We start from the raw sequence: 56252 nt of genomic DNA on the forward strand, positions 1-56252 counted from the left end.
ATCGATGACGGCTTCGTGCTGACGTGTCAGTGTCATCCGCTGAGCGAGCGTGTCGTCGTGAGTTTCGACGAGCGCTAAAGCCGTCACATCTTATAGCGCGCGCATCGCAACGATGCGCGCGAACCCGAAGTATCCCAACGAGTTCAAGCGAGGAGTCGCTGGCAATGCGAGCATTGCGCGGCTTCGTCGCGGTCGATCATCCACCACATCGAGACTTTCATGACTGAAGCCTTCATCTGCGACGCGATTCGAACGCCCATCGGCCGCTACGGCGGTGTTTTCAAGGACGTCCGCGCGGACGATCTCGGCGCCGTGCCCATCACTGCGCTCATGAAGCGCAATGCATCGGTGGACTGGGCGCAGATCGACGACGTGCTTTACGGCTGCGCGAATCAGGCAGGCGAAGACAACCGCAACGTCGCGCGCATGTCGGGCCTGCTGGCGGGCTTGCCGATCGACGTTCCCGGTTCGACGATCAACCGTCTGTGCGGCTCGGGCATGGACGCGGTCGGCAGCGCCGCGCGCGCGATCAAGTCCGGCGATGGTTCGTTCTACATCGCAGGCGGCGTCGAAAGCATGACGCGTGCGCCGTTCGTCATGGGCAAGGCGGCGAGCGCCTTCTCGCGCTCCGCTGATATCTTCGATACGACCATCGGCTGGCGCTTCATCAATCCGCTGATGAAGAAGCAGTATGGCGTCGATTCGATGCCCGAGACGGCGGAGAACGTCGCCGTCGATTTCGGCGTCTCGCGCGATGCGCAGGACCGTTTCGCACTGCGCAGCCAGCAACGCGCGGCACGCGCACAGGCCGACGGCACGCTTGCGCAAGAGATCATCGCAGTGAATGTGCCGCAAAAGAAGGGCGAAATGATCGCCATCGATCGCGACGAGCATCCGCGCGAAACTTCGCTCGAAACGCTCGCGAAACTGAAGGGCGTCGTGCGCCCCGATGGCAGCGTGACGGCCGGCAATGCATCGGGCGTGAACGACGGCGCATGCGCACTCATCATCGCGAACGAAGAGGCAGCGAAGCGCAATGGACTCACGCCGCGCGCACGCATCATCGGTATGGCAACGGCGGGCGTCGCGCCGCGCATCATGGGCATCGGGCCCGCGCCCGCGACGAAGAAGCTTCTGGCGCGCACGGGTCTCACGCTCGATCAGTTCGACGTGATCGAGCTGAACGAAGCCTTCGCATCGCAAGGCATCGCGGTGCTGCGTCAGTTGGGGCTCGCCGAAGACGATCCGCGCGTGAATCCGAACGGCGGCGCCATTGCGCTCGGCCATCCGCTCGGCGCATCGGGTGCGCGTCTCGTCACGACCGCGATGTACGAACTCGAGCGCCGCAATGGCCGCTATGCGTTGTGCACGATGTGCATCGGCGTGGGGCAGGGCATCGCGATCGCGATCGAGCGCGTCTGAGGGCTACGAAACATGGCCCAGGCACTTCACACATCGGACATCGTCGGCGTGATCGGCGCGGGCGCGATGGGCGCGGGTATCGCGCAAGTCGCGGCGCTCGCCGGACATACCGTGCTGCTCTACGATCTCGACGCTCATGCGCTCGACAAGGCGCGCACGAGCATCGCGGCCAACGTGCAGCGTCTGATCGACAAGAAGAAGCTCGACGCAACAGCGGGACATTCGGCGATCGAGCGCGTGCGCAGCATCACGAATCTCACGGACATGCGCACGGCTACGCTCGTCGTCGAAGCGGTCGCGGAACGGCTCGATGTCAAGCGCGCGCTGTTCGGCGAGCTCGAAAGCATCGTGACGTCCGAGTGCATTCTCGCGACCAACACATCGTCCATTTCCATCACGGCGATTGCCGCGCCATTGAAGCATCCGTCGCGCGTGGTCGGCATGCACTTCTTCAACCCCGCGCCGCTGATGGCGCTCGTCGAAGTCGTGCGCGGTCTTGCCACGTCCGATGCCGTTGCGCAGACGGTGTACACGACATCGGCGGCCTGGGGCAAGAAGCCGGTGCATGCGAAGTCGACACCGGGCTTCATCGTCAATCGCGTCGCGCGGCCGTTCTATGCCGAAGGCCTGCGCGTGCTCAACGAGCAGGGCGCGGACCCCGCTTCCATCGATACCGTGATGCGCGATTCGGGCGGCTTCAAAATGGGCCCGTTCCAGTTGATGGATCTGATCGGTCACGATGTGAACTTCGCGGTGACGCAATCGGTGTTCAACGCGTATTTCAACGATCCGCGCTTCACGCCTTCGCTGATTCAGCAGGAACTGGTCAACGCGGGCTTTCTCGGACGCAAGACGGGCCGCGGCTTCTACGACTATGCCGATGATGCCGTGAAACCCGTCGCTCGCATCGAGACGAATATGCGCGCGCCCTCGAACATCGTGCTCGGCGAAAGCTGCCCGTTATACGAGGGCCTGCAATCGCGCATCGCCGAAACGAAGGAGCGTCGCGATGATCTGCCCGGCCTCATCGCCCGAATCGACGATGCCTGTCTGTTTCTCACCGATGGCCGCACCGCGACCGCACGCGCGCACGCGCTCGGCATCGACAACGTCGTGCTGATCGATCTCGCGCTCGACTATGCGAATGCGCAGAGCATCGCGGTGACGCGCGCACGTCAATGCAACGACGATGCATACGCGGCCGCAGTCGGCGCCTTGACGAGAGCAGGCTATGCGGTGGTGCCGATGAAGGACATCGCCGGCATGGCCGTGATGCGCACGGTCGCGATGCTCGTCAACGAGGCAGCGGACGCGGTGAATCAAGGCGTCTGCACGAGCACCGATCTCGATCTCGCGATGGAGAAGGGCGTGAACTATCCGCTCGGGCCGCTCGCGTGGGGCGAACGCATCGGCATCGCGCGCATTCACGATGTGCTGCTGCATCTCGCGGCGCACTACGGCGAAGACCGTTATCGCGCATCGCCGCTCATCGCAGCCTTGCGTCAGTCGGGACAAGCTTTTCATTGATGCTTTCGCGTCATCATTTTTCAGGCATTCATGCAGGAGACAATCGTGGTCCAATCCATTGCACAGCAGACTGAACTGGAGCCGATCGAACGCGCGAGCCGCGACGAGCTTCAGGCATTGCAACTCGAGCGCCTCAAATGGTCGCTGCGTCACGCTTATGAAAACGTGCCGCACTATCGCCGCGCATTCGATGCGGCAGGCGTGCATCCCGACGATCTCCGCGAGCTCTCAGATCTCGCGCGCTTTCCGACCACGTCGAAAACGGATCTTCGGGATAACTATCCTTTCGGTCTCTTCGCGGTGCCGCGCGATCAGGTCGTGCGCGTGCATGCATCGAGCGGCACGACAGGCAAGCCGACAGTCGTCGGCTATACGGCGAAGGACATCGACACGTGGGCGAATGTGACCGCGCGCTCGATTCGCGCCGCGGGTGGCCGCAAAGGCGACACGCTGCACAACGCTTTCGGTTATGGCCTTTTCACGGGCGGCCTCGGCATTCACTACGGCGCCGAACGTCTCGGCTGCATGGTCGTGCCGATGTCGGGCGGCCAGACGGAAAAACAGGTGCAACTGATCCGTGACTTCGAGCCGAAGATCATTCTCGTCACGCCTTCGTACATGCTGAATCTGATCGACGAGATGACGCGTCAGGGCATGGACCCGGCGAACACGTCGCTGAAGATCGGCATCTTCGGCGCCGAGCCGTGGAGCCAGGGCTTGCGCAGCGAGATCGAAACGCGCGCGGGCATTCAGGCGCTCGACATCTATGGGCTGTCGGAAATCATGGGGCCGGGCGTCGCGTGTGAATGCATCGAAACGAAGGATGGCCCGACGATCTGGGAGGATCACTTCTATCCCGAGATCATCGATCCGATAACCGGCGAAGTGCTTCCCGAAGGCAGCACGGGCGAGCTCGTCTTCACGTCGCTCACGAAAGAAGCGATGCCGATGATTCGCTATCGCACGCGCGACCTGACATCGCTCCTGCCGCCGAGCGCGCGTTCGATGCGCCGTCTCGCGAAGATCACGGGCCGCTCGGACGACATGCTCATCATTCGCGGCGTGAACGTATTCCCGAGCCAGATCGAGGAACTGATTCTCGCGATTCCGCGTTTGAGCGGCCAGTATCAGTTGTGCGTATCGCGCGAGGGCCATATGGATTCGCTGTCGGTTTCCGTCGAAGCGCGCGCCGAAATCTGCGCAACGTTGAGCGATGGCGATCGCGCCGGACTCTCGCGCGAGCTTCAGCAACGCGTGAAGACGATCGTCGGCGTATCGACGCAAGTGCGCGTGCTCGATTCCGGCGACCTGCCGACGACCGCGACGGGCAAGGCAAAACGCGTGGTCGATCTTCGTCCCGCGACCGTTTAAACGACCCCGAAGTCAAGCGCTCCGCGTTCCGCGGAGCGCAACATCATTCCCACCAAATGGAGCACGCGTTCCACTTTCGGTGCGGTCTTGCATTCCTCTGCAGAAATACTTCCGCATAAACCCTCGCAACCGTTTGCGTCATTTGTTTTGTAAGCTTCAGTTGTGTCATCGTATTGGATGCATTCGCTCGGATAACCTTGAGCAGGCGAACGGTATTCGAATAACGAACATCAAACGGGGCAGGCGGAATTTAGATGTGGATCGTCAGACTCGCGCTCAAGCGCCCGTACACTTTCATCGTCCTGTCGCTGCTTTTGCTGATCATCGGTCCGCTCGTCATCCTGCGCACGCCAACCGATATCTTTCCCAACATCGATATTCCGGTGGTCAGCGTCATCTGGTCGTACACGGGTTTGCCGCCGGATCAGATGGAACGACGCATTACGCTCAACTATGAGCGCGGCCTGTCGGTGGCGGTGAATGACATCGAGCATATCGAGTCGGAATCGCTGCCGGGTATCGCGGTTATCCGCATCTACTTTCAGCCGAATGCGAACGTCGATGAAGCGATCGCCGAGATCACCGCGCTTTCGCAGACGCAATTGCGCTCGCTGCCGCCGGGCATCACGCCGCCGAACATATTGCGTTTCAATGCATCGACGGTGCCGATTCTCCGGCTCGCGCTGTCATCGGCGGAACTCACGGAGCAACAGCTCTACGACTTCGGCAACAGCTTTCTGAAGACGCAACTCGCGACGGTACAGGGCGCATCGGTGCCGCTGCCCTATGGCGGCAAGCAGCGGCAGATCATGGTCGATATCGATTCGCGCAAGCTGCAGGCGAAGAACCTCGCGCCGACCGATGTCGTCAACGCGATCAGCGCACAGAACCTCATCCTGCCCACGGGCACGACGAAGATCGGCTCGACGGAATATTCGGTGGGGCTGAATGCGAGCCCCGGTTCGATCGAAGGGCTCAACGACATACCGATCCGCACCGGCCCCGCCGGCACGATCTACGTTAAGGACGTCGCGCACGTGCGCGATGGCTTTCAGCCGCAAACCAACATCGTCCGCGTGGACGGCACGCGCGCTTCGCTACTCACGATCAACAAGAGCGGCAATGCTTCGACGCTGGATATCGTCGCGCGCGTGAAGAACTTGTTGCCGACATTGCGCGGCATGGTGCCCGAGTCGCTGAAGATCGAGCCTGTAGCGGATCAGTCGCTCTTCGTGCGTGCATCGGTGGAAGGCGTGTTGCGTGAAGCGGTCATCGCCGCGGGGCTCACCGCATTGATGGTGCTGCTCTTTCTCGGAAGCTGGCGCGCGACGCTCATCATCGCGATTTCGATACCGCTGTCGATGCTCACGTCGATCGTCGCGCTTTCGGCGATCGGGCAGACGATCAACATCATGACGCTCGGCGGCCTCGCGCTCGCGGTCGGCATTCTCGTCGATGATGCGACCGTTGCGATCGAGAACATCAGCCAGAACCTGGAGCAGGGCAAGGAACTGGAGCAGGCGATTCTCGAAGGCGCGCAGCAGATCGCGGTGCCCACGCTCGTCTCGACGCTCTCCATCTGCATCGTATTCATTCCGATGTTCCTGCTCACCGGCGTCGCGCACTATCTTTTCGTGCCAATGGCCGAAGCTGTCGTCTTCGCAATGCTCGCGTCGTACTTCTTTTCGCGCACGCTCATTCCGACGCTCGCGAAATACCTGTTGCGCCATCACGAGCACATGGGCGGCGATGTCGAATCGATGAAGGGTTCGCGCAACCTCTTCGTGCGCATTCATCTTTCGTTCGAGCGTCATTTCGAGTCGGTGCGCACGCGCTATCGCGGCTTTCTCGAAGCGCAGCTCACGCATCCGGGCCGCTTCGCATCGATCTTTCTGTTGTGCTGCCTGCTCTCGCTCGGGCTCGCGCCTTTTCTTGGGCGCGACTTCTTTCCTTCGATCGATTCCGGCGTGATCGCGCTGCATATGCGCACGAAAACCGGCACACGTATCGAGGAAACGGCCGCACTGACCGATCGTGTCGATGCGCGCATCAGGCAACTGATTCCACGCGGCGAGATACGCTCGATCATCGACAACATGGGCTTGCCGGTATCGGGCATCAATCTCTCGTATAGCAACACAGGCACCGTCAGCACCGCCGACGCCGATGTGCTCATCAGTCTCAACGAAAATCACGCGCCGACCGAACGCTATATCCGCGAGTTGAGAAGGCGCTTGCCGCAAGAGTTTCCCGGCGTGACGTTCTCGTTCTTGCCGGCGGATATCGTGAGCCAGATTCTCAACTTCGGCGTTCCCGCGCCGATCGATATCGCGATCACCGGACGTGACGTGCACGGCAATCGCGCGATCGCGAATCGCGTGCTCGAAAAGATCCGCCGCGTGCCGGGCCTCGTCGATGCACGCATCCAGCAGCCGTCCGATCTGCCGGCCATCAACGTGGAAGTGGACCGCACGAAGGCGCTGCAGGCTGGCTTCACGCAGCGCGATGTCGCGAACAACCTGCTCATCACGCTTTCGGGCAGCCAGCAGACGACGCCCACGTTCTGGCTCAATCCCGCGAATGGCGTGAGCTATCAGGTCATCACGACCGCGCCGCAATACGACATGAATTCGCTGCAATCGGTCGCGAACATTCCGGTCACGTCCGCGAGCGGCAAGACCAATATTCTCGGTGCGCTTGCATCGCTCTCTCGTGGCGCGCGCGATGCGGTGGTGTATCACTACAACGCGCAGACCACGATCAATCTCTACGCGACCACCGAACGGCGCGATCTCGGCGCGGTGTCGGACGACGTGCAGCGCATCATCGACGAAGTGCGCGGCGAGTTGCCCAAAGGCTCGACGATCGACATGCGCGGTCAGGTCGAGACGATGAACGGCTCGTTCTCGGGCCTCGCGTTCGGTCTCATTCTCGCGGTCGTGCTCGTGTATCTGCTGATCGTCGTGAACTTCCAGTCGTGGCTCGATCCGTTCATCATCATCACGGCATTGCCGGGCGCGCTCGCGGGCATCGTGTGGATGTTGTTTCTCACGCACACGACGCTCTCGATTCCCGCGTTGACGGGCGCGATCATGTGTATCGGCATCGCGACAGCAAACAGCATTCTCGTCGTGAGCTTCGCGCGCACGGCGCTCGCCGAGCACGGCGATGCGGTGCGTTCCGCGCTCGAAGCGGGCTACACGCGCTTCAGGCCCGTATTGATGACGGCGCTCGCGATGATGATCGGCATGGTGCCGATGGCGATCGGCCTTGGCGAAGGCGGTGAGCAGAACGCGCCGCTCGGGCGCGCGGTGATCGGCGGCCTGATGGTCGGCACCATCGCGACGCTGTTCTTCGTGCCGGTCGTGTTTTCGATGATCTACCGGCGCATGGAAGCGCGCGGCAAAGGCCCGCGTGCAACGGCCAGCGAAACGGCGCAATAAGGAACGGAAAGAATGGACGAGCAGTTGTCGCAACGATCGGGGACCACGAAACGCACACGTTTATGGATCGTGCTCGCGTTGATCGTGATCGTCGCGCTCATCGTGCAAGGGATCTGGTCGCGGCGCGCGGCGCATGCCGAGCTCGAACGCGATGCCAGCGAGCATGGCGTGCAGACGGTCGAGGTCATCAAGCCGGCGCGCATGAAGGCATCGCAGGATCTCACACTCGCGGGCGATATCCGCGCCTTCTCCGATGCGCAGATCTTCGCGCGCACCAATGGTTATCTGAAGCGCTGGACCGTCGATATCGGCACGAGGGTGAAGAAGGGCCAGTTGCTCGCGGAGATCGATGCGCCCGAAATCAACGATCAGCTTCGACAGGCGCGTGCCGATGCGCAGACCGCGCGCGCGAACTATCTCCTTGCGAAGACCACGGCCGAGCGCTGGGCGCTGATGCTGAAGAACAACTCGGTATCGCGTCAGGAAACCGACGAGAAGAACGGCGACATGCTCGCGAAGGAAGCAGCGTTGAACGCGGCGCAGGCAAACGTGTCGCGGCTCGAACAGATGGTGTCGTTCCAGAAGATCTATGCGCCTTTCGATGGCATCGTGACGGCGCGCAACACCGATATCGGTCAGCTGATCGATGCGGGCAGCGGCGCGGCGGGCCGTGAGCTCTTTCACATACAGGATGCATCGACGTTGCGCGTGTTCGTCGATGTGCCGCAGGCCTACGCACGGATGATCACCGTGGGGATGCCCGCCGAGTTGCTGCTCAACGAGGAGCGCGATCGCAAGTTCGAGGGCGTCACGGTGCGCACGGCGGGCGCGGTCGATCCGGTTGCCCGCACGATGCGCGTCGAAGTCGACGTGAAGAACCCGACCGGCGAGCTGCTCGCGGGTGCGTATGCGCAGGTTCGCTTTCGGCTCACGAGCGCAAATCCGTCGTTCACGCTGCCGGGCAATGCGCTGCTGTTTCGCCCCGATGGCGTGCATGCCGCAAGCGTCGATGCGAACAATCGCGTGAAGCTGTTGCCGGTCACGCTCGGCACGGATTACGGCACGCGCGTGTCCATCGTGTCGGGATTGAACGGTGACGAGCGCGTGATCGTGAATCCACCCGATTCGATCATCGACGGTGCGACGGTACGCGTCGGCCGCGCGGATGCGCATGGCGGAGCATCGAAGACGGAAGGAAGCGAGTCGTGATGATGCGTGCTTCCGCTCGATTAATCGGATTGCTAACTATTACTGCGTTGGCCGGATGCACTGTGGGACCCGATTACGTTCGCCCCGAGGTATCGGCGCCGGCTGCGTACAAATCCCAGATGCCGCTCGATGCGACATCATCGGACTGGAAACCCGCGCAACCCGCCGACGCGATGCCGCGCGCGCCGTGGTGGGGGGTGTACGGCGATCCGCAACTCGATGCGCTCGAAGCACGCGTCGCGACTGCGAACCAGACCGTGGCCGCAGCCGCCGCGCGTTTTCGCGGCGCGCGCGCGGCGGCCGCGCAGGCGCGTTCGGCGTGGTTCCCGACAGTCACCGCGAACGCGGCGTTCAATCAGTCGCGCGCGTCGTCGAACGTGCTCTACAAATCGAGCGCGGGCGTCACCGTGCCCGACTATCTGATCGATGCGCAAATCTCGTGGGAGCCGGATCTGTGGGGCCGCATATCGCGCGCGGTCGAAGGCGGGCGGGCGGAAGCGCAGGCAAGCGCAGCGGATCTGCAAAGCGCGATTCTGTCGATGCAGGCCGAGCTCGCCACGAGCTACTTCGAGCTGCGCGGCACGGTCGAGGAAGAGCAGTTGTTGCAGGCGACGCTGCAAGCCTACGAAAAGGCGCTCGCGCTCACGCGCGACCGGTTCGCGGGCGGTGTCGCAGCAGAATCGGATGTCGCGCAAGCGGAAGAGCAATTGCGCGCGACACAGGCGCAACTGATCGATCTGGAGACCACGCGCACGAGCCTCGTGAATGCGATTGCGATTCTCGTCGGCGAGACGCCGTCCAGCTTCACGCTTGATGTCGCGCCGCTCAACGAGGCGCATTCTCCGCATCCGTCGGCGGCGCTCGCCGCGTTGCCGCTCGGGGTGCCGTCCGCGCTGCTCGAAAGGCGGCCGGATATCGCGGCGGCGGAGCGGCGCGTCGCCGAGGCGAATGCGCGCGTCGGCGTCGCGACGGCGGCGTTTTTCCCGAATCTCTTGCTCGCCGCGACGGGCGGCCTCGAAGCGACGCACTTCTCTTCGTGGCTCGAAGCGCCCAGCCGTTTCTGGTCGCTCGGGCCGCAACTCGCGTTCACCGTGCTAGATTTCGGCGGCCGCGCGGCGGCCCGCGACGCTGCGCGCGCCGCGTACGACGAGAGTGTCGCGGATTACCGGCAAACGGTGCTGACAGCGTTCGGGCAGGTCGAGGACAACCTGAACGCGCTCGAGGTGCTGCGCTGCGAAAGCGAAGCGCAGCGCCAGGCGGTCGATGCCGCGCAACGCGCGCTCGGCAAGGTGAGCAATCGCTATGAGAACGGCGCGATCACGTATTTGAGCGTGGTGGTGACGCAGGCCATCGTGCTGTCGGATCAGCGCACGGCGGTGCATATCGAGCGGCGGCGCATGGCGGCGAGCGTCGCGCTCGTAAAGGCACTGGGCGGCGGATGGAGCACGGCGGCGCTGCCGAGCGCAGAGGAAGTGTCGCGGCGAGATTGAATCTTGCGCGATGCATGCAAAATGCCATCGCGCATGATGCATGCAAAATGCAGCGCGCGAAATGCCGGCTTTAAACGAAGAGAAAGATGCCACACGCGATCAGCGCCGCGCTCCAGATCCAGTCGACGTTGATCCAGCCGCTGCGCAGAAAGCCGAGGCCGCCGCGCTCCTGAACGGACATCGCGAACATCGAGATGACGGCGATCACCGCGAGCATCGCGCCCGTGTGCACCGTCAGCGCGAGCGCGCTGGCCTCGAAAGCGCCCGCCGCCACATTGCCCGTGCACAGCGGCAAGAGCGCCGGCACCAGCATGAGCCCCGCGCCGTGCGCGCTCGACATCACGAAGGACCACAGCGCGAGCCCGGCGAGCCCGGTGCGCATGCCGACGGTCGGACGCCCACGATGCCCGCGCCACGCGCGCCACAGGCCCCAGCCGATCAGCAGCACGCCGCACGCGCGCGCCATCGTGTCGTGGCCGGCGACGGCGCCGAGCGTGAGTGCGCCCGCCAGCACGAGCGCGACCGATACCGCGTGCCCGAGCGCGATCGGCACGAGCGAGACGAGCGCGACGCGGCGGCTCTGCGCATAGAGGCCGAGCGCGACCGCGAAGAGCCATCCCATCGCGGGATTGAGGCCGTGGAATGCGCCGAGGCCCGCAGCGGTGAGCATCAGCGCGGGCGAAGCAGACTCCATCAGGGATAGCAGTAAGAATCCGACGAGCAATCGCCGCCTTGCAGCCGGATCTGATGCGGCCGCTGTCCCTTCGGCCAGTCGATGAAAAACTTGTCGTCGACGGCGAGGCCGCCGTTGAGATCGGCGTCGAGCTTCACCATCCAGCCTTCGATGCCTTCGGGATAGAACTGCGCATCGACCGCGCCGTAGAGCGAGTTCGTGAAGTAGACGCGACGGCCATCGCGGCTCACTTCGACCATCTGCGGGCCGCCGTTCAGCGCGCCATTGCCTTTGCCATTCCCTGCGCCCGGATGCGTCGCCTTCGCGACCACGCCGCCGATGCGCACCTTGCCCGTCAGCTTCGGCGCGAACGGATCGGAGACGTCGTATTGCAGCATGTCGCCCGTGCCCCAGCACGACACGTAGAGGAAGCGGTCGTCCATCGACAGATCGATGTCCGAGACGAGCGGCGGCACCGCGCCGAAGCCTTGCAGAAGCGGCGGAAGCAAGGACGCATCGGCGGGCTCGGCGGGAATGTCGATGATCTTCTTCACCGCCCATTTGTCCTTGTCGCGATACCAGGTCCAGATCGACGACGACAGATCCTTCAGACTGATCACGCAGTTGACGAAGCCGTACGCCTTGGTCGGATCATGCGCGGGCCGCAGTTCGAACACGAGCTGATACTCGTCGCCGAAGTCGATTTCCTGGATGTGCTTGCGCTTCGTGAAGTCCCAGAAATGCAGCTTGCGCCCGTACTTCGCGCCGAGCAGTATTTCGGGCACGAGGCCGTCCTCGAAGGTGTCGGGCGTACCCCATTCGCTCGTGACCATCGTGTCGTAGCCGAGATGCCACCAGCCGTCGTACGCGAGCCGTTGCGGTCCGCGATCCACTTCCCAGCGGCCGAGCGGATCGAAGCTCTGCTGATCGAGCATCAGCACGCCGCCGGGCGCTTTGCCTTCGGCGTTGCCGAGCGCGGTGACATAGATGCCGCCTGGCCCGCAATGCACGGTGTGCGGGCGCGTATAGCCGGTTTTTTCCGCGAGCTCTTCCGGCTCGATCGTCTTCACGATGACGGGCTGCTTCGGATCGGGTTTCGTGTCGAGAATATGGATGCGCGACGAGCGCAACCCCGGCACGATGAGATAGCGCCGCTCCATGTGCGGATGCGGGGCGTTCGGGCACAGGCACGACGAGCACGCGTTCCAGCCGAAGTGATGGAGCTCGTCGCCGGTATCGGGCATCGCGATTTCGCCGACGATCTTCGTATAGTCCGCCGATGCGGGATCGACATCCACGACCGCGATCCTGTCCGGCGACTTGCGCTCGGGATCGAACGTCGCGACGTAGGCCAGAGTTTCGCGCGGCGCCTTGGCGGCGAGCCGCGGGGAAGGATAGAAGCTCGGATCGGGTTTCCACGTCGCCATGCTGCGTCTCCCAGTTGATTCGCCTGATTGCAAAGCACACATACGAAGCACACGTGCAATGCACTATAGGACACAAGCACGCGGCATGCTTTCGCCTGTTTGTGGATAGCTTTCGCGCGAGCCGCGCTTCTTCCGCACGGGAAACTGTGCCTAAAATAGAGGCATCGCCCCAAGACCTGCAGAGGAGGTTGCAATGGCCGAGCCGATGATCAGCCTGATGGCGGGAATCGTCCTGTTGCTATGCGTCGCGGTGGTACTCGTGATGCATCACCGACACCCGCATATCCATATCCCGAAGGCGCGCTGGCTGGATAGCCATCCGCCGCGCGACTGGCGGCACAGGCATTGAGCGTGCAGTCCGACGTGAATTAAACGCATGCGGCGCCGGCATCGACCGGCGCATTCTTTTTTTTTGCGCGGGCTGTTTTTGCGGCTTGTTATGCAGGCTCGCCCGCTATCCGCGTCGTGGCCCTTTCATCGCCTCAGCTTCCATCGCGGCGTGCCATTCCTCGCTGTTTTCGATCGGGTCCATGCCTTCGTCGATGAACGCCGACGCGCGTTCCGCCGCCGAGCGCGTTTCTTCCTCGGTGTCGTCGTCGGCGGGGGCGTCCTCGTCGGCGGGCGGCTCCAGCATGTCGTGCAGCATCGCCTCCAGTTCGGGCGTGTCCCACGGCTCGCCGCGCTGATTCTTCTTCTTGATGAAATGCCTTACTTCGGCATCCTGCTCGGGTGTCAGCGGAAGGCCGCGGAAGGTGCTGTTGGCGTCGAAATCACTCATGTTCGCTCCTTGCGCGCATAGCACCGTCAGTGTAACGCCGTTCGTCTGCGGTTAAAAACGCGTCATGTCTGGCCGAGCGGCGGCAGACGTCTTTCGATGGGCGTCGCTTTCACGATGGCTGTGCTCGTCGCGGCGCGCTCGGTGACGCGCGAAAGAATGTCGTCGAGATGCCCGATCGAGCGCAGCCAGAGGCGGCATACGAAGCAGTCGTCGCCCGTGACCTTGTCGCATTCGACGAATTCGGGAATGCGCCGGATCGCTTCCTCGACGAGATGCAGCTGACCGGGCAGCGGCTGCACGCGCACGATGGCCTGCAGCGTGTAACCGAGCGCGCGCGGATCGATATCGACGGTGAAGCCGCGGATCACGCCTTGCGTTTCGAGTCGCCGCACGCGCTCGGCGGTGCTCGGCGCCGACAGGCCGATGCGCTTCGCGAGCTCGCTGATCGCGATGCGCCCGTCGCTCGCAAGAATGCCGATGAGTTCGCGATCGGTCGCGTCGATCTCCGCGTAGTGCGGGGCGTTCAGGTGCTTTCCCATGATGGCCTTCGATTCAAAGGTCGAAAGATGCATGCGCCTCATTTTAGGCATGGTTTCGGGCGCAGCGCATCGATAGACTGGATTGCATCGAAACCTGCATGGCGGTGAAGAAATGACGACCGAAAGAATCGACGCGCGGATGACCGGTGCGTCGAACGCGAACGAACAGCGCCGCGGCGCGATCGAGATGTCGCTCGCAATGTTGATGTCGGGCACGATCGGCTGGCTCGTCGTGTCGTCGGGGCAGACGCCGTGGAACGTGGTGTTCTTTCGCTGCGTGTTCGGCGCGGCGACGCTCGTCGCCGTGTGCGCGGCGCTGGGCTTTCTGAAGAAGCGCTATTTCTCGTGGCGCATGATCGGGCTCGTCGCGCTCGGCAGCGTGGGGATCGTCGGCAACTGGCTGCTGCTTTTCGCCGCGTACTCGCGCGCGTCGATCTCGATGGCGACGACGGTCTACAACACGCAGCCGTTCATGCTCGTCGCGCTGGGCGCGATCGTGCTGCGCGAGCGCGTGTCGGCATCGACGCTCGTATGGCTCGGCATTGCGTTCATCGGGCTCGTGATGGTGGTGCGCGTCGAGCCCGCCGTGCTCGCGATGCCGGGGCAGTATCTCGAAGGCATTGCGTATGCGCTCGGCGCGGCCTTGCTGTACGCGATATCGTCGATCGTCACGAAGCGTTTGCAGGGCACGCCGCCGCATCTGATCGCGATGCTGCATGTGCTCTTCGGCATCGTGATGCTCGCGCCGTTCGCGCGCTTCGAAGCGACACCCGCGTCGTTCGCGCAATGGTCGGATCTCGTCGTGCTGGGCGTCGTGAACACGGGACTCATGTACGTGCTGCTGTACGGTGCGATCCAGAAGCTGCCGACCGCGACGACGGGCGCGCTGTCGTTCATCTATCCGGTGGTGGCGATCGTGGTCGACTGGCTCGCATTCGGGCAGCGGCTCGCGTGGCCGCAGGTGGCCGGCGCGGTGCTCATTCTGCTCGCGGCGGCAGGGGTGAATCTGAAGTGGCGGATCGTGCCGGGGCGGGCAGGCCGCTGAGCCTACGAACTCATCACGCTGCGCGGGGCAGGTCGCGCAGCGCCTCGGGATGCGCGACGGCCACCCGTAACAGTGTCTGAGCGGCGCCCGTTGGATTGCGACGGCCTTGCTCCCAGTCCTGGAACGTGCGGATCGAAACGCCAAGCAGCGCGGCGAACTCCGACTGAGAGACGCCGACCTTGGCGCGCGCCTGTGCGGCAACTGTCGGCTCGACGCGAGTCGTGCGCGCCGCGCGCCCCTTTTTCATGTCGCGCACCGATTCGAGGAGATCGGACTGAAACTTCTCGAGTTCCTTATCCATGTTGAATTGCCTCACGAAGCTGGTTGAGGAAAGCCGTCGGCAGGTTATCGAATTTGGCTTTCGAGTACGCGATCAAGAGTCATATTTCGCCGTCGTCGAGAACGTTGTAGTAGATGACTCGCGAGCCGCCACGCTTTCCTTTGCCGGGCGTGGTCCAGCGGACTTTGCGCAGCCCGCCTGTTCCGGGGATCACGGCGCCCGCGAGCGGATTGTTTGCGAGCCATACGATGAACGCCTCGCGTTCCGGCTCTTGCCATATCTCGCCAGCATAGCGTTGAAAAACCGCGGTTTCGATGATCGTGTACATCGAACGATTATACGGCATTGCCGTACAGAGCAACGCACGTTACTCAACGATGTTTTCCGGATCGACTCATCGCCAGGTCGACCTCGTATAAAATGTCGCCCCTTTCCGACTACATCGAAATCCCCGCCATGTGGTTCAAGAATCTCCAGCTTCATCGTCTTCCCGCTCACTGGTCAGTCACACCGCATCAAATGGAGCGATGGCTCGCGCCGCTCGCGTTCAGCGCAGCGTCGAGCATCGAGAACGAACGGCGCGGCTGGGTCTCGCCGCGCGGCGACGGCGAGCTCGTCTACACGGCGAACCGGCAGATGCTCATCGTCTACCGCGCGGAGAAAAAGCTGCTGCCCGCATCGGTCGTCACGCAGTTCGTGAAGGAGCGCGCCGCCGAGCTCGAAGAGCAGCAGGGCTTCAAACCCGGCCGCAAGCAGATGAAAGAGCTCAAGGAACAGATCACCGATGAACTGCTGCCGCGCGCGTTCAGCATCCGTCGCGACACGCGCGTGTGGATCGATCCGGTGAACGGCTGGCTCGCGATCGATTCAGCATCGGCGACGCTGTGCGACGACATCATCGGCCTGCTCGTGAAGTCGGTCACCGACCTGCCGCTCGCGAGCGTACGCACCGCGCGCTCGCCCGTCTCCGCGATGACCGAATGGCTGCTTTCAGGCGATGCGCCCGCGGGCTTCACGCTCGATCGCGACACCGAACTGCGCTCGACGGGCGAAGGCAATGCGACGGTCCGCTACGTCGGCCACGCGCTCGAAACGGAAGACATGCGCCGCCATATCGAAGCGGGCAAGCAGTGCATGCGTCTCGCGATGACCTGGAACGACCGCGTGTCGTACGTGCTGACGCCGTCGCTCACGCTCAAGCGCGTAAGCCCGCTCGACGTCATCAAGGACGCCGCCGATCCCACCGCCGCGAACGACGACGAGCGCTTCGAATCCGATTTCATCCTGATGACGGGCGAGCTCGCGCGCATGTTCGCGGCGCTGACCGACGCACTCGGCGGCGAAGAGGATCTGCGCGCGGCGGCGTAAAAGCGCCTTACGCCGAAGCCGGCGCGGAAGCGAACGCGTAATTGTTCTTGCCGTTGCGCTTGACGGTGTACATCGTTTCGTCGGCGGCGGCGACGAGCCGCCAGTAATCGTGGCAGCGATCCGGAAAGCTCGCGATGCCGATGCTCGCGCGCACGATCGACAGCCCCATCTGCGCATCCGTTTCGGCGACGCACGTGATGATCCGTTGCGCGATCGCAGCGAGTTCGCTATCGCTCGAAAACTCGCGCACGAGCAGCGCGAATTCGTCGCCGCCGATTCGCGCCACCATATCGCCGCCGCGCACCGTCTGGCGGAACCGCCGCGATACCGCGATCAGAAATTCGTCGCCGATGCGGTGGCCGTGCGTGTCGTTGACGCGCTTGAAGCCATCGAGATCGATATACAGCACCGCGATGCGCGTCGAGCCGCGCACATCGCCCACCCTGCCCGCGAGCGCGTTCGCCGCTTCCTCCAGCGCCGCGAAGAGCTTGCGGCGGTTGGGTAGGCCCGTCATCGGATCGTGCAGCGACGCCTGCTCGAACTCGTTCGAAATGCCGAGCAGTTGCCGGTTGCGCTTCGCATACATGCCGAGCGCGGTGATGAGCACGCCGAACACGGTCGCCGACAGCGCGATCAGCGTATGCGACACACTCAAAATGCGCTCGCGCACGTCCGCGCTGGTGCGATCGCGCTCGGTGCGCCACCAGTTGTAGGTGGAATCGAGCGCGGCGCTCGCTTCGCCCAGCGCGGCCGAGGGCGAGAGCACCGCCGAAGGCACCGACGGCGCGGACATCGGGCTCGATGCCACCAGCGCATGCAGCGCGGCCAGCCGGCCGGCGAGTTCGATGCGCGCCTCGCGATACAAGGCCTGATGCTGCGTGTCGCTCGCGGAAAGATTCTGCAGGGAGAACGCAGCCGCGCGCGCGGCATCGGCGCGTTCGACCGCTTCGAGCACGAGCCCGACGTACTCCTGCTGCAATTGCGCGGAAAAGATCGCGCGGACCTGGAACGCCAGAAAGAGCAGGCCGATCAGCAGGCACAGCAACGCGGCGCCCGCGAGCGGTGCGGGGCCGGGCACGCGCACGCGTCCGAGCGCGCGCCGCACACGGCTCGACAGCGTTCCTTCAGGGGCGTGAATACTCCTCGCGCTGACGGTTCGGAACATTGTTTCGATAGCTCACTCGATGGAAAAACGCGCCCATGCGGGCGAAGAGGCCACCTTCGGGCTTCGCGCGCGCCTGATGCCTGCGCGGCTGCGCGGACGGATTGGCGCGATACGACGCGGTCTGCTGAGCCGACGCATTGCCGCGGCGCTGCACGGCGGCGCTCTGTACGGGCGGGGCGGATGACGGGTCGTCGGCCTGCTGAAGTTGAGCCTGCGCCGTTGCCGTCGCCGTGGAGGCATCCGAGGCATCGGCAAGCGTAGGTTCGTCGGCGGCGTCTGCGGTCGGCGGGTTGTCGGCGAGCGTGGTGGTGTCGACAGGCGCGGCAGTATCGATGGCCGCGGGACCGCCGGTCGCCACGTACGGACTCGTGTAGCCGGGCGGCGTCGCGGCCAAGGGCGCTTCCACCATGCCCGACGACTCCGTGCGCGCGGCGATGACCGGCTGGTCGATGCCGAGCGTTTTGCGCGCGCTCGCCATCGCTTCGGCGTAGACGCGCTGGTCGTGGTTGAACCACATGCTGTACGCGACGGTGCCGAGCACGCCGATGCCGAGCGCCGTCGCGGACGCCATCCACAGCGCGAGGCGTCCGAAGCGCAGTGGCGAGCGCACGGGGCCGGGGTCGTCGTAATCGATTGCAGGCTCCGGCAGGTTGAGGACAGTAGGATCGTTCGCGGGACTCGCTCGGTCCGCAACGCTCTCTTCGGGCAGCTTTGCTTGGTGAGGCATGACAGCGCTCTCCAGTACGTATTCGTCACACGGCGCGTCGGACGGCGGGACAGCGCGCACGCACCGGTGCGCCGGGTCCGCCTCAGCCGATGGCGCGACTACAGCGCGTCCCATCATATGAATATTGAAACGCGATGCGGCTCGTCGGATTAACAGCCGGGTGCCGGTTCAACTCGCGCTGCCCGGCCGATTTTTGCCAAACAATGTAACTCGCACCACATGTCGCGACAATCAGGGGTGGCGAGGTGATGCCGAAACGAACGCGCGAATGCTCGCGCGGATGCGTCGCCACAAGCCTTTGCACAGCGTGCTTCCCGCATCGCGGTAGGCCATTGCGGCGCCCTTAAGCAGCATTATTCGTTCCCGCCCCGATTTGATGAACCGTACATGCATCATTCTTCAGAGGAACTTGTCGCGCGTATGTGAGATGGCGCACATACGGATCGCACACAACGCGAAAGTGCGAGCGGGAGTCGCTCGGCGCGATATCGGCCGATCTGCTCAGTGGCGTTTCGACAACACGACGAGCGCGATGCCGCCGAGTATCGCGACCGAGCTGGCGACGAGCCGCGCGCTGAGCGCCTCGCCGAGCAGCAGCACGCCGCCCGCCGCCGTGATGACGGGCACGCTCAGCTGCACCGTCGCGGCGGTGGCGGGCTTCAGCCCCTTCAGGGCCGCATACCAGACCACATATCCGAGCCCCGACGTCAGCGCGCCCGATGCGGCGGCATAGGCGAACCCGAAGCGTGCATGCGCGTGCGCGAGCGCCGCCACCGCCGCCGCAAAGGGCAGCGCGCGCAGAAAATTGCCCGCCGTCGCGGCGACCGGATCGGCCTGGCCGCGGCCGCGCAGCGAGTACACGCCCCAGCCGACGCCCGCGGCGATCATCAGCGCCGACGACAGCGGATCGGGCGCGGCGAGCCCCGGCAGCACGAGCCACACGAGCCCGGCGAGCGCGAGCAGCAGGCCGAGCCACTGCATCGCCGCAAGCCGTTCGCCGATTGCGATGCCGTAGCCGATCATCGTCGCCTGCACCGCGCCGAAGAGCAGCAGCGCGCCGGTGCCGGCCGCGAGCCGCACGTAGGCGAACGAGAACGTGACCGCGTAGCCGATCAACGCGAGGGCCGAAACCCAGCTCCCGCCGCGCCGTGCGCCGTGCGGTTCACCGCCGCCTCCGCCGCGCACGAGCAGAATGACCCACAGCACGAGCGCCGCCGCCGTGATGCGCACGAGCGTGAAGCTCGCCGCGTCGATCTGCGTGCCCTTGAGCGCGAGACGGCACAACAGCGAATTGCCGGCGAAGGCGAGCATCGCGGCGACGGTCAGCATGGCGATGCGCGCGCCGTGCGAAAGCGGCGCGGACGAGACGGCGTTGGAGTCGGGCTTGGACATCGGCGCAGCGATGGACGAGGGCGCCCCACTGTAGCGCACGCGCACCGCGAAAACACGCTGCGCCGCTTCAATCCGTCGTGAAGGGCTGCGGCGGCGCATCGCCTTCCAGGCCGAAGCGCTCGAATTCGGAGATGACCTGCGCGCCAAAGAGCAGCAGCGTCGCGAGCGCTTCGAGGCTGAACAGCACGACGATCGATGTCGTCAGCGAGCCGTACACGACGCTCACCTGCGAGAGCGTCGCGAAGTACCACACGAGCACGTGCCGCGTGATTTCCCAGAGCACGGCGGCCGTCACGCTGCCGAGCAACGCGAGCCGCAGGGACGGCCTGCCGACCGGCATCACCAGATAGATCGACGTGAGCACGAAGATCTCGCCCGCGAAGCCGAGCAGATAGAGCAGGAGCCGCGACACGCCTTTCAGGGACACCTCGACACCGAGCAGATCGAGGCTGTTGGCGCCCATCGCCTGCAGTCCGTTCGACACAAGCGTGACGATCAGCATGCCGACGCCGAGAAACAGGATGTAGCAGTAAGGCAGAAGCGCCGAGAGCAAAAAATGCCGGCGGCGGATCGTGACGCGATGCACGAAGATCACCGACATCGCGTTCTCCAGCACGGTGAAGGCGAGCGACGAGAAGAAGATCATCGTGACGAGCAGGAACCAGCCGAGCACCGCGCGATGCGCGAGAAAATTCGCCAGTTCGTCCACGATCGCGCGGGCCTGGCCGGGCACGAGCCATTCGAGCAGATGCGTGAGGGTGTCGAGCAAGGCCTGCTGTCCGATGAATTTGGACAGCACGATCACGATCAGGATGAGCAGCGGAACGATCGACAGGAGCGCGTAATACGCAACCGCGCCCGCGAGCAGCAAGCCCTGGTTGGCGCGAAAAGCTTTCATCGTGCGCATCGCGAAGCCGAACGGGTGTTTCGCGACGCTTCTCACGTGCGGGCCCAGAACCGGGCCGAGAATCTTCGACATGGCACCTCCGCGGCGCGGGCGCTGCCCATCCTTTCTGAACGAGCAAATTCTGCGCCCATCGGCGCGCGCCGCACCGGATGCCTGCAAAAAAAGCGCGTCAGCCCGGTCGACGGGCCTCGCTGCGCGCGGCCGCCTGCTGCGCGGCTTCCTCGAACGCGAGGTCGAGAATGATGTCGACTTCGCGCGCGGGCAGGTCGGCGGTATCGATATTGCGCAGCCGGCAAAAGAGCGCGAGCGCCTCGGCTGCGGCGGCGAAGGCGTCGTTCAGGTCGCGGGAGTGAAGGCGTTTTTTTCTCATGATGCTCATAACGGCAACCGCACGGCCGGACTTTAATGGGCAAAAAGCGCGGTACGTGATTGTTTCACCTTCGGTTTTTGATGCACTAATCTTGATCGATAACTCGCGCCCGCCGAAGGCACTGGAGGACAACATGGCCGCATCCCACACGACCTCCGCCGCCGACGACGCGCTCGGCGCCGACGCCGAAATCGTCAACGCCGACGAGCGCCTCTACAACCACGATCTCGCCCCCGTGCCGCGCGCGAAGCGCACCTGGAACGGCTACAGCATCTTCGCGATGTGGATGTCGGACGTGCACAGCGTCGGCGGCTATACCTTCGCCGCGAGTCTCTTTCTGCTCGGCATCTCCGGCTGGCAAGTGCTGCTCGCGCTGACCATCGGCATTCTGATCGTGTATGTGCTGATGAACTGGGTCGGCAAGCCGAGCCTCAGACACGGCATTCCGTTCCCGGTGATGGCGCGCGTCTCGATGGGCGTGATGGGCGCGAATATCGCCGCGCTGATCCGCGGCGTGGTCGGCATCGTGTGGTACGGCGTGCAGACGTATTTCGCGTCGAAGGCCGTCGCGACGCTGCTGCTCCTGTTCGTGCCATCGGTTGCGGCGTGGCGCGATACGAGCTTTCTCCGGCTCGACATGCTCGGCTGGGTCAGCTTTCTGTTCATGTGGCTCTTGCAGCTCATCATCTTTCAGCGCGGCATGGAGATCATCCGCAAGTTCATCGATTTTTGCGGGCCGGCCGTGTATGTCGTGATGTTCGTGCTGATGGGCTGGATTCTCTATCGCGCGGGCCTGGGCAGCCTGAACCTCACGCTCTCGGGCAAAGTGCTGTCAGGCGACGAGCAACTGCACGCGATGATCAACGCGACTCTGCTCGTCGTGAGCTACTTCGCCGCGCTGCTGCTGAATTTCGGCGACTTTTCGCGCTTCGCGAAGAGCGAGCGGCAGATGAAGGTCGGCAATTTTCTCGGGCTGCCGTTCAATTTCGTCGCGTTCGCGATTATCACCGTGATCGTCACGGCGGGCAGCGAGAAAGTCTTCGGCACGATGATCATGGACCCGGTCGAGATCGTGTCGCGCATCGAGAACAAGGTGTGGGTGGCGATCGGCAGCATCACCTTCGTCATCGCGACGATGGGCATCAATATCGTCGCGAACTTCGTCTCGCCGGCCTACGACATCGCCAATCTCTTTCCGAAGCATGTCGACTTCAAGAAGGGCGGCCTGATCGCGTCGATACTCGCGGTGCTCGTGTGCCCGTGGATCTTCGTCGACAGTCCGAAGGCGATCACGATCTTCGTCAGCGTGTTCGGCGCCGTGCTCGCGCCGATGTACGGCGTGATGATGTCCGACTATTACCTCGTGAAGCGCCAGCAGGTGAGGACCGCCGAGCTTTACACGATGCAGCCCGGCGGACGCTTCTATTACGACGGCGGCTGGAACAAGGTCGGACTCGCGGCGTTGATCGTCGCCGGCGTCATTTCGGTCGGCTGGGAACTCTCGACGCAGATGCTCAAGCTCCTGCCGCCGAACAATCTCGGCTGGCTGATCGGCGCGGCGGCGGGTGCGCTGCTCTACGTGCTGTTCATGCGCATGGCGAACCGCAAGTAGCCGCGCTCACTTGAGCCACTTGCGCACATCCGATTCCCATTCGGGCTGGCCGCAGTTCGGCGGATTTTCCGGGCCGAGCACGGTGATGTAGCCCTTGTCCTTCATGCACGCCTCGTAGGCGCGCACCTGCGTGCATTGGCCCGGGCCGGCTTTTTTGGCGGCGGCCTTGCACGCGGACATCGAGTTGTCCATGCCGCTGAAGTCGGCGTCGCCCGTGGCGTTCCAGGGCGGCGGGTTCGCGCTCGCCGAAAATTCGACGGGCGTGCTGCACGCGGCGACCATGAGCGCGGCGGCGGCAGGAAAGCACGAGCGGAAAAGTCGATTCATCTGCTTGAACTCCTTTTTTCTTAGGGTCTTGTTGAAGGCGCGAAATCCGCCGCCTATTATTCCTCGCTGCCGTTGCGCGTGTCGCGTTTTCGTTCGAATCGATGTGATCGCAATTCAGCCGCGCCGCGCTTGCCACAACAGCCACGCCGCCGCGATGCCCATGCCGCCGAACGTCAGCGGCCCGCCCGGCCATGCATGCGTCTTGAAGATCGCGATGCCGAAGCTCGCGATCACGAGCAACAGGAGCGGCGGCCATGAACGTCCCGTCTCGCGCAATGCGACGGCGGCCGCTGCCGCGCCCACGCTCAACGCAGTCGAGCCGAGCACGGCGAGCAGCGGCAAGGCGAGCGCCGGCGCGCTGCCGACGATGGGATGCGTCCAGATCGTCTCGATCGCCATGCGCCACGCGTTGCTATCGCCGGATGCGCGCGCCGCGCCAACGAGTATGCCGACCACGACGCCGGCCGCCGTATCGAACGCGATGTAGCTCGTCGCGAACACGAACAGGGCGATGCGGCAGACCATCGGTGCGATGCCGGGCAGCCCGCGCACCAGCGCCGCGATGGCGATGGCCGCGAGCGCGAAGAGCGGAATCTGTGCGTAATGCACGGCGAGCCATACGTTGACGTCGAGCTGCATCAACTCGTGCGGATGCGGATGGAATATTTCGACGGCGGCGAGCGCGAAGAGGGCAGCGGGGATCATCACGATATCCGCCGCGGCGGGCCACGCAAGATGAAGTGAAGCGCTCATGACGCCTCCACCGAGTGCGTCGTTCAGTACCGATCTACAGATGCGCCCGCAGCCAGTGCCACGCGAGCGGGCCGCAGATGACGATCCACGTCATCGCCGCGATCACGAGCGCGATGGTCACCGCCGCGCTGCCGCAGTCCTTCGCGCGTCCGGAGAGTTCGTGACGTTCGAGCGAAATGCGGTCGATCGCCGCCTCGATGCTCGAGTTGATCAATTCGACGAGCAGCACCAGCAGCACCGACCCCGCAAGCATCACGCGTTCCGCCGCGCTCACATGCACGCATGCGGCGATGGGCAACAGCACCGCCGCGATGCAGACTTCCTGACGAAACGCGCTTTCCTCGCGCCACGTCGCGACGAGGCCCGCCCATGAATGGCGCAGCGCGAAGACGCCTCGCAAGAGGCCGCGGCGCTTGGCGTGCGTATCGTTCGAAGACGTCCGCGAAGGACTCGATGTGGACCGGTTCATGTCGACCATGTTACCGCTCCGGCCGGCGCGCAACGCATGCTTCCACTCGAAAACGTTTGCCGGTCGGAAGAACACGTAAAGCGTGCAAATGGCCTTGTCACGCTAATCGGCGCGCCGTCATACTGGCACGCAAACGATGAGGCACGAGCGTTCGAATCGCGCGTTCGCGCACATCGACAACTACAAGAGAGAACCCGGGGAATCAACCATGAAGTCACGCTTTACCGCCGTTCACCTGCGTCCTGTCGAGCTTGCCGATCCGCATCTCGCGCATCTGTACATGGAGTGCGTCGATGCCGAATCGCGTCTGTCGGGCGCGAGCAAGCTCGCGGCGGCGGCCGTGTTCGAAGCGCGCGAAAAAGTGCTCGCTGATCTATGGACGCGTCTCGATGCGCTCGACCCAAGGCTTGGCCGTGAGCTGAAGCTGGCGGTGCGCGACTGGCACGACATCGCGGTGAAGCTGCGCGGCGGCGAGTGAAATTGCAGGAAATGAGACGCCCGAGCAGCCGAACGAGACGCTGCGGCATTCGCGCGCGAGGCTGTCGCCACTAATCTTTCTCCAACGACGCAACGAGAGCGCACCGCGCTTTCGACGGACTTCAAGGAGAAGGGCAATGAACGGCAATAATGGTACGAACAATCGCGCGCCTATGCCGGTGGCATTCATCGGCATCGGCGTCGGATTGCTTGCGCTGGCGGGCGCATGGCGCGCGGCGGCGCATGTGTGGGCGATTCCCGATGCCGCGCCGACGCTGCTTACAGCGGTGGCGCTCGTCGTGTGGCTCGCGCTGCTCGCTGCTTACGGACGCAAGTGGCTCGTCGAGCGGGATGCCGCGATCGAAGAAATGCGTCATCCGGTGCAATCGTCGTTCGCGGCGCTCGCACCCGTTTCGACGATGCTCGCCGCGCAAGCCGTGCAGGCGTATTCACGCGAACTCGCCATCGCGCTCTTCGCAATCGGCGCAGCGAGTTCGCTCGCGCTCGGCGTCTACCTTCATGGACGCTTCTGGCAAGGCGGCCGCAAGCCCGAACTGACCACGCCCGCCGTCTATCTGCCGACGGTCGCGCCGAGCTTCGTCGCGGGCACGGCGGCGGCGGGTCTCGGCTTCACGCAGATCGGCATGCTGTTCTTCGGCGCGGGCGTGTTCTCGTGGCTCGCGATCGAATCGATCGTGCTGCATCGCGCGGCCGTGCATGAGACGCTGCCCGACGCGCTGCGCCCGAGTCTCGGTATTCAACTCGCGCCGCCGGTCGTCGGAGGCGTGTCGTATCTCGCGATCACGCACGGCGTGCCGGATATCTTCGCTTACATGCTGCTCGGCTATGGCCTCTATCAGGCAATGATGCTTGCGCGTCTCGTGCCGTGGATGCGTCAGCGTGCGTTCACGCCTTCATACTGGGCGTTCAGCTTCGGCGCAGCCGCATTGCCGACGATGGCAATCCGGATGCTCGAGCGCGGGGCGACGGGGCCGATGGAGTGGATCGCACCGGTGGCGTTCGTCGTGGCGAATGGGGTGATCGGGGGTTTGATCGTGGGTACGGTGAGGGCGATGGCGGGCGGGCAGGTGATGCCGGCGGTCAAAGACGTCGATCCGAAACATGCCGCATAGCAAGAATATCAAACACCTTGAAGAGCCGCCTTGGCCTTTTCGAATGCGCGTTCAAGAACGGATGTTTCAACGGCTGGTCAAGAGAGTCCGATCCTTTATAACTGCCTTTAGGCAGTTAATTCGGCACGAGAGTTTTGTCCCCTTTCTCTTGAAATAATAATGCGCTAGGATTCCTCGCGCCGAAACGGGCAGTTTTCGGTCTTTATCCGCGCACACAGTTCTTCCAAAGGACATCGTCTGATTGCGCGATTTAGCAATCCTACCTATTCATGCGGAAGCGTCAGTGAACCGAAGAAATGATTATCTAGCCGAACGCGAGAAATATTTCCGCGGAAAGCATCAGCACTATTTTCTTGATATGCCGCAAGCGGCAAGCTCGGCGCTTGCGGACATATTCGAACTCGAAGGTGTCGAGGCGATCGGTGAACCAACGCATTACCGAATTCGCTTCACGCATCCGTCGCACGCGCTTAAGCGTGAGGAATACATTGGAAAAATGGCGTCGTTCGTAACGCGTATCCCGTCCGTCACGCAATACGGAATCGTGAAGAGCGAGCCGGAGCGCCGCGTTCAGGGCGTCGTGAGGTCGTTCTCGTGGGTGGGAAGTTCGCGGGAGGAAAGTACTTTTGAAATAGTCTTGGAATCCCGGCTCGCATTGCTCCGGAACACGCCGAAAGTCCGATTCTTTTTCGACATGACTTTCCCCGAAGTCATGACGCAAGTCCTCAAGGAAAACGGCTTCGACCAGTTGCAAGCCGACTTTAAATTCCTGCCGTTCTATTACGAATATCGCAAAAGGCCGATCATCACACAATGGCAAGAAGACGACCTGACGTTTATTCAGCGCCTATGCCGCCGCGCGGGAATCTGGTTCGTTTGCGAAGCAGGCGAGCATTGCGAAATCATCGTTTTCGGCGATGACCTCACGCACTATTTGCGCGATGACGGTTACAACATGCCGTATCGCCCTGAGAGCGGGATGAACGATGTTGGCGTCGAATCCGTTGATGCATTGACGATGCGCGCGATCAGCGTTCCAACGAGCTTTGCGGTGCGCAGCTACACGCAAGACAACGGTTACGAGCCGCTCGACGCGACAGCGACCATTCATCAAGACCCTACGACGTACGGGGAAACATACACGTACGGCACGCCGTTCCAGACGAAAAAAGACTTGGAAGACGAGGTTCGCGTTCGACAACAAGAAGCGCTCTGTGATCAGGTGCGCTACGAAGGCGAGACGAACAAAGTCCACATCGGCCCGCGCTGTGTCATGCAGTTGACGAACCGCGAGTTACCCGACGCGCCGCACGGACTCTTGATTACCCGTACGAAAGTGACCGCATCGCGCAAGGAGCGCTACAAGCTCGAATTCACAGCGATTCCGAACGAACTGGAGCGGCCTTATCGCATGCCTCGGCTGGAGCAGACGTGGCCTCATATCGACGGGACCATCACGGGGACGATCGCTTCTCCGGGGGACTATCCTCATCCGTTCATCACGAAGTCCGGGGGCTATGTCGTGCGGGTTCATGCGGATCGTGACTCGCGCAAGCCGGGGCTGGATTCGTGCGTCATGTATCTCGCCAAGCCTTATGCCGGTAAGCATCAAACCGGCATGCACTTCGGGTTGGTGGACGGAACGCTAGTCGCGATCGCATTTTTTCAGGGCAATCCGGACTTGCCCTATATTGCCCACGCGCTGAACTCTTCTGTTCATCCCGATCCGATCAACAGCGAAGATCGCTGGCTTTCCCGTGACACGATCCACGGAAGAGCCAACAACACGATCCAGTTCGAAAATTGGCCGGGAGAGCAACACGTCAAGGTTGCCACCGAGCACGGCAAGTCTCAACTCACGCTCGGTCACGTGGTCGGAAGAAATCCGGGGCGTGAACCTCGCGGGCAAGGCTATGAGCTTAGGAGCGACATGAAAGGCGTCGTCCGCGCCGGTGATGGGCTGTTATTGACCGCCGAGGCGCAAGCAAAGGGCAGCGGAAAGATAACGGATACATCGGGCGCGGAGCAGGTCTTTGGCGTCACGCAAGACGAAGCTCATGAACTCGCTCGCGCGGCGACTGCTGCCAGGGCCGAAATCGCCGACTTGCGTAGCGAAAACCGATGGCTCAAGGATGAGCTGGCGGATGTGAAGAAGCAGGTTATTGCGCTTTCTGCGCCCGCTGGCATCGGCATGGCGACGCCTGATCGCATGATGATGGCGGCCGGTAAAGACATTTCGGTTGCCACGTCGAGCCGCTTCAACGTCAGCGCGATGAAGCATATCGCAATGGCCGCGCGTGAAAAGTTGTCGTTATTCGCCTACCAGTTCGGCATCGGTATTAGGGCTGCGCAAGGGCCGGTGCAGATCGAGGCACAGAGCGATGTCATGTCGCTGGCAGCGCAGAAGGATGTGACGGTATCGAGTGTGGATGGCGCGGTGCGTGTGCGCGCCAAGAGCGACATGACCGTCGAGTGCGGCGGCGCGTTCATCGAGATCAAAGACGGGAATATGACGCTCGGGGGACCGGGGAAGCTGACGTTCAAGTTCGCCGGGATGAAGAAAAGCAAGGCGGAGGTCACGCATTTATCAGCTCCTGCATTTGCAACAACCGTAGTGCCGTTCCAGACACGCTGCGAGACGTGGCTGAACGGCAATACGGCAGCCGAGACAGTTTCGCCTTCTGAAACTATCGTTGACTGGAAGCAGTTTGCGAACGTCGAAGCATCGCCCACCGCACCGACTTACCTTGCAACTGACGAGAAGGCTTCGGAGAATTCAAACGCGGACCCCGATTCGAAGTACGAACCCAAGCTACCGACTACACCCAAAGGGCAGACGCCGACGCCGGTCAAGCTCGAAAAACCTGTCCCCTGCGACTGGAAACTTAAGAGACTAACGAAAGAGGTTGAAACTGAAACTGAAACCGGGCAATACAAAGCGCTTGACAATAATCGCCAAGTATTGGTCGACCGAAACGGTAAGCCGACCTTCGCAGGCGCTGTGATGCCCGCAAGCTTTCAAGTCGAATATGACCCGGACGCAAAGACGGTTACTGCAACAGTTCGAGTAAAGATCATGCCCGTTGAACTTGTAAAGGCTGATCCTTTCGGAAACCAAATTCTGACTGACGGAAAGCCGGAGTCAATTCCATATCATCATGATCTCCATTGGGACGTTGTACGAGAGGGCGTAGGTCATAAGACTTCGGCCGGCTATGTCATGCAACATCGTGACCGAGTAGGAAATAGCTTTGATCTGGTGGCTCAAAAAAGCAAGGTAGAAGGTGTTCTGAATTCTCATCGGTGTCTATTAATTCTAGATGGATGTTCACGAGGAACCGCCTGCGGCTGTCGGGTGAACGTCAAATTCAAAGTGGAATTCTTATTGAGCTTGCGGGGCGCACGCGTAGATGGCGCGCATAAGGAAGTGTGGCTCTTCCCACGTTCAAACCGCGCAGACGCAGCTTGCTGGGGAGAGGAAAACGGTGAACTTAAGAATGGAATCTTTATCGCATCGCCAGAAGGAAATGTTGTCGCACATGAATGCGGTCATCTGTTTTCATTCCCGGACGAATATTGGAAGAGTCAAGGTTGGGTGCACAGAAGTTACATCGATGCAAACAAGGAATTAGATTTCGCTAAAGGCGATGCCAATGTCAGTGAACAAGTTTGGCAATTGGAATCCCTGACTAATTTGATGGGTTACGGAGCCCTGAATCAAGCTTCAATGGTTAGTCCTACTTATCTGGAATATGTGCGCAAATCGTTTTCAGAATTGAGCAACAAGAAATGGAAGATCGGATATGAAGCTTAACAAAGTGCCAAAAATTTATTTGGCCTTAACTATCTTTTTAACGTTTTTATCTAGCCCGATCAAGGAAGGATTTGCTATGTCTAACACGTCAAAACTAAATGTCGGTGGGTCTGGAGAAGGCTTCGGAATTACAAGACTTGGAGGCCATCAGCATGGCTCCAACTCTCTCGGCGTTTGGCTATCTGGCGCAATCCGACTTGGGCTGTCGGACACCGTGTCATTCGAAAACTATCACGGCGTTGGCGTCGTGGATGCAAAGCTTTCGCGCGATGAACTCATCGACGCGAAAGAGATTCATAGGCAATTATGCGCCGCTTCCATAAATGGACCTGTACACGAGGTGCCGGTTAAACGACGTTGACTGCATTGTCAACGGGAAACCAATAAGTTTGCAAGGCAAGACGTACGATCTACCTTCCGCCCTGTATTCGGTGGTTGATCGTTTCTATTTGAAGACGCGAACAAAATACGCTGAGGAAGGCTACACGATCGCCAAACTTGACGCCAACGTAGAAAAGATCGAGCGACAAAACAAGCGAGTGCTGATCGCTGTTAGGTTCTCAAATAATGGCCGTTATCCGATAGTGCTTCCGCGACCAGATCGTTGGGACGCTCGAACCGGCGACAGACTTGAAATTGCCGCTCAGAATGTAAGCACTAAGGAGACGTGGAACGTCGGTCTGGCCGAACTTTCCCTCGTGGGCGCGGCGGACGATTCAACGGCGTCGATTGTCATCCTCCCTAGAGAGTCAGTCTCCGTTGCATACCTGACGACTCCGACTACGAAGCTTCCTGCAGGGATTTACAAGGTTGATCTTTTGGTAGCTATCAGCGCGAGCGCGCCAGACGTAGCACCTAGCTTGGGATGGGTTGATTTTCATTCTGACTATAAAAACCCTACCAGCGTGACGTTCGACAGTGACTACCCCTCTACGCCCGAGGAATGGAAGGACTACGAGTCACGCAAGGCAAAGGAAGTGCCGCCCGTTGCGCCGGGTGCCGCGATTGTTGAGCCGGGCGCTTATCGCGAGACGTCAGCGTGGGAAAGCGGCGCCTTTCTTGTGGCGCTAAAGCAAGGCACAGTCGCGCCCGCGGCCAATATCAAGTTCGCAAGGTGGCAATGGACAGCCGATCCGACGCTACCTGTCAAGGCGAATCCCGGCGAAGCGTGTCCGCGTGAAGGTCGCTGGCTGCTGTGCTCGGAAAGGCTCTATTACCCAGACGTGGAAGCGCGCGCCTACTCGCAGCATGAACGACGCATGCGCGTGGGCGAGCCTTTTCCTGCGATCTCCGTAACCGGCGTATCGGATGACAAGCTGTACTGGGCTTGGCAAGGCTAAAGCAGCATAAGGCCGGGGCGTCCTGCCCCGGTTCCACTCATCGAATCTGAGAGACACCACAAATGACGCAGCCCGTAATACTGGGAGACCCAACCACGCATGGCGGCGTTGTCAAGACCGCCAGCAGCACATTCGAACTGGAAGATGGCCGAAACGTTGCGCTCATCCACGACATCGTGTCGTGCCCTCTACACGGCGACAATCCGATCATCGAGTCGGGTGCGGGTTACGAAGAAGACGGGCGTAATTGGGTCGTTCACGGCTGTAAAAGCCAGTGCGGGAGCATCGTCGGGGCAACAACAGAGGCGTTTGAAATCGAATGACCCGATCATGGAAGATTCCCACCGTTCCCGAACTGAAGGCGGAAGAGCCGCCAACGATATGGGTTCCGGTTATCGCACTGTTCATCATTCTCGCCGCCGGAATCATCGTTACGATCCTGACCTGGAAACAGGGCGTATCCATTATCTCGGCAGAGTTCTTCGCGCGTGCGCTGCTAATCCCCGTGCTCATCTGGGGCGCGCTATGCGCGCTCTATTACCACCCTTTCGAAGACTGGTCAGAGAAGACCACATTCTGGAATTGGCGCTGCAAAGGGAACTACGCGCGATGGCGCTACTGGACTCAGTGGCATGTCGCGATCATTGACAGCGCGGTCGTAACACCCGAAGTCGATTTAGCCGAGCGAATGCTCGGACTGGAGGGAGATCCACCGAATAACACGGGAAAGTCTGTGCCGCTGCAACCGGGCTTGGCAGACAACGCGGAGAGAGTCTTGGAGAAGTTGATCGCGCCTCTCGCGAAACATGTAAAGCGGATCGACGGCACGGAGCGCTTACGGCTCATCTTGCAAGCGCGCGACGATGCGCTGATCGTGCCGCTGATGAGCGCATTCACAAAGCTCGGATTCGGCAAGGTGTCACCGTCAGCCATCTCGCGTATCGACCCGGGCAAAGAGGCTTCACTCGTTGCGGAATGGCTCAAGCCGGAAGAGCCGTATTACGGATACGGACAACGCGAGCGCGCTTTCGATGCCTGTTTGCTCGTCGCCGCTCAGTTCAATCAGGAAGGCGTCGAACCGGACTGCACGGAGGCTGCTGTCGCGCTGTTCATTACTTCGGCGAGCGTCGCCGCCAAGTACAAGTTCGAACCGCAAGCGAAGCTGTTTCGTCCCGCTGTCGCCGCCCCCGCCAAAGTATCCGAGCGGCTACATGCGATGCAGACTGCCGCGCCCACGCCACTGGAACACTTCAAGCATATTTGGCATAGCAGCTTGCCGAAGCTCGCACGGCATAACACGGTGGCGGCTATCGAGGCGAACGAAAAGAAACTGATCGCGCACGATCTTGACCAAGCAATAGGCAAACCCGGTCCCGCAAGCCCGTGGTTACTCCAGGCTTTGGCCGCGCGAATGGTGACGTTCGGACAAGGGCCGCAATTGATCGCCGTTCCGGATGAGCAAGGCGTCATGCTCAATTTTGTCGCGTCAAACCTCTCGCACGTCCCCGACGTTCCAGACAATCCGCCATTAGCATTCGGCTCTTTTTCGCTCGCGTGCCTCTTAGCGTGCCTAGGTGGGCTGATGATGTTGCTAATCGCATCAGAAAAGGTCGGACCAGTTTGGTTTTGGACGATTCTTGGCGTTACGTTAATGCTGATTGTCGTAGGTGTCCCGGCGGGCTCGATTCTGAAATGCCGCCGTGTCGATGATGAATTCTGGTCCAACGCCCGGAGATAAGATACAAGAATGAACAAAGATCATTGTCGCAACACGAGCGAAGCGTCGGAGATGAAGGAAGGGCGGTTTCAACAAGCTGCTAAACCTCCAAAACCTCTCCGCCCCGCAACGCCCGCAACGGAACACCCGGCAACGCGGCGCGCAATTCCTCCAGAATCTGCGCGCCGTGCGGCGGTTTCAGATGCGAAATCAGCAACTCCGCCTTCAACTCGATCCCGCGCAAATCCTCCGCGATGAGCCGAGGACAATAATGATGCGCCGCGTGCGCCGTCACGATCTGCGCATCGGGAAACGCCGTCTCGACGATCACATGCCGCAACCCCGGCAACGCACACACCAAGGCCCAGAATTCCGGATTCGTCGTGGTATCGCCGCTGAAAGCGAGGCACGCATCGCCGCTCGAAACCGCGAAGCCCATCGACGGCACCGCATGCTGCGCGGGCAATGCCGTCACGGTGCGCCCGTTCAGCGTCCAGGACTCCCCGACCTCCAGCGCTTCGAAGCGCACGCCCGGCGCCTCGGGCGATGGAATCCGCGTGAAGTCCGGCCAGATCAGATTGTTGAAAATATGCGCCTGCAGGATATCGAGCGTCGCGCGGCTCGCGTGAACGGTCAGCGGCGCGCCGCGCGCATCGCCGACGGCATCGATCATCAGCGGCAGATACGCAATGTGATCGAGATGCGAATGCGTGAGAAACACATGATCGATACGCGCGAGCGCATCATCGTCGAGCACGGCGACACCCGTGCCGGCATCGATGAGGATGTCGTCATCGACGAGCAGCGCGGTCGTGCCGCCCGGATCGCCCGCGGCATCCGCGCTGCTGCCGATTGCGCCGCTACAGCCCAGTACGCGAACGTTCATGGTGGAGCTCACTTGACATCGAATGCACTCACGCAGTCCCAGTCCTCGGGGAGCTCGACGCCGTGCAGCGCGTCGATACGCCTGCGATAAAGCGCGTACACCTGCCGCTCAGGATACTGCGCCGCGAGCGTCGCGAGTAGCGTTTCCGCCTCGGCCCACTCGCGCGCGCGATAGTGCGCAAGCGCCGCGTGCCAGCGCGTGAGGGCATCGGCATGTTCGTGCGGCGGCTGCGGCTCGAACACGGCGATCGGCGCGACGCGTCCCTTCACGCGCACGCGGTCGATCTCGCGGAACACGATATCCGGCACCTGCTCGCGCGTCGCCTCGCCGACGATGATGTCGATATCGAAATGCCGCGTCAGTCCTTCGAGCCGCGCCGCGACATTCACCGCATCGCCCATCACGGTGTACGCCTTGCGCACGGACGAGCCCATGTCGCCGACCGTCATCGGCCCGGTATTGATGCCGATGCCGATCCACAAGGTCGGCCAGCCGCGCGCGGTGAGCGTGCGGTTCAGATCGACGAGCGCCGCGCGCATGCCGAGCGCCGCCGCGACCGCATGGCGCGCGTGATCCGGATCGTCGACGGGCGCGCCCCAGAAACCCATGATCGCATCGCCAATGTACTTGTCGAGCGTGCCGCGATGCGCGCGGATCACCTCGGTCATCGTGCCGAGATACTCGTTCATCAGGCGCGCAAGCGCTTCCGGTTCGAGCGTTTCCGCGATCGCCGTGAAGCCGAGCACGTCGCAGAACAAAACCGTGAGTTCGGCGCGGCGGCCCGCCATGCTGTAGTCCTCCGGACTGCGGCTCATCTCCTCGACGAGCTCCGGCGGCACGTATTGCCCGAACAGCGCGGCAAAATGGCGTTTCGCGCGCGCCTCGACGAAATAGCCGTACGACATGTTGAGCATGTAGAGCGCGAGCACGGCGAGCAGCAGCGACGCCATCGGAATCGACCAGCCGAGCCGCGCGAACGCGTAGAGATCGCCCCCGATGATCGCGGCGAACAGGATCGCGCCGAGGAGCGTCGCACGGGCGGGCGCGTGCCACGGCCAGAAGAAGATCATAGCGAGACCCGCGGCGGCGAGCGCGAGCGCCTGCAGCGCCGCAGCGAACGGCGGCCTGAAGCGGATCGTGCCGTCGAGCATGCCGCCGATCAGATTCGCGTTCACTTCGACGCCCGGATACACCTCGCCGACCGGCGTCGTGCGCTGGTCCATCAGTCCCGGCGCGGTCGTGCCGATGAGCACGACCCTGCCCGCGAGCGCGCCCGCCGGAATGCGCCGGGCGAGCACATCGGCGACGGAGTAGTACGGAAAGCTGCCCGCCGCGCCGCGATACGGCACGAGCGCGGCGCCGTTTTCATCGACGGGAATCACGCGTGTGCCGCGCGGCGTCGTCAGCGCGAGGCCGGAAAGCGGGGCGGCGGGATCGCCCGGATCGTCGAAGCGCGGGGTAACGGCGGCGTCGCCGAAGAGGGCGCGGATGACTTCGAGCGAGAGCGCGCCGTACACGCCGTCGCGGTAAGCGGTGACGAGCGGCACGCGGCGCACGGAGCCGTCGAAATCGATCACCGGGTTGAAGTAGCCCGCGCGTTGCGCCGCTTTCTGCAGCGCGGGCAGGTTGCCGCCGTAGCTCGTCCAGTCGAAGAGCGTGAAAGGATGCGTGCCGAACGCGCGCGCGTTCATGACAGGCGCGCCGATCGCGCCGCTCGACGCGTCCTGATTCGAAAAGTAATAGCCGAGCACGACGGGATGGCCCGCGAGCGCATCGGCGAAGCGCTGGTCGTAGTCGAGGCGCGGCGCAAGTCCTTCGAGCGCGCGGCGGTAAGCGGCGTTGTCGGCGAGCGCGCCGCGCGCGAGTTCGTCGAGCACGGCGAGTCCCGAACTCGCGTCGGGTTCCGCGAACACCATGTCGAAGCCGAGCACCGCGACGTGCTCGCGCGCAAACAGCGCGTTCACCAGTTCCGCCATGCGCGCGCGATCCCACGGCCAGCGGCCCAGCTCCGCGAGGCTTTTCTCGTCGATGTCGAGTATCGCGACGCGCTTGTCCGTCGTGCGCGGCATGAAGAGGCGCACCTTGGCGTCGTAGATCATCGCGTCGAGCGAATCGGCGAAACGGATGTCGTAGCGCCCGAGCGCGTGCCCCGCGAGCGCGACGACGATCGCGAGCCCCAGCGCCCAGCGCAGCCCCGAGCGTTTCAGCGCGAACGCGAAGGGCGCGCGCGCGCTCATTGCGCGGCCCGGATCTGTTCGTTCGCGACGACGAGCCGCGCGGCCAGCACCCGCGCGACGAACTTGTGCATGCGCGCGGCGAGCGCGGGATCGTCGCTTTCGAGGCGCCTGAGCGTCGACAAGGCCAGGCGCAGCACGACGGTCGGCTCGTCGACGACGACATCGGCGCTGCGCCGCGCGCCGGTGTACACGGCCATCTCGCCGACGATCGTGCCCGCGCCGAAACTGCGCAAGCGCAACGTGCGGCCTTCACCGGCCGACAGCGCCACCGTCACGCGCCCCGTTTCCACGAAATAGATCGAATCGCCCGGATCGGCCTGGCGGAACACGTAGTCGCCGGGCGCGAGCGCGAGCTCGTCGAGATGCGGACGCAGCGCATCGAGCGTGTCGGGCAGCGTCGATGCAAAACCGCCTGCGCCCGTCGTGCGTGACGGGTCTGCGGCGCGCAAAATCTGCGTTTCGATCCATTCGAGGCCGCTGTCGAGATCGGCGAATTCGCGCGTGTCGGCGATGCCCTTGGCGAACCACGCCTTCAACGCGGGCGAGAGACCGGTCAGCACGAGTTGCGCGTTCACGCGCGCGCACGTCTGCCGCAGCCGCGCGAAGCTCGCGGCGCTCGATGCATCGACGCCATGCACGCGTGCGAAATCGACCAGCACGTAACGCACACCGGGAAGCACACCGGAATGCACACCAGCCGCGTCGCCGGGCGCTTCGATGCGCGCGCGGATATGCGTGAGGATCGAATACGCGGTGCCGAAGAACAGAAAGCCCTGCAAGGCGACGCCGTAGAGCGCGCGCGCCTGCGCATCGAGCACGCGGCTTTCGTCGACGGTGCGTTCGACGTTCGAGCGCCGCCCGCGCCCGTCGAATTCGAGCCGGAAGCAGTTCACGCGGCCATAGCGCACGACGAACAGCAGGCACGCGGCGACCACGCCGAGCAGCACGCCCGCGACGATGCCATATACGGCGATGATCGCCATGATCGCGGGGATCAGCAGATAGTCGTGCCACGGCAGGCGTCCGAACGAATGGATGAGCCATTCGTTCAGCATCGCCGCACCGATGAAAATCTGCAGTCCGACGAGCACGGGTTTGGGCAACAACGTCATCAGACTCGGAAAGCCCGCGACCACGACGAGGCAAAAGAGCGCCGCGAGCACGCCCGCGCGCCGGTCTCTGACGCCCAGACGCCAGTTCATCATCGTGCGCGTCATCGATTGCGCGCCGACGAGCCCGCCCGCGAGCCCGGTCAGCACGTTCGCGATGCCGGCCGCGCGCATCTCGCGATTGAAATCGACATCCCGCGAAACGGTCACGCCGATGCTCGTCGTGTTGAGCAGCACGGTCATCGCCGAGACGGCGGCCACCGCGAGTATCTCGGGCGCGCGCGAGACGAGCGTGTGCAGCCACGCGTCGTGCAGCAGCGCAATCGGCAGGCGCATGCCGCTGACCGGCTCGTAGGGAAAGAGCAGGCCCATGTGGCGCGCGTCTTCGAGACTCCTGCCCGACGCGTGCAGGCCGACGTAGAAGATCGCGATGCCGAGCGCCATCATCGTCGGCAGGACGATCACATAGCGCGACAGCGGCGTGATGCGCGTGAGCACGAGCAGCCCGATGCCCACGATGAGCGCCGGCGCGGTCGCGAGCCACGGCAGCGCCATCAGGATGCGCGGCGTCGCGGCGCCGACCGGCGCATCGGTGAGCACGCGCAGCGCGCCTTCGAGCAGCAGCAGGCCCGTGCCCGCGAGAAAGCCGCCGATCACCGGAAACGGGATGTACTGGATCGCGTTGCCGCGCTTCCAGTGCGCGAGGGCGAAGAGCAGCACGCCCGTCGTGAGCGAGGACGCCGCGATCAGCATGAGGACGGTGGCGAGCACGGCTTCGTCGTCGCCACCCGCTGCGTGGACTGTCAGCGCGATCGACGCGGCGAGGCCCGCGAGCAGTGCCGTCGCGTTCGAATCGGGGCCGGCGATCATGAAGGGCAACGAGCTCGTCAGCGCGATCACGAGCGAGACGATCACGCAGCTCAGGAGCGCGGTCGGCATGCCGGCGGCGATCCACGGCGTGAGTCCGGCGGAGAAGATCATCGCTCCGTAGCTCGCGGCGTAGGCGAGCGCGAGCAGCGCGGTGAGCACGGCGGCGAGCGTATCGAGACAGAAGGATGCAGCGGCCTCCCGGACACAAGAGGCGCCATCATCACGCGAGGCGTGCGGGTGGTTCGTGCCGTGGCTCGTGTGCGCGCGCATCGCCGCTCCGCTAACGGCACGCCGCCGACGGCAGCACCGGCGTCACGCGCGAGGCCGGCAGCACGCGAAACGGCAGCTGCGTACTGATGACGATCGCGCCTTCGCCCGCGCGCACGATCTGCCGGTCGACCTGATTGATGACGACGATCTGCCCGTCGTAGACGACGATCTGATCGCCCTTGCAATCCGCGTTGCCGCCCGGCTCGAGGTTCGCGCAGTCGGTCACGGAGTATTCGGTGCCGCGTATGCCGATGGTCGACGTCGGCGTCTTCACGCGATAGTTCTCGGGCTTGCCTTCTTTTGCGACGAGCCCGTCCACCGCGCGCAGCCCGCCTTTCACGAGCGACAGAAAACTGCGGTCTTCCTGCGGCGCGCTCGCCGCGTAGTGGAAGTCGTCGACGCGAAACACCGAGCCGGGCTTGAGATACACGCGCTGCTTGTCCGTGAAGATCATCACGATTTCGGAGCCGACGCCGGTCTGCACGGTGTCGCCGTTGTCGATGCCGCCGCCCACCGCCGCCACGCGCTGCGCGCCGCCCGACGACTGGATCGCGACATTGCCGACGAGCGCGGTGATCGTCGCGACGGGTTCGGCGCGCGCCGCATGCGCGGTCATCGCAAAGAGAAAGAGCAGCAGGAGGGAGCGGGCGCGCATCATGATCGGTCTCAGAAGGACTTCGTGAGCGCGACCCAGAAGCGGTTCGCGTGGCCGGTGCCGAGCGTCGGCGGCACGTAGCCCAGGGTGTGCGCGTAGGCCATCGACAGCAGGAAGTCATGCGGCGCGGCGAACGTCGCACCGACGCCCATGCCCGACAGCCGCACGTGATTCGTGCCCGGCACGACGGGATGCGTGACGATCTTGCCGTCCGCGGTATCGATGAAGCCCGACAGCGTGATAAGCACCGGCACGAGCGATTGCTTCAGCGTCTGCCGCACTTCGAAGGTCGCGATATACGCTTCGTCGACGGGCGCGTCGCCGGTGGCGTAGGCGCGCACCGCGTACGGCCCGCCGAGCGAGATCTGTTCGGAGGAATCCAGATTGTGCGAGCTCGCCTGCGCCGTGAGCGAGAAGTAGAGCTGCGTGCCGTTCGTCTGCGCGCCGATGACCTGCGTGTGCGTGAGCGCGAGCACGAACTTCGTGAACGCGCCGGCGATCTGCGACGCGACCTGTTCCGGCTGCGGCGACTTGAAGCGCAGGTTGCCTTGCTGGATGCTCGTATCGAATGTCGTGATGCTTTTTTCCAGCGTCAGATTGCCCGACAGCCCGAGGCGTCCGACATCGCTCGTCTTGTCGCTGACGGAATCGAACGCGCCGATATGATCCGACAGGAGCTTGTGGTCGTAGCCGAGCGTCGTGTACACGTTCGCCGACGGCGAGCGCAGGAGCGGATAGCTGAAGAACGTCGAGAACACGTTCGCGCTGCCGTAGGCGTCGAGTCCGTCGAACTGGCCGCCGACCGAATAGGTCGAGCGCGTATAGCCCACGCCCCACGCGAGCCCGCTGCCGCCCACCGGCACCGTGTAGCCGAGATTCCCATAGAACTGCCCGGTGATCGAGCCGAGCAGCCGCGCGGCGAGCTGATCGCCGATGCCGAGCGGATTGTTCCATTGCAGCGCGCCGATCAGACGCGCAGCGCCGGTCGTCGTCTGGCCGTAGTTGTCGGCCTGCACGCTGCCCGACAAGGGCCGCGCCTTCGGCACCTGCAGCGTCATGTCCGAAGTGCCCGGCAGCACACCCGGCGAGATCGTCGCGTTCGCGCCGGTCGTGCCGGCCGCGTCTTGTGCGAGCAGCGTCGCGCGGGTGAGGGCGTGCTCGTCGATGACAGCGCCGGACTTGAGCGGGCCGAGAAAGCGCCTGATGACCGAATCGCGCGTGCGCGACCGGTTGTCGATATCGATGCGCCCGTAGCGCCCCTCGCTCACCGCGATGCGCACGATGCCGTTGTCGATCTGCTGCGGCGGCACGTACGCCCGCGCGACCAGATAGCCGTGGCGGCGATAGTACGCGCTGATGCGGTCGGCGGCGGCTTCGAGATCGTCGAGCGAACGATTCGCGCCGACGACGGGCCGCAATACCTCCATCAATTCCGCAGCCGGGAAGAGCGTGTTGCCGGTGAAGTCGAAACCCTTCACCTCGAAGCGGATGCCGCCCGGCGCGCCCGATGGCGGCGCAGGCTCCGGCGCGGGCGTCACGTTCAGGCGCAGGTCGGAGGGCGGCGGCGGAACGGGCGATTGCTGCTGCTGTTCGCGCAGGATGCTGCCCGCGTTCGGCAGCGCCTGGGCCCGCGCATCGCGCATGTCGCGCGCGGCCGCCGCGACGAGCGTCGCGAACAGCACGGCGAGCCGGCGCGACGCCACGCGGCTGCGTCGTGGATGGGGGCCTGAGCGTCGCACGCGCCGCGCGCTCACATACGGCATACGTGACCGGGCCATGCGTCGTCCGGCAGGCGGCTGCCGTCGCTCGACGAATCCGTGCGCTGCTGCACGAGCGGCGCCGATTCCGGCTGGAGCCCCGCCGTCGCATTGGAGAGCGGCGCGGGGTTCATGGCGTCGGTGCGCACGGAATCGAGAATGCCGGGCACCGCCGCCACCGTCGTGACGATCGTTCCGGGCGTTTCAGGTGTCACGGGCTGCGCGGGTGTCACAGGCTGCACGGGCTGCACGGGCGTTATCGGCGGCAGCGGCGTGGGCGCCCCGGCGATGCGCAGCGTGCCGCCTTGCGTCGTGATCTTGTAGCCCGTGGGGCCGCCCGTCGCCGTGATCGTGATCGCGTATTCGCCGCTCGCTGCGCCGGGCGCAGCGCCCGTGCTCGTTACCGTGAAGACGAAGGGCTCGTGAACCTTCGGGCTGTCCGCGAACGCGTTGCCGTAGTTCGCGCCGTTGTAGCGCAGCGCGATGGTGACATCGTTCGGGCCGAGCGTGCGCGGCACATCGAAGGGCACGTCGATGTTCACCGCCGTCAGCGTCACCTGCTGAAGCGCCTTGAACGCGAAGCGGTTGCCCGGCGACGCGGCGGCGCGTGCATCGGCGCTGCCCGTGTAAGCATCGCCCCAGAGCGCGAGGTTGCCGCTTTGCAGGCCGCCGAACGCGGCGCCGTCCGGCGAGTCGGTGTAGACGATCCAGCGGCCGTTGGGCGCGGCGAGCGCGTGCGAACCCGCGCGGTTGTCGAAGGTCGCGGCGGCGAGCGTGATGGCCGTGCCGCTCGCGCGGGAGGTGACCGGCGCGGCGAGCGTGAGCGACGGCGCCGTAAGCGTCACTGCGCCGTTGGCCGACACGCCCGTCAGCCCCGCGACGCTGCCGATGACGAGCGGTGTGCTATCGGTGAGCATGAGCGATCCGGCATTCGCGGCGAGCGTGCCGATGCGGTTGCCCGCATTCGTCAGCCGATACGTCCCGCCGCCTTGCAGCGCGACTTTGGCTGCTTCGATCGGCGCGCTCTGCGTGACGGCGCGGGTGGTCGTCATCGAGAGCGTGCCGCGCGGCGCGCTGATGGCGGCATCGAGTTGAATGCCGCTTTGCCCCGCGAGCGAGAGCGTATTCGTGCCGCGCCACGCGACGGGGCCGTCAATCAGCACGAAGCCGAACGGTTCGAAGCCTTGCGGCGCGGCGGCGCTGATCGACACATTGGTCGATTCGAGCACGCGCGAAAGCGTCGCGCTCTGGATCGTGCCGAAGCGCCGTCCGAAGTCGTTGTCCGCGCCGACGAGCGCGACGAAATCGCTCGCGATGCGCCACGTCCCGGTTTGGCCGGTCACTGCCGCCGTCGTGATCTGCGCATCGGGCGCGACGCGCACCTGCGTGCCCGCCGTTTCGATGACGCCGCCGTTGCCGCCATTGGGCGCGGACGCGTCGAGCGTGCCGCCGACCTGCACGACGCCGGTGTCGGCGACGAGCCGGATCACGCCGTTCTGGTTCACGGCGCTGCGCGCGCGGATGACACCCGTGTTGTTCACGACGTTGGAGAAGAGCGCGTCTTCGGCACTCGCGGCGAGCCAGGCCTGTCCGCCATCGGCTTCGATCAATCCGTGATTGGCGGCGAGCGCATTCAGCGCGCCGCGCTCCACCGACAAGCCGATCATGCTGTGATCGCCGAGCGTGACGGCGATGCGCTCGCCCGCCGCGAGCGCGGCAAAGCCGTTGGGCGAATCGATCGTACCGGCGTTGATCGCACGCGTGCCGATCAGCGCGACATAGCCGCCCGGCGCGCTGCGGATCGTGCCGAGGTTGACGACCGCGGCGCCGTCGTCGTCATGCCGATGCCAATGCCAGTGCCGCCGTCCGCCAGCGAAGGTGTAATGGCCGTCCATGAAATCGCTTGTCGACAGATTGAGCGACGACGCCAGCAGCCCGCCGACATTCACCTGCGCGCCCGGCCCGAAGATCACGCCGTTCGGATTGACGATGAACACCTGACCGTTGGCGTCGAGCCTGCCGAAGAGCGCCGACGGGCGCGGCCCGGTGACGCGGTTGAGGGCGATCGCGTTCGCGCCCGGCTGATTGAACGTGATGGATTCGCCGGGACGCGTGCCGAACGAACGCCAGTCGATCGCGAGGCGATTGCTGTTTTGCTGGATGGTGGTGTTCGCGCCCGCGCTCGTGACCGAGCCGGAACCGGCGACGACGCGCGCGCCGGTCGGCTCCGCGTACGCGTGCGTGAAGGCCGCGGCGCAGAGCGTGGCGGTGCAAAGCCGAAGCGCGGGGGACCAGATGCTTGCGCGCAGAGTCTCGTTCATGGCAGCCGACTCCTTTCTGTTGCGGTGCATCGTCATGTAGCGATGCAGGCGCTCCATCAAGCAGTTTAGTGTTCCGAACCATGCTTGCAACTACGCGTTTAGAGAATGCGGCTCCGGCGGCCGTTCAGACAGCCAGACGCGCATTGGTATTAGGAATGCGATGTATCCGGACGCTTCAGACCGGCTCGCTCGCCAGCGTTCCTTCGACGAATTCGCGCAGGAACGTGATCCATGTGCGGATCTTCGCGTCTAGATACTGGCGCGACGCGTACATCGCGTAGACGGTCATCGTCTGGAGCGCCCACTCGGGCAGCACGCGCACGAGCGCGCCGCTTTGCAGCCACGGCAGCGCGGCGAGCATCGGCAAGGGCGCGATGCCGAGGCCATCGGCGAGCGCGGCGGCGAGCGCATCGGCGGAATTGACGCGCAGCCGGCCGGGGTCCAGTTCCAGTTCGACCTGTCCGCGCGGGCCTTCGAACGTCCATCGGTCGATGGGGAAAAACGTCGTCACCAGTTGCAGGCACGCGTGGTTCGGCAAGTCGTTGAGATCTTGCGGCACGCCCGCGCGCGCCAGATACGCGGGCGATGCGCAGAGCACGCTCGGCATCGAGCAGATTTTCGTGGAGACGAGCGCGGAGTCGGGCAGGGTGGATGTGGTGACCTGGAGGAACACGTCGAAGCCTTCGTCGAGCATGTCGGGCACATTCTGCGACAGCGTCAGCTCGACGCGCACCTGCGGATGTTCTTCCAGATAGCGCGTGAGTGCGGGCACGACGTAGTGCTGGCCGAAGGTGATCGGCGCGTGCATGCGCAGCACGCCGCTCGGTGAAAGCTGCGCGTTGCTCGCTTCGGCTTCGGACAAATCGACGAGTTCGAGCACTTCCTTGCAGCGGGCGAGATAGCGGTTGCCGGCGTCGGTGAGCGCAACGCGGCGCGTCGTGCGATTCAGAAGCCGTGTGCGCAGATGCGTTTCCAGCTCGGTGACGGCGCGCGATGCCTGCGCCGTCGTAATGTCCATTTGCTGCGCCGCAACCGTGAAGCTCGCCGCTTCGGCCACGCGCGCAAAAATCCTCATGCTTCGCAGTAAATCCATCGTCCCGCCATCCGTTTCGAGGAAGCCGGAACTATCCCACGGCGTCGCAAAGGCGCGCAACCCGCGCGGGTGACGACGCGCTGTGCGACTTCGTTTCAGCATTCACATCTGTTACAGGGCTTGTAACGCAGCGCCCGATGCGCGCGGCTAACATGGATTCATGGTCGCATATGAGTTCAGGATCGCATCGCGGTCTTCGTGACGGCCTTCTCAGAAGAGGAAAACATGAGCGCCAGGGGTTTGATCGGGGTGGCGGTGGGAGTAGGCGTTGCGCTGACCGCAGGGCTCGCCTGCGATGCCGCGATGGCGCGCGTGAGCGTGGGGATCAACGTCGGCGTGCCCGTCGCGCCGATCTATGCCGCGCCGCCGGTTTATGTCGCGCCCGCGCCGGTCTATATGGCGCCGCCGCCCGTCGTGTATCAGCCGGCGCCGGTCGTCGTCGCGCCTGCGCCGGCCATCGTCGTCGGATGGCATGGCGAGCGCTATTGGGATGGATATCGCTATTGGGGACGCCGCGACTGGTATGCGCATCACGGCGGGTATTACGGCTATCGCCACTGGTAAGCAAGGGGATTGCGGGAGCGGGACATCATCATGACAAATTCATCTCGAACTCGAAGCAGGGCGCGTGTTGCGCGCTCGATGACCGTCGCCGCCGCCCTCGTGCTGGCGGCGGGGCTCGGCGGCTGTGTCTACGCGCCGCCTTACGGTTATGCGCCCGCGCCGGCGTACGGTTACGCGCCCGCGTACGGCTATGGGTACGCGCCGGGGTATTACGCGGTGCCGTCGGTGTCGCTCGGCATCGGCTTCAGCAATGGCGGAGGGCACTGGCACGGCCACTGACTGATCCTCGCTGGAACACCGGTTGCTGCGCTTTTCTCGAATTTTCAGGAGGAAGCGCAAGATGGCTGAGCAAACCCTGAGCTTGCTGGCGCACGACGCGCGCTGCGAGCATTTCATGCTGCCGCCGAACGGCTGGGTGCCGAACAATACGCGCCTGCCGGTGCTCGTGTGGCGCGGCGCGATCGATGCCCGCACACCCGATGGCGCCAGCCGCTTCGAAGCCCTGTTCGCGCAGAACGGCTGGCCGCCGCAATGGCGCGACAGCGTCTTCGACTATCACCATTTTCATTCGACCGCGCACGAGGCGCTCGGCATCGCATCCGGCGACGCCGAGTTGATCCTCGGCGGCCCGCATGGACGCGTGATAGCGGTCAGCGCCGGCGATGCGCTCGTTCTGCCCGCCGGCACCGGCCATTGCCTGCTGGCGGCGGGACGTCGCTTTCAGGTGGTCGGCGCGTATCCGCCCGGCCAGCAATGGGACATTCGCCGCGACGCGATCAGCGAGCAGGAACGCATCGCGATGGAAGAGCTGCCGTTTCCGCGCTGCGATCCCGTCGCCGGGGAAGACGGGCCGCTTCTGCGTCACTGGAACTGAAACAAGGCCGTGTCACGCCTTTGCACGACGCGCGCCGGTCAGCGGCAGGCGTTTCACGACGCCCGTCGCGAGCGCGGTCCCGACGAGCACGATAGCGCACGCCGCCGCCATGCCCACCGACACGCGCTCGGCCAGAAACAACGCGCCCCACAGAATGCCGAAGATCGGAATCACAAAAGTGACGGTGATCGCCCGCGCGGGCCCGGCCACCGCGATGAGATGAAAGAACAGCATATAGGCGACGCCCGTGCACGCGACGCCCAGCCCGAGCACCGCGCCCCAGGCGGTCAGCGACACCGCGCCCGCGGGCCAGAACACGAAAGCGAAGGGCAGCAGCACGATCGTTGCCGCGCTCATCGTGCCGGCCGCGACCGTCAGCGAATCCACGCCCATCAGGTGCTTTTTCGTATGACTCGCGGCGATGCCGTAGCAGAGCGTCGCGGCCAGCGCGGCGAGTGCGGCGAGCGCCGTCGCCAGCGGCGACACGGCTACGGCGCTCGCGTCGTGCGCGAACATCTGGTCCCACACGAGCGCGAGCACGCCCGCGAAGCCGATCGCGAGGCCCGCGACACGCATGCGCGTCAGGCGGTCGTCGAGCCAGAAGAAGGCGACGAGCGCGCCCCAGAGCGGCGTCGTCGCGTTGATGACGGACGTGACGCCCGCCGACAGCGTGAGTTCCGCATAGGCGAACAGACAAAACGGCGCGGCCGAGTTCAGGATGCCGACGACGAAGAGCGGCCAGGCCCGCTCGCGCATCGTCGACAAGGCCTGTCGCGCGGTGCCGCGCAATACCAGCATCAGAAGCAGAAACGCCGCGCCGATGCCGACGCGCAAGGCCATCAGCGGCGCGACGCCGAGATCGGTCACGCCGACGCGGATGAACAGGAACGAGCCGCCCCACAGCGCGGCGAGAATGAACAGTTGAGCGAGATTGACGGGATTCATGGCGGGCTTCGCAGTAGGAGTCGAACGCGAAGCCATCGTAGCGGCGCGCGGGCCGCCAACGTTTCGGCCCGGCGTGAAACGAAAGATGCAGCGCTGGCGCTGCGGCTCATGCTGCGCCGCTTCTTCCGGACCACCTGGCCCGGCTTCGCTCTACGCCACGCATCGTAGGCGCGCGCGGGCAGCGCGGCAAACGAGCAATTCTCACCGTTATGTGAGAAAAATTGCCAACGGCCGCGCCGCCCGCGTAACGGTCGATGCGCAGCGACGGCGCGGGTTGCCCGGGCGTGGATTCGGTGCGACTCTTGCATCATCGAAAGGCGAACGATGTTTTTTGCAGCGCGATGGACGCAGTCAACTGGAGAAAAGCCGTGGACAATGCAAACGGGAGTGCATCTCCCATCCATAAGATGCCATCCGACGAGCCGCCGCTCGCGCGCCGCACGGTAGCGAGCGCAATGGACGCGGCGCTCTCGCCGGGCATGGGACAGGCCCAGTCCGCGAGCGTGACGCCGCTCGCGCCCGGCGCGGCGCACAAACCTCCGAAGTACGCGCCGTATCACGTACACGGCAGCGTGCTCGAAGGCGGCGATAGCCCGACGGTCCTCGCGCAACCGTCGTCCGCAATGGCTGAAGGGCAGGGCAGCCAGTTCCATCCCGCGCGGCCGGTGCCGCGGCGCATGCGAGTCGTGCTGACGGGAGCGCAGGATGTCGTCGCGGGGCGCTATCGCCAGGCGAAGGAAGGCACCGAGGATTTCGTCCATGAAAATCCGTGGAAGTCGATCGCGCTCGCGGCGGTCGGCGGAGTGATCGTAGGTTTGCTTGCGTCGCGGTAGCTGAGCGGCTGCCCAGACTCAGAAAAGTGAAAGCGCGCGACAGCGGGCCTCAACCTTGCTGGAATGGCGGTACCGGTGCATGCGTTCATCGCCGCGCCGGACCGACATGGAAGAACGATCGTACGACCTTCGAAGCGCGCGTTACGAAATCTGGAATCCGCATACCGTGTCGATTTCCGGTCCGCGGCGCGTGCTGGTCGTGCACTCGGAAGCGAACGTCGGCGATTCGTTCGCGCTCCTGTTCGCGATGCGCGGCTTCGAATCCGTGCAGATCGGCGATGCACAAGCCGCATTGCAGTTCGCCCGCCAGTGGCGGCCGCAGGTGCTGTTCGTCGATACGCTCATCGGCGAGCGGCGCGATCACGGGCTCGCGCACGCGTTGCGCGAAGCGCTGACGCAAAATCACAAGGAAGCTGAGTACCAGTTGCTGATCGCGATGGCGGCCGATGCCGAACGCGACCCGCGCGATGCACTTCGCGATGCCGGATACGACGGCTTCTGCAGAATTCCGTGCCCGGTCTGGTGGATGTTCGACGTATTGAAATGCTTCTATGCCCAATGACGCGGGCGGTGTTGCCGATGCATCGCCGCCCGCTCCGACGCCCGCGCGTCAGGTGGCTCGGGAAGCCTTGAAATCGTTGGTTTCCAGTTCGACCGACTGGCCGTGATTGCGCTCGAGCGCGCGCCGGGCCGCGTCTTCGATTTGCACGCGTCCTCCTTCGAACGCGGAGAGGAGATCGTGCGAAGACGTCCCGCTGTTGCCGAAGTGATCGTTGAGCGCATCGAGGGAGACGCTGCACCAGACCTCGCGTCCGTCCACCTTGGCCTCGAACGCGACACGCGCTGCCGCCACGACATGACGCCGCCCGCTGAACTCTATCGTCATCCTTATCACCTCCTGTTATTCGTTCGAAAACGCTCAAGCGCGATCATCGCGAAATGCGCAACAGCGCGCGTCGTGTGATGGCGAGGCCCTCGACTGCGCGCGGCCTTGCGCGCCGCGTACCGTCGTCTTGCATGATACGCCCGCGCTGCGCGGGACGTACTCCGCGCTGACCGTGCAATGGCCGTGCCCAGCGCGACAAGGAAACGCTAGCGGCAACAGAGACAGCCGCCGCGATGGGACATGCCGTAGCTGCCGGCGTCGTCCGTGCCGGCGCCGGACGCGCTCGAACCGCCGACGCTCGGCGCACCGATCGTGACGCGCGCGGCGGTCGCGCCGCAGCGCGGACAGGCGGCGGGTTCATCGCGCTCGGCGATGCGGCGGACGGCTTCGAATGCGCCGCAATCCGCGCATTCGTAATCGTAGACAGGCATGACGCTCCCACTGAAAGAAAGATGGCTCGATGAACGAGTGTAACAAGCATCCCGCACCCCTGATGCGCGAGCGCTCGCGCGGCGCCGTGGCATCGGCATTGCTGAAAAGATCGCAACATTCACTGCCTACGGAGGCCTCATGAAACGCAATGCAAATCTGTGTGCGGCGCTTGCCGCCAGCCTGATCGCCGTGCTGCCGCTGTCCGCGCTCGCGCAAACCCAGGCGGCCAGCACGACGATGGCCAACGACCTCGCGCCGACCGACAAGGCGTTCGTGCAGGCGGCGTCGTCGGCGGGATCGACCGAGATCGACGCCGCGAAGCTCGCCACGAAGCAATCGCAGGACAAGGACGTGAAGAACTTCGCGCATCACATGATGATCGATCACACCAAGCTCACGATGCAGCTCAAGATGGCCGCGCCGCACGGCGTGACGGTGCCGAAGGACAACTCGGACCCGGCAGTGCTGGATTCGCTCAAGCCCTTGCACGGCAAGGAGTTCGACGCCGCGTATATCCAGAAGGTCGGCGTCCAGGGACACGAGGAAGCCGTGAAGGCGTTTCAGACCGAAATCGATCAAGGCCAGAACGCCGATCTGAAGAAGGCCGCGCAGAAGGCGCTGCCGACGATCGAGAAGCACCTGAAGATGGCGCAGGATCTCGCCGCGAAAAAGGGCGTGCAGTAACGCGATGCACACCGCGCGCGTGCGATGCGCGCGCGGTCGGCTATTTCAACTTCAGCGCGCGCCCGCGCGCAGCATGCGCAGGCGCGCTTCCTCCAGCGACTGGAACTTGCCGTCGGCTTCGTCGAACACCGAGACCTTGCCGCGCCCGATGTCGTAGACCCAGCCTTGCACCTGCAGCTTGCCGAGCGCGAGATGGCCCGCGACCGCCGGATGCGTGCGCAGATGCGTCAGTTGCAGGCGAATGTTTTCCTCGACCATCGCGGCAACGATGCGTTCCTCCTCCAGCTTCCGCGCCATCACGACGCTGCGCGCCGCTTCGGCATTGCGCAGCCAGGCGTGAACGGTCGGCATTTCATCGGCGATGGTCGCGCCCGACGCGAGACCCTTCATCGCGCCGCAGTCCGAGTGTCCGCAAATCACGATCTGCTTCACGTTGAGCGCGAGCACCGCGAATTCGACGACGGCCGACACACCGCCGAGCATTTCGCCATATGCCGGCACGATATTGCCGATGTTGCGGCACACGAAGAGCTCGCCGGGGCGCGTCTGCGTGATCATTTCCGGCGACACGCGCGAATCCGCGCAGGTGATGAACAGCGTATGCGGCGCCTGCTGATGCGCGAGGCTCTTGAAGAGCGCTTCGCTGTCGGGGAACACGAGGCGGCTGAAGTCGTCCGCGCCCTGCAGCAGGTACAGGAGATCGCGCGCCTCGGCGTCGTCGCGTGCTTCGCTCATCGTGGATTTGTCGTGCATGGTGGGTCGCCTTTTTGGTGCGGTCACGGGCGCGCCCGCGCGCCGTCTCAAAAACGAAGCTTGCGGGGTTTTGAGATGGATCGCAAGTCGGCGTTGCAGGTGCCGGCCCGGACTCGCCGATTTTGCGATATCTGCACCGAGAAGCAGGTTCCTTTCGCTTTGCGGAGCGCTTTAAGTTTATTGACAAATTGGCCGCGCGGATCTGCTAGTTTTACTTCTGTTCGAGAACATAAAAACCCCGACAAACGGGCTCACTGCAGTAGTCAACCATGTCATTCGATCCGAATATTTACCAGTCGGCAGTCGTGCATTTCTCAGGCGGCCGATATCACGAAGCGCTGACGACGCTGAGCGCCATGCTCGAAGCGAGTCCGACTCATCCGGAAGCGCTGAATCTCGCGGCGACCTGCTGTTATTGCATGAATCGGCACGCCGAAGCCGAATCGCACTGGCGGCGAGCGATTTCGGAGAGTCCCGAAGTCGCGGGCAGCTACAGCAATCTGGCAAACCTTCTCCTGGCGCAAGGCCGTCTGTCAGAGGCCGAATCGATATATCGGCAAGCCATACGGATAAAGCCCGATTTCGCGGAAGCGCATTACAACCTCGGAAATCTGTTGAATCAGCTTGGCCGTCCCGAGGAAGGCGAGGCGGCGCTGCTCGATGCGATCCGCGTCAGGCCCGAATTTGCCGAAGCGCATTTCAACCTCGGCAACCTGTGCAAGGAGCAAGGACGCGCGCACGATGCCGAGCGCGCGTTTCGGGCGGCGATCGCCGTGCGCCCCGATCATGCCGAGGCCTACAACAATCTCGGCATTGTGCTGCGCGAAACCGGGAGGCCCAGGGAGGCAAGAGCGGCGCTGCGCCGGGCCGTGGCGTTGCAACCCGGTTCTGCCGAATCGCATCTGAACCTTGGCCATGTCTTGCATGATGCGGGCCAGGCAGGTCGGGCGCTCGCCTTCTATCGGCGAGCGGCCGATCTGCGACCCGACTATCCGGAGGCCTGGCTGAGCCAGGGCGCTGCGGCGCATACGCTCGGACGCCCGCGCGACGCCGAGTCCGCGTTCCGCGCATCGCTCGCCATCCGCGCAGACGATGTGCAAGCGCTGAGCGGACTCGGTCTGGCGTTGTCGGATCAAGAACGTTTCGCCGACGCCGAGGCGGTGTACCGTCATGTGCTCGAACTCGATCCCGGCAGCGCTATCGCACGCGGCGCCCTCGGCCACACCTTGCATCAGCAGGGACGGGCACGCGAAGCCGAAGCGGCCTACCGTACGGCGCTGGCGGCGCGACCCGACCTCGCCAGTCTTCATTACAACCTGGCCGGGCTCCTGGGCGAGCAGCAGCGGCTGCACGAAGCGGAGGCAGCCTACCGCAGCGCAATCGTGCATAAACCGGACTATCCCGACGCACTCAACAATCTGGGCCGGATCGTGTGGCAGCTCGGACGTTTGCCCGAAGCGGAGGGGATCCTGCGCCGTGCGCTCGTGCTCCGTCCAGACCATTCCGACGCGCACAACAATCTGGCTTGCACGCTGAAGGACATGGGCGCGATGGACGAAGCCATTGCGGGATTCCGCCGGGCCGTTACCTGCTCGCCGGCCAACAAGATTGCGCATTGCAACCTCAACTACGCGCTGACCTACCACACGGAGGATCCGCGCGAGATTCTCGACGAATGCCTGCGCTTCGCCGCGTACCACGAGGCGCCGTTCCTGTCCGAGAGGGTGCGGCATCCGAACGACCGCAACCCCAACCGACGCTTGCGCATCGGCTACGTCGCGCCCGATTTCAACACGCATTGCCAGTCGCTGTTCACGTCGCCGGTCTTCGGCGCGCACGATCACGAGGCATTCGACATCGTCTGCTACTCCAGCACAACCAGGACAGACGACGTCACCACGTCGATGCGCGCGAAGGTCGACCTCTGGCGCGATGTGCACGAACTCTCCGACGAAGCGCTTGCAAAGCTCATTCGCGACGACCGCATCGATGTGCTGATCGACCTGACCTTGCACATGTCGCGGTGCCGCCCATTGCTGTTCGCGCGACGGCCCGCGCCGGTGCAGGTGCAGTGGCTGGGCTATCCGGGCACGACGGGCAGCAGCGCGATCCGTTACCGGCTGACCGATCCGTGGATCGACCCGCCTGGCCGCCCGGATGTGGACGCGCGCTATAGCGAGCGCTCGATTCGCCTGCCCGAGACCTTCTGGTGCATCGACCCTCGCGTCACGTCGACGGAAGCGCCGAAGGTCGGGCCGCTGCCGGCTCTCGCAAATGGCCACATCACGTTTGGCTGCCTGAACAATCCGTGCAAGGCTTCGGAGCGCACGCTGCGGATGTGGGCGGCGGTGCTGGCGGCACTGCCGCACGCGCGGTTCCTGCTCCTCGCGCCGCATGGGGCACGTGAGCGTTTGATCGAGCGCCTGAGCGCGCTCGGCACCGAGACAACGCGCCTCGAATTCGTGAATTACGAGTCGCGCGATGTCTATCTTCAGACGTATAACAGGATCGACATCGGCCTCGACACGTTTCCCTACAACGGTCACACAACGAGCCTCGAGGCCTTGTGGATGGGCGTGCCGGTGCCGTCCCGCGCGGGGGAGACCGCGGTCAGCCGGGCCGGCCTCAGCTTCCTGATGAACCTCGCTCTCGGCGATCTCGTCGCGCATGACGATGACGCGTACGTGGACATCGTCAGCCGCCTCGCCGCCGATGTGCCTCGTCTGACAGATCTGCGGGCAACGTTACGCCCGCGCCTCGAAGCCTCGCCGATGATGGACGCTCCGCGCTTCGCGCGTCATCTCGAGCAAGCGTATCGAGATATGTGGCGGGCGTGGTGCGACGCGCCTGATTGAAGCAAGTCGCCTTCTAGCTTCGGTTTTTCCGAAGTAACGCCCCCGAAAACTCGCATTTTTCAATGTCGAACCTTCCGTTAGATTGTTTTCATTGAAAGCAATCAGAAAGGAATCGACATGAAATGTCCCGTATGCCCCGCCACGGAACTGTTGATGACCGTGCGCGAGGGCATCGAAATCGACTATTGCCCGCAGTGCCGCGGCGTGTGGCTCGACCGCGGCGAACTCGATCAGATCATCCGCCGTGCGGCGCAGGCGTCCATCGAGGATGCGCAGGCCACCGAGCGCGACGCGTGGCGCGAGCGCGAAGACACGCGCGAACACGATCGCGAGCGTCGCCCGCACCGTCACGGCGAATACCAGTACGGCGATCCGCGTGGCAAGCACACGCATCCGCGGCGCAAGAAATCCTTCCTCGGCGATCTTTTCGACTTCGATTGAATGCGTCCGGCGCGAGGTTCATCGACGAGTTTTTCGATTCGGCAACTGAAACAGCAACGGAGAACGGCAAATGGCAACGGTGAAACAAGTCCTGAAGGCGAAGATCGACACGACGGTTCATACGATAGACGCCGAGGCGAGTGTCTTTGAAGCGGTCGCGCTGATGTCGAAAGCGGAGGTCGGCGCGCTCGTGGTCATGGTGGGCGATGCAGTGTGCGGCATCGTCACGGAGCGCGACTATGCGCGCAAGGTGATCCTGCAGGACAAGGTTTCGCGCACGACCACGGTATGCGAAATCATGACCGCGCCCGTCATGTTCGTGAGCCTCAGGACGAGTTCCGAAGACTGCATGGCGCAGATGACGCAGCACCGCATCCGTCATCTGCCGGTGATCGAGGGCGGCAAGCTCGTCGGCATGATTTCGATCGGCGACATGGTGCGGCATCTGATCGAGGAACAGCAGTTCGCCATCGACCAGCTCGAAACCTATGTGCGCGGCGCGGGTTCCGAGATGCCGACGTGCGCGCTCACGCGCAGGAGCGCGATCCCGCAAACGCTCGCGGCGCGCTTCGTCTGAGCCGGGGAGGCCCGGCGATTCAGCCGGGCAAGTGTGCGGATGCGAGAAGCTGCTGCAGCTTGCGTACGACATCGTCCCAGTCGCCCATGCGACCCGCGCGTACGAGCTGCATCGACGGATACCACGGTGTGCGATGCGGATCGCGCTCGTACCGCCAGTCGGCCATCTCTCCGTTGAGCAACAGATAGTTCGGCTTGCCGAGCGCGCCGGCGAGATGGGCGAGGACACCATCGTTGCCGGCGAACGCATCGAGCCGGTCGAGCAGGGCGGTCGATTGCGCGAGCGAAATCGACGGGTTGAGCGTCGTGAAACGGTCGAGATCGGCCGAGCGCGGATCGTTCAGCCAGCGCTTGCGCTCGAAGCCGCGTTGCATGACGACCCAGTGAATATCGTTCGACGCGTCGAAGAGCGGATCGAGATGCGCCAGCGTGAGGCTCTTTCTCGCGTAATTGTCCGGCGATTCGCACGACGACCAGAAGATGCCGACACAGCGCCGTCCACGCGCGCGATGCCGGATTTCGTCGACGATCGCATCCACTGAGCCCGGCTCGGCCGGCTCGATATGGCGCTCCGATGACGCGTAACCAAGCACGGGAAAGAGCGAAGTAAAGAGAGCGAAAGGATCGGTCCACTGTGCGACGCCGGGCGCCACGGTAAAGCCGGCCGCGCGCAGGGTTTCGGCGTACTTTGGCTGTTCGGCCTCGGGCATGGCGAGGCGAAAGTGCCGATCCGAACCGTCGGAGCATGCGATCCGCACGCCGAGCGCCTGGAGCGCGCCGGCGTAGCGTGCCCAGTTCACCTGATCGCCATAACCTGATGCGATCGAGGTGATCGTCAGGTGCTCGGGCAGGGCGCGTTGCCCGCACCAGTACTGCTCGACATCGACGTGCGGAAACAGCACGCGCCGCGCCTCACGCGACGACCAGTAGCGATGCATCAGTTCGACGCCGCTGGCGATGCCGTTGAGGCGCATCGCGCTGCGTCCCTGATGATGACCGAGCACATACGTCGAATGCATGTCGAGACCCTCGGCGCTCAGTTGCAGCACACGCTCGTCCTCGCCGACGTAATGCCAGCCGTATACGCGCCACAGAAAGCCGACCAGCGGCTCGTTGGACGACTTGAGCACCTGATACTCGACCATGCTGAGCGCGATCTCCTTGAGACCGAGATGCGCGCACGCATCACACAGGCAGTGGAGCTGGAACCTGAATGTGTCAGAGAGCCGGGTGAGGTTGCAGCAGATCTCGAGTGCCCGCATGAACTCTCCAGCACGCAGGTGCGTGACCGCGCGCCAGTGCCAGTGTTCGGGGGTGTGGCCGTCCTGCGCATTGCGTTCGTCGAGAAAGCGGAAGCATTCCTCGATTTCGCCGGCGTAGAGTTTTTGGGATAGCTGCTCGTAGTTTTCGATCATGGGTATGCGCGCCCGATTTACCGGAGCGGAATTATTGCGCGCCCGCGTGCGGCGGCGCACCTCACGTCGACCGTTCTCACCAAAATTTCAAGACTTTGCGTAAAGTTTTGATAAGTCGACAGTTCTTGAAATACTTGTGCGCGTTTTGTTGGATTGATTATAGGTGTCGGTGGCGAATGGTCATGACGAGGTCACGTCCCCAGCGATGAAGAGGCCAGCAGGCTTTCGCACCTGGCCTGCGCAACATCGAGAAGGATTGCAGGAGGCCATCGACTGAGACCTTTAAAAACGTTCCCGCCGCTGACAGGTGTCCGCATTGCACATTCAGCGCAGGTCCAGTGGAACCGCCACGGCCACGTTCATCTGCCGCCGCCGGATTGCCTTGGTCATCGCCTTCACGGGCCGCCGGCTGCTTCTCGGAGCGTGCCCCAAAACGGCCACACCGATTTGGTGATACGCGCGCCACGATCCTTCGACCTTGTGCCCGTTGATTTCCCTCGGATCGCACTCGCCCGGTCAATATTTGATGTCTCTCGCGGTCTGACGCCCTTGCTGCTTCGTCTGGCGCTTGTCCTGCCTGCAATGCGCGTTCGATTGCTGATTGGCGGCGCGGCAGTCGTGCTTGGTGTGCCGGGAGTCCTGGCGCGTATCCTGACGGACGTCGCGCCCGGCGCGGCGTTGTTGCGCCTGCTGCGTCGCCCCAGACACATCCGGCCCGGAGCAGACGAGGATGGCCGTGGCGAACGCGACGAGCCTGAGTGTGCGCGCGAGCATGATGTGAGCTCCAAAAGATCAGCCGGGACGTCCTGGATGTTCTGCACCAAGATACCGGCATCGTCGACCATTGTGAATCGACTCTTGCGACGACAATGCTCGACGGCAAGCGGCGCAACCATCCCGCCGATTGGATAGGAATCGTCGATGCCGTCGAGCAGACGCGGTTGCATCGACTGGAGCAGGCGCCCGTGAACGCGTTCGAAGTCATCATCGCAGGCTCTTCGGTTGTACTGGGCAGCGTGCA

General features: G+C 63.7%; 53 protein-coding genes and 1 pseudogene (1 of these 54 running past the window's edge). 27 read left to right on the forward strand and 27 right to left on the reverse strand.

What is annotated here, in order from left to right; all coding sequences use genetic code 11:
- Positions 1–219 precede the first annotated feature (219 nt).
- From pcaF to AWB74_RS34210, 6 genes are all read left to right on the forward strand, one after another.
- Positions 220–1422 (forward strand): 3-oxoadipyl-CoA thiolase, encoded by a 1203-nt coding sequence (gene pcaF, locus AWB74_RS34185; protein ID WP_061151045.1) that lies wholly within the window; start codon positions 220–222, stop codon positions 1420–1422.
- Between the two features lie 12 nt (positions 1423–1434).
- On the forward strand, positions 1435–2949 hold the full coding sequence (locus AWB74_RS34190) for a 3-hydroxyacyl-CoA dehydrogenase (RefSeq protein WP_061151046.1): 1515 nt from the start codon (positions 1435–1437) through the stop codon (positions 2947–2949).
- A 30-nt stretch (positions 2950–2979) separates the two neighbouring features.
- A complete protein-coding gene (gene paaK / locus AWB74_RS34195) occupies positions 2980–4320 on the forward strand; it encodes a phenylacetate--CoA ligase PaaK (RefSeq protein WP_061151047.1) in 1341 nt (446 codons plus the stop codon).
- Positions 4321–4574: 254 nt separating this feature from the next.
- Positions 4575–7763: an efflux RND transporter permease subunit gene (locus tag AWB74_RS34200; RefSeq protein WP_061151048.1), complete on the forward strand. Its 3189-nt coding sequence runs from the start codon at positions 4575–4577 to the stop codon at positions 7761–7763.
- A gap of 12 nt (positions 7764–7775) precedes the next feature.
- Positions 7776–8972 (forward strand): efflux RND transporter periplasmic adaptor subunit, encoded by a 1197-nt coding sequence (locus tag AWB74_RS34205; protein ID WP_061151049.1) that lies wholly within the window; start codon positions 7776–7778, stop codon positions 8970–8972.
- The gene (locus AWB74_RS34210; RefSeq protein ID WP_061151050.1) at positions 8972–10462 is read left to right on the forward strand and encodes an efflux transporter outer membrane subunit; all 1491 of its coding nucleotides are present in this window, start codon (positions 8972–8974) and stop codon (positions 10460–10462) included. Before AWB74_RS34205 ends, AWB74_RS34210 begins: the two co-directional genes overlap by 1 nt.
- 70 nt (positions 10463–10532) lie before the next feature.
- On the opposite strand, the gene AWB74_RS34215 is transcribed toward AWB74_RS34210, so the two are convergent.
- Positions 10533–11156, reverse strand: coding sequence for a hypothetical protein (locus AWB74_RS34215; protein WP_061151051.1), 624 nt, complete (start codon positions 11154–11156; stop codon positions 10533–10535).
- Positions 11156–12562: a selenium-binding family protein gene (locus AWB74_RS34220; RefSeq protein WP_061151052.1), complete on the reverse strand. Its 1407-nt coding sequence runs from the start codon at positions 12560–12562 to the stop codon at positions 11156–11158. The genes AWB74_RS34215 and AWB74_RS34220 overlap by 1 nt, the downstream gene beginning before the upstream one ends.
- 193 nt (positions 12563–12755) lie before the next feature.
- On the opposite strand from AWB74_RS34220, the gene AWB74_RS46565 reads away from it, so the two are divergent.
- Positions 12756–12911 (forward strand): hypothetical protein, encoded by a 156-nt coding sequence (locus AWB74_RS46565; protein WP_160110345.1) that lies wholly within the window; start codon positions 12756–12758, stop codon positions 12909–12911.
- A 105-nt stretch (positions 12912–13016) separates the two neighbouring features.
- On the opposite strand, the gene AWB74_RS34225 is transcribed toward AWB74_RS46565, so the two are convergent.
- Together AWB74_RS34225 and AWB74_RS34230 are read right to left on the reverse strand one after the other, a co-directional pair.
- A complete protein-coding gene (locus AWB74_RS34225) occupies positions 13017–13340 on the reverse strand; it encodes a hypothetical protein (protein ID WP_061151053.1) in 324 nt (107 codons plus the stop codon).
- Between the two features lie 62 nt (positions 13341–13402).
- Positions 13403–13879 carry an Lrp/AsnC family transcriptional regulator gene (locus tag AWB74_RS34230; RefSeq protein ID WP_061151087.1) on the reverse strand — a complete coding sequence of 159 codons (477 nt, stop codon included), beginning with the start codon at positions 13877–13879 and terminating at the stop codon, positions 13403–13405.
- A gap of 112 nt (positions 13880–13991) precedes the next feature.
- On the opposite strand from AWB74_RS34230, the gene AWB74_RS34235 reads away from it, so the two are divergent.
- Positions 13992–14924, forward strand: coding sequence for a DMT family transporter (locus tag AWB74_RS34235; RefSeq protein ID WP_061151054.1), 933 nt, complete (start codon positions 13992–13994; stop codon positions 14922–14924).
- A gap of 13 nt (positions 14925–14937) precedes the next feature.
- Here the strand turns inward: AWB74_RS34235 and AWB74_RS34240 are convergent, their stop codons facing one another.
- A complete protein-coding gene (locus AWB74_RS34240) occupies positions 14938–15225 on the reverse strand; it encodes a helix-turn-helix domain-containing protein (RefSeq protein ID WP_061151055.1) in 288 nt (95 codons plus the stop codon).
- Positions 15218–15550: pseudogene (locus tag AWB74_RS34245) on the reverse strand (transcriptional regulator). Before AWB74_RS34245 ends, AWB74_RS34240 begins: the two are co-directional and overlap by 8 nt.
- A gap of 110 nt (positions 15551–15660) precedes the next feature.
- On the opposite strand from AWB74_RS34245, the gene AWB74_RS34250 reads away from it, so the two are divergent.
- On the forward strand, positions 15661–16572 hold the full coding sequence (locus tag AWB74_RS34250) for a recombination-associated protein RdgC (RefSeq protein WP_061151088.1): 912 nt from the start codon (positions 15661–15663) through the stop codon (positions 16570–16572).
- Positions 16573–16579: 7 nt separating this feature from the next.
- Here AWB74_RS34250 and AWB74_RS34255 read toward each other — a convergent pair whose 3' ends face one another.
- The 5 genes from AWB74_RS34255 to AWB74_RS45870 all read right to left on the reverse strand — a co-directional run bounded on the left by AWB74_RS34255 (position 16580) and on the right by AWB74_RS45870 (position 21268).
- On the reverse strand, positions 16580–17656 hold the full coding sequence (locus AWB74_RS34255) for a GGDEF domain-containing protein (RefSeq protein WP_061151089.1): 1077 nt from the start codon (positions 17654–17656) through the stop codon (positions 16580–16582).
- 40 nt (positions 17657–17696) lie between these two features.
- Positions 17697–18464 carry a hypothetical protein gene (locus AWB74_RS34260; RefSeq protein ID WP_061151090.1) on the reverse strand — a complete coding sequence of 256 codons (768 nt, stop codon included), beginning with the start codon at positions 18462–18464 and terminating at the stop codon, positions 17697–17699.
- A 501-nt stretch (positions 18465–18965) separates the two neighbouring features.
- A complete protein-coding gene (locus AWB74_RS34265) occupies positions 18966–19856 on the reverse strand; it encodes a DMT family transporter (RefSeq protein ID WP_061151091.1) in 891 nt (296 codons plus the stop codon).
- A 67-nt stretch (positions 19857–19923) separates the two neighbouring features.
- Positions 19924–20835, reverse strand: a complete 912-nt coding sequence (locus AWB74_RS34270; protein ID WP_061151056.1) for a YihY/virulence factor BrkB family protein — start codon at positions 20833–20835, stop codon at positions 19924–19926.
- Positions 20836–20932: 97 nt separating this feature from the next.
- Positions 20933–21268: a hypothetical protein gene (locus AWB74_RS45870; RefSeq protein ID WP_143749367.1), complete on the reverse strand. Its 336-nt coding sequence runs from the start codon at positions 21266–21268 to the stop codon at positions 20933–20935.
- Between AWB74_RS45870 and AWB74_RS34280 the strand changes: the two genes are divergently transcribed.
- On the forward strand, positions 21267–22745 hold the full coding sequence (locus tag AWB74_RS34280; protein ID WP_200822075.1) for an NCS1 family nucleobase:cation symporter-1: 1479 nt from the start codon (positions 21267–21269) through the stop codon (positions 22743–22745). The genes AWB74_RS45870 and AWB74_RS34280 overlap by 2 nt on opposite strands.
- A gap of 6 nt (positions 22746–22751) precedes the next feature.
- On the opposite strand, the gene AWB74_RS34285 is transcribed toward AWB74_RS34280, so the two are convergent.
- The 3 genes from AWB74_RS34285 to AWB74_RS34295 form a co-directional block, all read right to left on the reverse strand.
- Positions 22752–23072: a hypothetical protein gene (locus AWB74_RS34285; RefSeq protein WP_061151058.1), complete on the reverse strand. Its 321-nt coding sequence runs from the start codon at positions 23070–23072 to the stop codon at positions 22752–22754.
- A gap of 114 nt (positions 23073–23186) precedes the next feature.
- Complete coding sequence (locus AWB74_RS46570) at positions 23187–23825, reverse strand: hypothetical protein (RefSeq protein ID WP_061151059.1); 639 nt, start codon at positions 23823–23825, stop codon at positions 23187–23189.
- A gap of 34 nt (positions 23826–23859) precedes the next feature.
- On the reverse strand, positions 23860–24294 hold the full coding sequence (locus tag AWB74_RS34295) for a diacylglycerol kinase (RefSeq protein WP_061151093.1): 435 nt from the start codon (positions 24292–24294) through the stop codon (positions 23860–23862).
- Between the two features lie 208 nt (positions 24295–24502).
- On the opposite strand from AWB74_RS34295, the gene AWB74_RS34300 reads away from it, so the two are divergent.
- The 7 genes from AWB74_RS34300 (at position 24503) to AWB74_RS34325 (ending at position 32796) form a co-directional block, all read left to right on the forward strand.
- Positions 24503–24772, forward strand: a complete 270-nt coding sequence (locus AWB74_RS34300) for a hypothetical protein (RefSeq protein WP_061151094.1) — start codon at positions 24503–24505, stop codon at positions 24770–24772.
- A gap of 136 nt (positions 24773–24908) precedes the next feature.
- Positions 24909–25904 carry a dicarboxylate transporter/tellurite-resistance protein TehA gene (gene tehA, locus AWB74_RS34305; RefSeq protein WP_061151060.1) on the forward strand — a complete coding sequence of 332 codons (996 nt, stop codon included), beginning with the start codon at positions 24909–24911 and terminating at the stop codon, positions 25902–25904.
- Between the two features lie 283 nt (positions 25905–26187).
- Entirely contained in the window at positions 26188–29718 is a 3531-nt protein-coding gene (locus AWB74_RS34310) for a type VI secretion system Vgr family protein (protein ID WP_143749368.1), read from the forward strand.
- Positions 29708–30079 (forward strand): hypothetical protein, encoded by a 372-nt coding sequence (locus AWB74_RS45880; RefSeq protein ID WP_143749369.1) that lies wholly within the window; start codon positions 29708–29710, stop codon positions 30077–30079. The genes AWB74_RS34310 and AWB74_RS45880 overlap by 11 nt, the downstream gene beginning before the upstream one ends.
- A gap of 28 nt (positions 30080–30107) precedes the next feature.
- Positions 30108–31058, forward strand: coding sequence for a hypothetical protein (locus AWB74_RS34315; protein ID WP_143749370.1), 951 nt, complete (start codon positions 30108–30110; stop codon positions 31056–31058).
- 62 nt (positions 31059–31120) lie between these two features.
- The gene (locus tag AWB74_RS34320) at positions 31121–31381 is read left to right on the forward strand and encodes a PAAR domain-containing protein (protein WP_061151063.1); all 261 of its coding nucleotides are present in this window, start codon (positions 31121–31123) and stop codon (positions 31379–31381) included.
- The gene (locus tag AWB74_RS34325) at positions 31378–32796 is read left to right on the forward strand and encodes a hypothetical protein (RefSeq protein WP_061151064.1); all 1419 of its coding nucleotides are present in this window, start codon (positions 31378–31380) and stop codon (positions 32794–32796) included. The genes AWB74_RS34320 and AWB74_RS34325 overlap by 4 nt, the downstream gene beginning before the upstream one ends.
- Before the next feature lie 79 nt (positions 32797–32875).
- Here AWB74_RS34325 and AWB74_RS34330 read toward each other — a convergent pair whose 3' ends face one another.
- From AWB74_RS34330 to AWB74_RS34360, 7 genes are all read right to left on the reverse strand, one after another.
- Complete coding sequence (locus tag AWB74_RS34330) at positions 32876–33661, reverse strand: 3',5'-cyclic-nucleotide phosphodiesterase (RefSeq protein ID WP_061151065.1); 786 nt, start codon at positions 33659–33661, stop codon at positions 32876–32878.
- A gap of 8 nt (positions 33662–33669) precedes the next feature.
- Complete coding sequence (locus AWB74_RS34335; RefSeq protein ID WP_061151066.1) at positions 33670–35898, reverse strand: CHASE2 domain-containing protein; 2229 nt, start codon at positions 35896–35898, stop codon at positions 33670–33672.
- Positions 35895–38147, reverse strand: a complete 2253-nt coding sequence (locus tag AWB74_RS34340) for an SLC26A/SulP transporter family protein (protein ID WP_061151067.1) — start codon at positions 38145–38147, stop codon at positions 35895–35897. The genes AWB74_RS34335 and AWB74_RS34340 overlap by 4 nt, the downstream gene beginning before the upstream one ends.
- Before the next feature lie 10 nt (positions 38148–38157).
- Positions 38158–38805, reverse strand: coding sequence for a FecR family protein (locus AWB74_RS34345; RefSeq protein WP_061151068.1), 648 nt, complete (start codon positions 38803–38805; stop codon positions 38158–38160).
- 8 nt (positions 38806–38813) lie between these two features.
- Positions 38814–40580, reverse strand: a complete 1767-nt coding sequence (locus AWB74_RS34350) for a ShlB/FhaC/HecB family hemolysin secretion/activation protein (protein WP_235024782.1) — start codon at positions 40578–40580, stop codon at positions 38814–38816.
- A complete protein-coding gene (locus AWB74_RS34355) occupies positions 40553–42880 on the reverse strand; it encodes a two-partner secretion domain-containing protein (RefSeq protein WP_235024783.1) in 2328 nt (775 codons plus the stop codon). The genes AWB74_RS34350 and AWB74_RS34355 overlap by 28 nt, the downstream gene beginning before the upstream one ends.
- A gap of 175 nt (positions 42881–43055) precedes the next feature.
- Positions 43056–43973 (reverse strand): LysR family transcriptional regulator, encoded by a 918-nt coding sequence (locus AWB74_RS34360; protein ID WP_061151096.1) that lies wholly within the window; start codon positions 43971–43973, stop codon positions 43056–43058.
- Positions 43974–44198: 225 nt separating this feature from the next.
- Between AWB74_RS34360 and AWB74_RS34365 the strand changes: the two genes are divergently transcribed.
- The 3 genes from AWB74_RS34365 (at position 44199) to AWB74_RS34375 (ending at position 45411) form a co-directional block, all read left to right on the forward strand.
- Positions 44199–44537 carry a hypothetical protein gene (locus tag AWB74_RS34365; RefSeq protein ID WP_061151070.1) on the forward strand — a complete coding sequence of 113 codons (339 nt, stop codon included), beginning with the start codon at positions 44199–44201 and terminating at the stop codon, positions 44535–44537.
- Positions 44538–44615: 78 nt separating this feature from the next.
- Positions 44616–44816: a hypothetical protein gene (locus AWB74_RS34370; protein ID WP_061151071.1), complete on the forward strand. Its 201-nt coding sequence runs from the start codon at positions 44616–44618 to the stop codon at positions 44814–44816.
- Between the two features lie 61 nt (positions 44817–44877).
- On the forward strand, positions 44878–45411 hold the full coding sequence (locus AWB74_RS34375; RefSeq protein WP_061151072.1) for a cupin: 534 nt from the start codon (positions 44878–44880) through the stop codon (positions 45409–45411).
- 12 nt (positions 45412–45423) lie between these two features.
- Here the strand turns inward: AWB74_RS34375 and AWB74_RS34380 are convergent, their stop codons facing one another.
- Positions 45424–46356, reverse strand: coding sequence for a DMT family transporter (locus AWB74_RS34380; protein ID WP_087039357.1), 933 nt, complete (start codon positions 46354–46356; stop codon positions 45424–45426).
- A 368-nt stretch (positions 46357–46724) separates the two neighbouring features.
- Between AWB74_RS34380 and AWB74_RS34385 the strand changes: the two genes are divergently transcribed.
- A complete protein-coding gene (locus AWB74_RS34385; protein WP_061151097.1) occupies positions 46725–47189 on the forward strand; it encodes a DUF883 family protein in 465 nt (154 codons plus the stop codon).
- Positions 47190–47295: 106 nt separating this feature from the next.
- The gene (locus tag AWB74_RS34390; protein WP_061151074.1) at positions 47296–47751 is read left to right on the forward strand and encodes a response regulator; all 456 of its coding nucleotides are present in this window, start codon (positions 47296–47298) and stop codon (positions 47749–47751) included.
- A gap of 48 nt (positions 47752–47799) precedes the next feature.
- Here the strand turns inward: AWB74_RS34390 and AWB74_RS34395 are convergent, their stop codons facing one another.
- On the reverse strand, positions 47800–48075 hold the full coding sequence (locus AWB74_RS34395; RefSeq protein ID WP_061151075.1) for a DUF1488 family protein: 276 nt from the start codon (positions 48073–48075) through the stop codon (positions 47800–47802).
- A gap of 206 nt (positions 48076–48281) precedes the next feature.
- The gene (locus AWB74_RS34400; RefSeq protein ID WP_061151076.1) at positions 48282–48506 is read right to left on the reverse strand and encodes an FmdB family zinc ribbon protein; all 225 of its coding nucleotides are present in this window, start codon (positions 48504–48506) and stop codon (positions 48282–48284) included.
- Between the two features lie 139 nt (positions 48507–48645).
- On the opposite strand from AWB74_RS34400, the gene AWB74_RS34405 reads away from it, so the two are divergent.
- Positions 48646–49191, forward strand: a complete 546-nt coding sequence (locus AWB74_RS34405) for a DUF4142 domain-containing protein (RefSeq protein ID WP_061151077.1) — start codon at positions 48646–48648, stop codon at positions 49189–49191.
- Between the two features lie 51 nt (positions 49192–49242).
- Here AWB74_RS34405 and AWB74_RS34410 read toward each other — a convergent pair whose 3' ends face one another.
- On the reverse strand, positions 49243–49944 hold the full coding sequence (locus tag AWB74_RS34410) for a carbonic anhydrase (RefSeq protein WP_061151078.1): 702 nt from the start codon (positions 49942–49944) through the stop codon (positions 49243–49245).
- Between the two features lie 269 nt (positions 49945–50213).
- Between AWB74_RS34410 and AWB74_RS34415 the strand changes: the two genes are divergently transcribed.
- The 3 genes from AWB74_RS34415 to AWB74_RS34425 all read left to right on the forward strand — a co-directional run bounded on the left by AWB74_RS34415 (position 50214) and on the right by AWB74_RS34425 (position 53817).
- Positions 50214–52799: a tetratricopeptide repeat protein gene (locus tag AWB74_RS34415; RefSeq protein WP_061151079.1), complete on the forward strand. Its 2586-nt coding sequence runs from the start codon at positions 50214–50216 to the stop codon at positions 52797–52799.
- 117 nt (positions 52800–52916) lie between these two features.
- On the forward strand, positions 52917–53240 hold the full coding sequence (locus tag AWB74_RS34420) for a TFIIB-type zinc ribbon-containing protein (protein ID WP_061151080.1): 324 nt from the start codon (positions 52917–52919) through the stop codon (positions 53238–53240).
- A 70-nt stretch (positions 53241–53310) separates the two neighbouring features.
- A complete protein-coding gene (locus AWB74_RS34425; protein ID WP_061151081.1) occupies positions 53311–53817 on the forward strand; it encodes a CBS domain-containing protein in 507 nt (168 codons plus the stop codon).
- A gap of 19 nt (positions 53818–53836) precedes the next feature.
- Here AWB74_RS34425 and AWB74_RS34430 read toward each other — a convergent pair whose 3' ends face one another.
- Positions 53837–55231, reverse strand: coding sequence for a glycosyltransferase family 9 protein (locus AWB74_RS34430; RefSeq protein WP_061151082.1), 1395 nt, complete (start codon positions 55229–55231; stop codon positions 53837–53839).
- Positions 55232–55747: 516 nt separating this feature from the next.
- Complete coding sequence (locus tag AWB74_RS34435) at positions 55748–56005, reverse strand: hypothetical protein (RefSeq protein ID WP_061151083.1); 258 nt, start codon at positions 56003–56005, stop codon at positions 55748–55750.
- A 95-nt stretch (positions 56006–56100) separates the two neighbouring features.
- Here AWB74_RS34435 and AWB74_RS34440 point away from each other — a divergent pair, with 95 nt between their 5' ends.
- Positions 56101–56252 carry the 5' portion of a hypothetical protein gene (locus AWB74_RS34440; RefSeq protein WP_061151084.1) on the forward strand. Its footprint extends 112 nt past the window's final position, so 152 of the gene's 264 nt are visible here — the first part of the coding sequence; the start codon lies at positions 56101–56103; the stop codon falls past the right edge of the window.

It is taken from the genome of Caballeronia arvi, from assembly GCF_001544695.2.
GTDB classification, from domain to species: domain Bacteria; phylum Pseudomonadota; class Gammaproteobacteria; order Burkholderiales; family Burkholderiaceae; genus Caballeronia; species Caballeronia arvi.

What these genes read in the sequence shown, in the direction of transcription:
- AWB74_RS34280 (WP_200822075.1), top strand. Translation starts at nt 21,267, where the DNA reads ATGGCCGCATCCCACACGACCTCCGCCGCCGACGACGCGCTCGGCGCC.
- AWB74_RS34355 (WP_235024783.1), bottom strand. Translation starts at nt 42,880, where the DNA reads ATGAACGAGACTCTGCGCGCAAGCATCTGGTCCCCCGCGCTTCGGCTT.
- AWB74_RS45880 (WP_143749369.1), top strand. Translation starts at nt 29,708, where the DNA reads ATGAAGCTTAACAAAGTGCCAAAAATTTATTTGGCCTTAACTATCTTT.
- AWB74_RS34215 (WP_061151051.1), bottom strand. Translation starts at nt 11,156, where the DNA reads ATGGAGTCTGCTTCGCCCGCGCTGATGCTCACCGCTGCGGGCCTCGGC.
- AWB74_RS34200 (WP_061151048.1), top strand. Translation starts at nt 4,575, where the DNA reads ATGTGGATCGTCAGACTCGCGCTCAAGCGCCCGTACACTTTCATCGTC.
- AWB74_RS34190 (WP_061151046.1), top strand. Translation starts at nt 1,435, where the DNA reads ATGGCCCAGGCACTTCACACATCGGACATCGTCGGCGTGATCGGCGCG.
- AWB74_RS46570 (WP_061151059.1), bottom strand. Translation starts at nt 23,825, where the DNA reads ATGAGCGCTTCACTTCATCTTGCGTGGCCCGCCGCGGCGGATATCGTG.
- AWB74_RS34415 (WP_061151079.1), top strand. Translation starts at nt 50,214, where the DNA reads ATGTCATTCGATCCGAATATTTACCAGTCGGCAGTCGTGCATTTCTCA.
- AWB74_RS34420 (WP_061151080.1), top strand. Translation starts at nt 52,917, where the DNA reads ATGAAATGTCCCGTATGCCCCGCCACGGAACTGTTGATGACCGTGCGC.
- AWB74_RS34410 (WP_061151078.1), bottom strand. Translation starts at nt 49,944, where the DNA reads ATGCACGACAAATCCACGATGAGCGAAGCACGCGACGACGCCGAGGCG.
- AWB74_RS34325 (WP_061151064.1), top strand. Translation starts at nt 31,378, where the DNA reads ATGACCCGATCATGGAAGATTCCCACCGTTCCCGAACTGAAGGCGGAA.
- AWB74_RS34330 (WP_061151065.1), bottom strand. Translation starts at nt 33,661, where the DNA reads ATGAACGTTCGCGTACTGGGCTGTAGCGGCGCAATCGGCAGCAGCGCG.
- AWB74_RS34390 (WP_061151074.1), top strand. Translation starts at nt 47,296, where the DNA reads ATGGAAGAACGATCGTACGACCTTCGAAGCGCGCGTTACGAAATCTGG.
- AWB74_RS34360 (WP_061151096.1), bottom strand. Translation starts at nt 43,973, where the DNA reads ATGGATTTACTGCGAAGCATGAGGATTTTTGCGCGCGTGGCCGAAGCG.
- AWB74_RS34260 (WP_061151090.1), bottom strand. Translation starts at nt 18,464, where the DNA reads ATGCCTCACCAAGCAAAGCTGCCCGAAGAGAGCGTTGCGGACCGAGCG.
- AWB74_RS34375 (WP_061151072.1), top strand. Translation starts at nt 44,878, where the DNA reads ATGGCTGAGCAAACCCTGAGCTTGCTGGCGCACGACGCGCGCTGCGAG.
- AWB74_RS34265 (WP_061151091.1), bottom strand. Translation starts at nt 19,856, where the DNA reads ATGTCCAAGCCCGACTCCAACGCCGTCTCGTCCGCGCCGCTTTCGCAC.
- AWB74_RS45870 (WP_143749367.1), bottom strand. Translation starts at nt 21,268, where the DNA reads ATGTTGTCCTCCAGTGCCTTCGGCGGGCGCGAGTTATCGATCAAGATT.
- AWB74_RS34380 (WP_087039357.1), bottom strand. Translation starts at nt 46,356, where the DNA reads ATGAATCCCGTCAATCTCGCTCAACTGTTCATTCTCGCCGCGCTGTGG.
- AWB74_RS34205 (WP_061151049.1), top strand. Translation starts at nt 7,776, where the DNA reads ATGGACGAGCAGTTGTCGCAACGATCGGGGACCACGAAACGCACACGT.
- AWB74_RS34425 (WP_061151081.1), top strand. Translation starts at nt 53,311, where the DNA reads ATGGCAACGGTGAAACAAGTCCTGAAGGCGAAGATCGACACGACGGTT.
- pcaF (WP_061151045.1), top strand. Translation starts at nt 220, where the DNA reads ATGACTGAAGCCTTCATCTGCGACGCGATTCGAACGCCCATCGGCCGC.
- AWB74_RS34240 (WP_061151055.1), bottom strand. Translation starts at nt 15,225, where the DNA reads ATGGATAAGGAACTCGAGAAGTTTCAGTCCGATCTCCTCGAATCGGTG.
- AWB74_RS34350 (WP_235024782.1), bottom strand. Translation starts at nt 40,580, where the DNA reads ATGGCCCGGTCACGTATGCCGTATGTGAGCGCGCGGCGCGTGCGACGC.
- AWB74_RS34430 (WP_061151082.1), bottom strand. Translation starts at nt 55,231, where the DNA reads ATGATCGAAAACTACGAGCAGCTATCCCAAAAACTCTACGCCGGCGAA.
- AWB74_RS34435 (WP_061151083.1), bottom strand. Translation starts at nt 56,005, where the DNA reads ATGCTCGCGCGCACACTCAGGCTCGTCGCGTTCGCCACGGCCATCCTC.
- AWB74_RS34405 (WP_061151077.1), top strand. Translation starts at nt 48,646, where the DNA reads ATGAAACGCAATGCAAATCTGTGTGCGGCGCTTGCCGCCAGCCTGATC.
- AWB74_RS34295 (WP_061151093.1), bottom strand. Translation starts at nt 24,294, where the DNA reads ATGAACCGGTCCACATCGAGTCCTTCGCGGACGTCTTCGAACGATACG.
- AWB74_RS34335 (WP_061151066.1), bottom strand. Translation starts at nt 35,898, where the DNA reads ATGAGCGCGCGCGCGCCCTTCGCGTTCGCGCTGAAACGCTCGGGGCTG.
- AWB74_RS34210 (WP_061151050.1), top strand. Translation starts at nt 8,972, where the DNA reads ATGATGCGTGCTTCCGCTCGATTAATCGGATTGCTAACTATTACTGCG.
- AWB74_RS34270 (WP_061151056.1), bottom strand. Translation starts at nt 20,835, where the DNA reads ATGTCGAAGATTCTCGGCCCGGTTCTGGGCCCGCACGTGAGAAGCGTC.
- AWB74_RS34365 (WP_061151070.1), top strand. Translation starts at nt 44,199, where the DNA reads ATGAGCGCCAGGGGTTTGATCGGGGTGGCGGTGGGAGTAGGCGTTGCG.
- AWB74_RS46565 (WP_160110345.1), top strand. Translation starts at nt 12,756, where the DNA reads ATGGCCGAGCCGATGATCAGCCTGATGGCGGGAATCGTCCTGTTGCTA.
- AWB74_RS34225 (WP_061151053.1), bottom strand. Translation starts at nt 13,340, where the DNA reads ATGAGTGATTTCGACGCCAACAGCACCTTCCGCGGCCTTCCGCTGACA.
- AWB74_RS34370 (WP_061151071.1), top strand. Translation starts at nt 44,616, where the DNA reads ATGACCGTCGCCGCCGCCCTCGTGCTGGCGGCGGGGCTCGGCGGCTGT.
- AWB74_RS34300 (WP_061151094.1), top strand. Translation starts at nt 24,503, where the DNA reads ATGAAGTCACGCTTTACCGCCGTTCACCTGCGTCCTGTCGAGCTTGCC.
- paaK (WP_061151047.1), top strand. Translation starts at nt 2,980, where the DNA reads ATGCAGGAGACAATCGTGGTCCAATCCATTGCACAGCAGACTGAACTG.
- AWB74_RS34235 (WP_061151054.1), top strand. Translation starts at nt 13,992, where the DNA reads ATGACGACCGAAAGAATCGACGCGCGGATGACCGGTGCGTCGAACGCG.
- tehA (WP_061151060.1), top strand. Translation starts at nt 24,909, where the DNA reads ATGAACGGCAATAATGGTACGAACAATCGCGCGCCTATGCCGGTGGCA.
- AWB74_RS34250 (WP_061151088.1), top strand. Translation starts at nt 15,661, where the DNA reads ATGTGGTTCAAGAATCTCCAGCTTCATCGTCTTCCCGCTCACTGGTCA.
- AWB74_RS34400 (WP_061151076.1), bottom strand. Translation starts at nt 48,506, where the DNA reads ATGCCTGTCTACGATTACGAATGCGCGGATTGCGGCGCATTCGAAGCC.
- AWB74_RS34395 (WP_061151075.1), bottom strand. Translation starts at nt 48,075, where the DNA reads ATGACGATAGAGTTCAGCGGGCGGCGTCATGTCGTGGCGGCAGCGCGT.
- AWB74_RS34345 (WP_061151068.1), bottom strand. Translation starts at nt 38,805, where the DNA reads ATGATGCGCGCCCGCTCCCTCCTGCTGCTCTTTCTCTTTGCGATGACC.
- AWB74_RS34220 (WP_061151052.1), bottom strand. Translation starts at nt 12,562, where the DNA reads ATGGCGACGTGGAAACCCGATCCGAGCTTCTATCCTTCCCCGCGGCTC.
- AWB74_RS34340 (WP_061151067.1), bottom strand. Translation starts at nt 38,147, where the DNA reads ATGCGCGCGCACACGAGCCACGGCACGAACCACCCGCACGCCTCGCGT.
- AWB74_RS34320 (WP_061151063.1), top strand. Translation starts at nt 31,121, where the DNA reads ATGACGCAGCCCGTAATACTGGGAGACCCAACCACGCATGGCGGCGTT.
- AWB74_RS34285 (WP_061151058.1), bottom strand. Translation starts at nt 23,072, where the DNA reads ATGAATCGACTTTTCCGCTCGTGCTTTCCTGCCGCCGCCGCGCTCATG.
- AWB74_RS34230 (WP_061151087.1), bottom strand. Translation starts at nt 13,879, where the DNA reads ATGGGAAAGCACCTGAACGCCCCGCACTACGCGGAGATCGACGCGACC.